This is a genomic window from Mesorhizobium sp. B2-1-3 (assembly GCF_006442495.1).
In the GTDB taxonomy this organism is placed as follows: Bacteria; Pseudomonadota; Alphaproteobacteria; order Rhizobiales; family Rhizobiaceae; genus Mesorhizobium.
On the sequence record NZ_VFWL01000007.1, the window covers coordinates 1 to 57,390 of the forward strand.

The following is a 57,390-nucleotide window of genomic DNA, read 5'->3' on the forward strand; positions in this document are numbered from 1 at the left end:
TAGATGGAACTCAACGCCAGATCGCCCAACTGCCATACCTGATGACGAGCCGGGAACACGGCGTGCTCGGCCCGAAGAAGCTGTATTTCGGCAACCCCGGCAAACCATGATCGATAGAAATCAAACTGTTCGGCTGGGGGTGCCGACAAGCTATTTACGTCGATGGCGCATCTTAGAGGCTCATCCGCAAAAGGGTCGGTGGGAATGCCGGCAGCGGTTACTCTCGCGTCCATAACAAACTCCTGTCGTACATGAGACGCCGAAGTATAGGCAGCTCAAGAGGTCGGCAGGCCGTTTCCCGCAAGGAAACCGACAATAAAACACACCCTCAACCTGCCGCCGCGGATGAGATTGATTTTGAGGCAATCTTAAGCCGGAGATGCTCCCCTAGAGTGGGCTAGGAATCCCAAACGTAGACAATGCGTTTATTTCTCGTGGAAGCTGGGACAGCGTTTTCGCATCGTATTTACCCTTGCGACTATGGCCATTCTCATCGGCGCCGAGCGCGCCATGTGGAGTGACCTTGCGTTTCTCTTGCTTGCGACCAACCGGTCGGAAGGTTTGTCGCGGCCCCACTGAGGTCGCGCCATCAGAATCTCCTGACGGCCAACCAATTTCTATCCACTTTCCGACGGAGTGCCCGAAAGCTCTCGGATTGGGGTGGTTCAATAGGCAACTAGGCCGAATGCGGGCTGCACATAGCTGTGATGAGGCCCTACGCGTAGGTGTGTCGTTGGCTTTAGGATTCGCCGACCGCGGGGGATCCGGCATTTCTGCCGACTGCCTCCGTCCACAGGAGCCGACGGCTTCATCGTCTTCCATCCTGATCAAAATGCCTGGGGCACCGCGTTAACCAGCCTCGGATCGGCAGGTTTGAGCATCCCATCAGTCTGGTGCTGCGTGTCTCCAGAAGCGCCGACGCGCCTCACTGGGGGAGCATCCGAAGATTGACGTATAGGCTCCAGCGAAACGGCCCAGGTGCCAGAAACCAAAGCTCATGGCGATGTCGGTGATCGAGAGGCGATCGCCCTGCGTCAGGATAAGGCCGTGCGCGGCCCGAAGCCGCCGCTCCCGCTCGTAAGCTCGAGGGCTGACTCCCAGACGTTCCTGAAAGGCGCGCTCCAACATTCGCTCGCCAATGCCCAGTACCTCGCAGACTGCACTGACGGAAACAGGGCTATGAGGCCTTGCCTCCAGAATGGCCAGGGTGGCATCAACGATATCGCGCCGATCGCTGGAGCCGAAGGTGCGGGGGGATGGTTGCTCCGTGAGGGAAAGCACCCGCGCGAGCGCGGCGCCCGCTTCGCTCGCCGCAACGGCCAGGCCGGCACTTAGGTCATAGCCACGCTGTGCTGCAGCTTCCGCGAACCCGACGGTTCGCAGCAGCCTCTGCTGAAGCTCCAGCTCGGCTCCTGCCGTGAGGCGTTGCTCATGTATCCCTGGCATCAGCGCGGTCCTCTGGCCCAGGTGGGAGGCTGATGCCGTGCGCAGAGACTCGAGCGCGGACCCACGCAGACCGATCCGCATGAGGCGATAGCTTCCTGGCATCTCCAGCTTGAATTCTGTTCCCGGGCCGATGATCCGCAACTGCGGTACTTCACTCCGTTGTCCGTTGAAGGTCGTGCCTTCGCCCCAGAGGAACACCGCCGTCAACGCATCGTCATTGATCGCCCCGGACATGGCGATGCCACCCTTGTCCCGCAAATCCAGGACGAACGCGTCGCCATAGTCTATCGTTGCAAGGCTCGATGCATGGCGCTGCTCGCCAATCTGCTGGATATGGAATTTCGCGTCGGGATCGGACTCGCGGGTGCGCGCGACCACGGAATTATACTGGCGGGCGTACCAGTTAGGAGCCTCCAACAACGAGGGCCTCTCCAAGTCTTTTGTCCGGACTGGAGTTGGACGCGATCGCTTTCGTCCAACTCGATAAGTCAAGCAACCGAGTCCGGCTTGTTTCTGCGGGCGATCTTTATAATCAGAAGAATGATTCCGATAGCAAAGAGAAGACAGCCAACCATGATGCTCGATGGAGAGCCATAGCGATAGCCCGATGCAAAAATGAGAAAGCCTATGAGCAAGAGGCCGATAGCTATCAATTTGTTTGCCAACAAGGCCTTGGTGTTTCCTTCCATTGTAGCAGCTCCTTAAAATTTGACGTTTCGAGGTGGTGTCGAGGGTCTTTCTGGCTTTCGCTCTATTCGGTCTTTTCTTCCGGCTCCCAGGAAGCCGACTGAACATTCGAGTCGAGCGCGAGGTGAGCGACGACGCGTTCAACTGATTGCGCATCATCACGGTTGCTGAACAACGTTGCTTCTATTCTCATGGCGTCGCCCTCATTGATGGGATGGCTGTTAAGGGAGCGTAGGCGGAGGAGGTTTGTATTGATGGTCTGAAGCAGAATCGATCTGAGCAAATAAACATTATCCCGTGAGCATACGATCTCTATGGTGTACGTGTATTCGACGGCAGGTTGTTCCTGAGAGTGCCTTCGAAAGAATCTTGAGAAATTAGGAAGAAGCGAATTGAGTATAATAATGAGCATTGCGGTTTCCGCGGCCAGCAGCAGAAAGCCAAAGCCTACGAAGACCCCGACAGAGCCAGTGCTCCAGATCGTCGCGGACGTACTCAACCCTCTTATGTTGGAACCGTCCCTGATGATCAGGCCGGCGCCAAGGAAGCCAATGCCGGTTACGACCTGAGCCCCCATTCTAAGATCGAGACCTGAGCCAAGAGCGCCCGGCAGTGAGGAGTATGCCGCCGCGCCCAGTGCGACCAGCGCGTGCGTCACAAGTCCTGTATATTGTTGCCGGTACTGGCGTTCCGCACCGATCAGCGCGCCGAGCAGCAACGCAAGCACAAGCTTCAGCAGGATTGATTGAGTTATCGCGACTTCAGCTTCCAAATGTTCATTCCGTCTGATTCAAAATGCAGGGGCTTTCATCACATGGCGCCGATCTCGGACGCCGGCTGCTGGGACACGGATTGCCGGGATGCCGACCGCTTCAGGATTGTGAGCGGCAGATGGAGAACGAGGGAGGCGTTATCGAAGATGATCTGCCGGGTCTCTTCGGCTTTGTCTTCGACCGGCATATCTTCGTTCACGATGAGACGGCGCAGCAGGGGGCCGGACCTCAACAGCTTCATCAGTGTTTCCGACGTTGCAAAGCCGCTGTGGCCGCCGCCGTCCACGTCGGAAATGTCGATAACCTGAATGTCCTTTTTCTGGAGGAGCGGGATATCGAAGCCACTGCCGACTCGTGGCTGGCCACCTGCAATGCGCCGCGACAGGCTCAAGGCGCGATCTCGCCGAGAGACAACGATCGTGAAGGGGTGCGGCAGTTGGGGTATGTCCCTGACTTGGCTGCTGAAGACATCTGGATCGATATCGGGCGCGGCAAGCAAGACGCCGCGGATTCTTGAGGTCACCGCCGCCTTACCTTGCAATACAAGGGTGCGAAGCGCCTCCATTACGACATACGCGCCCATGGAATGGCCGACGATGAAAACACCGCTAGCGTTCGATCGAGCTGCGATTTCGATCGTTTCGGCCAAGCCGTCCCGCGCCTGGAGAGCGCTATCGCGATCGAAAAGATAGGCGCCGATAGATCCCGCCGACGCCCAGGAGAAATGAACCGGAACCGAGGAGATGCGGTAGTCGTGGACGACTTGGGCATTACGAAACAGGCCTTCGGCAAAATTGTTGTTGTAGCCGTGCACGAAGATAAACACCTCGCGCTCCGAAGGCGGACGCTTCGCCAGCATACCGTTTAACCGACCTGCGAAGGATGCTCTGTTCTCGAAGCGGACAAGATCACGAGCGGAAAAATGGCGCTTCGGATCGGGTGATGTCGATGACGTCTCGACGGTGCCCGGCCGGTGTGTGGCCGGCACGACGACAGTCAACTGCGAAAAGCTCAATATCGGGGAACGATCCCGCGAATAGGGCGGTTCGGAGATAGGCGATCTTGTGCGCGTGGTGGCGATCAGGAAGGAAATGGCCGACATTTCGTTGCTAATTTGTACAGGCGAGGCAAGGCCCGTCACGGCTCTTGGACCGGCGCAGCTTTGCACCAGCAACGCCAGCGAGATAACCAACACAAATCGTCCTGCGGGGTTCTGCATGCTGCTGGCCGCGCCGGCTTATCTTCGTAAACTCACCAGCCTTTGGCCATCCTTGTCCAACAGTTGCACTCGTCCTGTCTGTGGGGCTTCAAAGCGACGGACGGACCCGAGTGCCTCCAGAAGATTGCGCTCTTGATCCATGAGGGGTTGATCGCAGATCATCCTGGACGAGCCGGTTTCCGAGATCGTCAGCGCTTCTCCGGTCAAGGCGAAGCCGCCAAAGAACCGATTGCACGAACCATTCCCATGGATGCGTCCGTCCGGCTCGAAGGCAAGGGTGGGTTTCGAACCCGCGACCGTGGTTTCTTCTCGAATCTCGTCCACGAGCCAATCTCCGTGAAGGAGGTCGCCCGGCTCTCCGGCGCAGCCTTCAAATTTCCGGTCGCCAAGGATGACGGTCGCGGTTTGGGGGTATGGCATTCCGCTCATGGTATCGACGCATATTTTGGCAGCGATGGTCAGCGCGAGTTGCCGGCCGTCTACCGTCGCCAGATAGGTGTCGGCGTCGCCTTGCCTTGTGGGACGCGGAGCCGGCTGAGCTGTGAAGGTCTCGCCCCCTAAGGCGTTAAAGCTGAGCGCGGTGTCCGAGATGCTGATTTGCCAGCCGGGTTCGTTGCCGCGTGCAGCCAACGAGGCAGCCTCCGCATTGCTCGTTGCGGTGGCGTACAGCGACAACACCGCGAGCGAAGCGGCCAACGGCAAGGATGAGCAGGACTTTGGACTCACGGTTGCAGCCTCCAGACGATGCGTCACTGAATTCGAAGGCCGCCCGGAAACCGGCCTCTGGGGGCAACTTCGCCAAATATTGCGCCGAATGTACCTACATCCGGTCTTCAGTCCATCGTCGCGTTTCGGAGAAGGAGTCCGTTCGGCGAAAAAATGGACGCAAAGCCAAGAATTGAGATTCCAAGAATATAAATGGTTGCCGCGGGCCATTTCGACCGCCCTTTGGCGAGGACGAACCTCAATGTGATGGTTCGATCGTATCGAGGCGTTCCGTACGATCTCCCCGACGCCGGGACGACAGATACTCGGTTGCTTTCTGGACGACAAAATAGACGGAGGGGATGATCAACAGGCCAATAGTCGTAGCCGCGGCCATGCCCCCGAAAATTGTGACGCCAACAGCCCGCCGCGCGCCCGCACCGGCGCCAGTCGACACGACAAGAGGAATGATCCCGAGGATGAAGGAAACCGCGGTCATCATGACGGCCCGGAAGCGCTGCTCGGCCCCGATCCGCGCCGCCTCCATTATGCTTAGTCCCTCATCGCGCCGCTCCTTGGCGAATTCCACGATCAGGATGGCATTCTTCGCCGCCAGCCCGATCAGCAGCACGATGGCGATCTGCACGTAGAGGCTGTTCTGCAACCCGAAGACCTTCAATGCCGCTATGGCGCCGAAGAGAGCCGCTCCGAGCGAAAGGATGACGATCAACGGAAGCGACCAGCTCTCGTATTGGGCGACAAGGAAGAGATAGGCAAAGAGGAACGCCAGCGCAAAGACCAGCCCCTCCTGGCCACTGCCGCGGCGCTCTTGAAACGACAGGCCTGACCACTCGAAGCCATAGCCATTCGGCAACAGCTGGGCCACTGTCTTCTCCATCGCGTCCATGGCGCCGCCGCTGCTGCTTCCAGGTGCGGTAATGGCGTTTATGGGAGCGGCGACCGAGAGATTGTAACGCTGGATAGCGAATGGCGACAGGATCGTCGTCAACGACGCCAGATTGTTCAAGGGCACCATGGTGCCGTTCCGGCTACGCACATGCAGGTTCAAGATGTCTTCCGCATGGGCACGGAAATCGGCATCGGCCTGCAGATTGACCTGGAACACGCGGCCATTGAGCGTAAAATCATTTACGTAGCGCGATCCGAAGGCCGCGCCGATGGTGGAATAGACGTCCGACACGCTTACCCCAAGCGCTTCGGCGCGCGTTCTGTCGACGTCGACATAGACCTGCGGGACATTGGCGCTGAAGGTGGTGGCGGCCCCGCCGAGCTCCGGCAGATGATTGAAGGCGCCAAGCAGGGCGCCGACGACCTGCGCGATCTCTTGTGGCGGCTGTCCTTCAAGCGCTTGCAGGCGGAAGTCCAGGCCACCGACCGAGCCGATGCCGGCAATCGCCGGCGGCGCGAACACGGCGACGTTCGCGCCCGGAATTTGGGAGAACTTCATCCGCAGCGCCTGCAGGATGCCGGCGAGCTGCAGTTCGCTGGACCTGCGCTCGTCCCAGGGCTTCAGCGCCGCGACCGCCATTGCGCCGCTCGGCGAACTCGTCGACTGAAGGATGCTGAACCCCGCAACCGTGATGACGTCTTGCACGCCTCCGGTGTCGGTCAGAATCTTGCGCACGTCCTCCACGATGGCTTTCGTGCGGTCGAGCGAAGCGGCATTGGGCAACTGGATGTCGACGAACAGCGCGCCTTGGTCCTCGTCGGGCAGGAAAGTCGACGGTAGCCCGGTGAAGATCAGATAGGCGGCGGCAAAACAGGCAAGCAATCCCGCCACCGGCACGTACCAATGCCGCACCAGAAACCCGACGAGGCGTCCATAGCCGTCGCGCGTCTTGTTCATGAATGCCGTGAACCAGGCCAGCGGGCCACGCTTGAAATGGCCCATATCGCGCCGCAAAAGCAGTGCGGCCAGCGCCGGGCTTAGGGTCAATCCGACAAAGGAGGAAATCACCAGCGCCGAAGACAGCGTCACGGCGAACTGCCGGTAGAGCTGGCCGCCTATGCCGCCGAGAAACGCAGTCGGCGTCACCACGGCAAGCAGCACCAAGGTCGTGGAAATGATCGGCCCGGTGATCTGGTGCATCGCCTTGCGCGTGGCGTGGGCGACCGCGATGTCAGGGGTATCCTCCAGCACATGCTTGACGTTCTCGACGACAAGGATGGCATCGTCCACCACCAGGCCGATCGCCAGCACCAGCGCCAAAAGAGAAATCATGTTCAGCGAATAGCCGGCGGCAAACAGCACCGCCAAGGCGCCGAGCATGGAAACCGGGATGGCAAGCGCCGAGATGAACATGGCGCGCCAATCCTGCAGGAAGACGTAGGTGACTGCGAGAACGATCAGGAACGCCTCAAGCAGGGTTCTGGCCGTCAGCGAGATGCTGGCATTCACGAAGCGGGTCGCGTCGTAGACGATGTGATACTGCATGCCTTTGGGAAAGCGTGACGAGAGGCGCTCCAGTTCGGCGCGGACCGACGCCGCGGTCTGGATGGCGTTGGCGCCGGGCGACTGGTTGATCTGCATCATCGCCGAGGCGTGTCCGGCGAAGCTGGCGCTCGAAGCATAGCTTAGCGCGCCAAGCTCGAGCCGCGCGATGTCGCGCAGGTAGACCTTGGCCCCCGCCGAGCCCGTGCGCACGACGATGTCCCCGAACTCCTCGACGCTTCTCAGCCGCCCCTGCGCGACCAGAGTGTATTGCAGCTCCGAGCCCTGCGCCTGCGGGGGGGCGCCGGCCTGTCCGAGCGTCGCCTGGATGTTTTGCCGCTGGATGGCGGCCGAGACATCGTCGGGCGTCAGGCCAAGCGCGTCCATGCGCTGCGGGTTGAGCCACACCCTCATCGAGTATTCCGAAGCCCCGGCGACCGAGGCCTCGCCGACGCCCCGCACGCGCGATATCGTGTCGGCGACGGTCGTGGTGATGAAATTCGTGATCGCCAGCGCATCGAGGCTGTCGTCCGGCGAATAGAAAGCGATGCCGAGGATAAAATCCGGCGAGCGGGCACGCACGGAGACACCTTGCTGCGCGACCGCCGCCGGCAGGCGCGAGATCGCCAGCTGGGCGCGGTTCTGCACGTTGATCTGTGCTGTCTCGGGATCGGTTCCGACCTCGAAGGTCACCGATAGCGTGTATTGGCCGGCATTGGAGCTGGTGGACGACATGTACATCATGTGGTCCACGCCATTGATGGCCGTCTCCAGCGGGCCGCCCACCACGTCGGCGATGACTTCCGCGCTTGCTCCCGGATAGGAGGCCGACACCGTCACCGTTGGAGGGGTGATCTGCGGATACTGCTGTATGGGAAGGGAAAACACCGCGATCCCGCCGGCGATCGAAATGATGATCGAGACGACGATCGCGAGCCGGGTGCGGCTGATGAAGAGGTCCGAGATCATTGCGTACCCTCCGCTTCGCGGGGGGTGACCTGCTGACCATCGGAAACGCGTTGCAGGCCCTCGACGACGATCGTTTCGCCGCCTTCCAATCCGCTCGTCGCCGCCCAGCGATTGTCGATGCGCGCACCGGTCGTGATCGCCTGCCTGGTCACGGTATTGTTGTCGTTGAGCACGAAGACGAACTTGCCCTGGCGGTCCTGAAGAACGGACGCCATCGGCACCATCGGCAATTTCCGGGCTTCTTCGTCGACGATTGTTAGCCGGACGAACTGGCCAGGCGCCAAAATGTGGTCGGGGTTGGGGAACAGCGCGCGGACAGCGACGGTACCGGTCTGCTGATTGACCTCGTTGTCGATGAACTGCACCCGCCCCGGCAGAGCAAATTGTGTGCCGTTGGCGAGAGACAGACTCAGGTGGAATTTGTTCGCATCGATCTTCTGGCCACCGGCAAGTTTCTGCCTGATGTCGACCAAAGTGCTGTCAGCGATCGAGAATGCGACGCGGATAGGATCGAGTTGTACGATGCGCGCCAATGATCCGGAGCCGGGCCCCACGAGATTACCGCGCGTCGCCAGGGAGCGGCCGATGGTGCCATTGATGGGAGACCTGATCTGAGCATAGGAAAGATTGAGTTCGGCCGTATTGAGGGCTGCATTGGCGCTTTGAACATCCGCCGCGGCGACATCGAATGCAGCCTGCGCGTCATCCAACGTGGCCTGAGAAATAGTCCTGCGGCTGAGCAGGTCCCTGGCGCGTGAGAGGCTTTGTCGCGCGGCGTTGCGGGTGGCTTCGGTCCTGGCCACCTGCGCCTGTGCGGACATTACCGCCGCCGACAGTTGATCCGGCTCGATTTCGAAAAGCAGATCGCCCTCCTTCACGTGCTGGCCTTCGGAGAACCTGATCTCCTTGAGCAGGCCGGACGCGCGCGCCTGAATGTCGACCGCATCGATCGCCTCGACCTGCGCGTTGTATGTCAGCGGCGCGTTTGCCGGACCGGACTGGACCTTCTGCACGACCACTGGCACCGTCGCCGCGGTCTGCGCACGTGCCGCTCCCGCGAAGCCGCCCACGCTGACTAGCAATGCGGCCGCCACGACCCTGGCTCGAAAGTCAAAATTGCTTTTCATCATCGTCGGATCCTGCTCTCAAGACAAAATCTTCGTCCTGCGCACGCTCAGGGCAATGACGAGATACGCCAGTCCAGCAATCATCATGGAAAATCCGGCCACCAAGCCAGTCGGCATCTCTCTGACGATCGGCCACTTCAGCAGTATGGAGAAAGCAGCGAATATGGCCACGATTCCGGAAACGGCGAACCAATACCAGCCGCCGACTTTCCTGACTTCAGCGGCGATGATTAATTGAAGAACACCGTGGACAAATAGTACAAACGCTATGAACAGTGATATTGCGGCCGATGCTTTGATAGGATTGAAGTAAATCATGATGCCGCCGATGAGCTCGAAGAAGCCGGTCAGTTCCTGCCACACGAAGCCCACCCAACTTTTGATCCAGAGCGATTGGATGACCTTGATGACGCCGACTGCCATCAGGGCCACGGCGAACACGACGTTGGATGCGAAATTGGAAACGCTGGGAACTGCGACTGAAAACACGCCGCCCGCAAGCAGGAGGAGCCCAAAGAGCAGAAACCTGCGCCACTTGCCCTGCTCGATTTCGGCCCGTTCATATGGCGTTGCAGGTGGGTGATCCGATTTTTCTGGCATGTCCCCGTTCCATGCAGGTTCTAAATATCGATCTCGCACCCTGCGGGCAGAGAAGAGAGCCGAGAGCGCTCAATGGAAAGTATCAGGAAGAAGTCTGCCGGACGGAGCGTCAGGAGCCTGTCTGGTTGCCTCGCGGCGAGATTTCCCGATGACGACCACTGCCTAGTCGAGATTTTCTCGCGGCCTTGCTTCGTCAGGACCATGAGGCCGTGTCGGATTAACTGATTGCTGGGAAGTGAAGGCGGCATACGGTTTTCCGCTGACTCTCAAAGGGTGCTCTTGTGAAGCCGGCCGTCCTTCATGATGACGACGAAGTTCTTATGCGGATCCTCGATCAGCCGGATGTCGTCGAGCGGGTTGCCGTCCACGACTAAGAGGTCCGCGAAAGCTCCTTCTTCGATGACGCCGAGCTTGCCCGGATAAGGGTTGCGCAGATTGGAGAGTGCGAGCAGTTCGGCATTGCCGGAGGTGGCCATCTGCAGGACTTCGGCGTTCTTGTACCAGTTGGCCAAATGCGTGAGCATCATGCTCTGGCGCGGACCCAACGCAGGCGAGAACAGCACGTCGGAACCCCAGGCCGTCTTGATGCCATGCTTGCGAGCAAAGGCATATATCCTCGGCGTCCCTGAGAAAAGCTCCTGGGCGCGGTCGGCGCTAGGTCCCGTCAGCGGGCCGGTGTCCTCCGCCGTCAGGAAGGGCTGGGTGCTTAGCCATGTGCCCTTCTCGGCGATCATCGCCGCCGTGTCCTCGTCCATCAGATGCGCGTGCTCGATCGACTGCACCCCAGCTGCCAGCGCGCGTCGTATCGCGCGAGACGTATAGGCGTGCACGGTAACGTAGGTGCTCCAATCCTGTGCCACCTCGACGCCTGCCCGCAGCTCTTCTTCGCTGAAGGTGACGATGTCCAGCGGACTGCGGGGCGATGATACGCCACCGCCGCCCACCAACTTTATCTGTGACGCGCCTTGGAGAAGCTGCTCCCGGATCCGCATCTTCAGGTCGCCGATATCGTCGACGATGGCCGCTCCCCCCAGGAGTTCACCTTTGCTGAGCTTGCCGCCGTCGCGCGGAATCTCGCTTGGCAGGCGAAGATCGGCGTGGCCCCCGGAGGTCGTGATCATCGCGCCGGAGGGATAGATGCGCGGGCCAGGGATCAGCCCGGTGTCGATAGCCTGCTTGAAGGAGAAGGAGGGACCTCCCAGATCGCGTATGGTGGTGAAGCCGCGACTGAGCGTGCGATCCGCCTCGGCGGTGGACGCTGCGAAGATAATCCCCGGGTCGCCGTTAAGCAGGATGTTGACCGGGACCGCCGCGAAGATCGCATGCCAATGCGCGTCGATGAGCCCTGGCATGAGAACGCCATTGCGGCATTTGATGACGGTGGCGTCCTCCGGGGGAGGGGCGTTCGTCATATCGATTCCGGAAATCCTGCCGCCCTCCACCAGGATTTGCGCTCCGTCCTTCACCGTACCCGACTTGCCGTCGAATAGCCGGACTTCGCGAAACAGGATCTTGGAAGGGGGCGCGGCCGTCTGCGCGAAGGACGGCTTTGTCAGCACCCCGGCGATGGCGGCAGCCCCGAAACCGGAGAGAAAACTACGCCTGGAAAAGGCCTCCAGACGACGAGAGACTCGTTGAAGATCGGGATTGAGACAACCGCAACCGGAACTGTGAACGAGGTGACCGTACTTCGAGCCTAGCCGCAGCATGTCTTTTGCTTTCGGTTGAGCGACACTGACACCTGCCGGACGGCGCTTCGTGTCGCGGTTCTTGTCGTTTCAGGTCCCGTTACTCGACCAACACATCGCCGCCGACAGGATTGGCGCTGTCAAAGATGAGGAATACGATCGGAGTCCCCGACTCGGCTGTTGCATCGGTCCGCCTGGCACCGACTTCGCCGCCGAGAGGCACGAAATATTCCGCGACGATTTCGCCGAAGGTGTTCCTCTGGACTGCAACTTTCTGTCCGGGCCGAACGGTCTCATTGAGTTCGACCAACAATTCGACGAAACCGCCATGCGTCGCGGTGACGGGAAACATGCCGTCCGCGACGAAAACGCTCGAATCCTTGCTGGTTCTGCCGATAGGGCCTGAAATTATTCCGTGGTGCTTGATGACGTTCATCGTTCCTTCGACGAACAGGGCGATCATGTCGTGATCGAAGATCCGCGGCTTGCCGATCTCGGGCGTGAAGGCGGGAATGCCGGCATCGATGAGGGCATTGGCGAGAAGACCTCGCTCGCCAAAGTTGTCGAAAATCTGATCGACCGGATAGAGTTCCGCCATCGCCCGCACTTCGGGGAGATCCATGCGCGCAAGGTGGAACGCCGTCGCGTCCATGCCCGTGGCGGCTGTATGAAAATCGATCCCGTAGTCGAGGTTTGACCGCAGAAGCCGGTTGAATATCAGGCCGGCGTGGCGCGTCGGCGCGTCGGGAGCGTCCTCGTTGCCAGGGAACAACCGATTGATGTCGATCAGGTCGATCCCGCGCCCCGAATTCGACCATCTCCGTTCCATGCCTTCCATTGCGGGGCGCGAAATGTCGAGTACCGCCACCACCGATCCCGACATCGCGGCCGGATCGAGCTCACGCATTACGGATTGCACGGTTTGAATGGGGCTCATTTCATCGCCATGCACGCCGCTCATCAGCCCCAGTCGTTTGCCTGGGGCTGCCCCCTTGGCGACCATCACCGAGACGTACCAGTGCTGGCCCGTCGGCATCTGTACGCCCTGGAAATAAAAGCTGTGCTTGCCTGGTTTCAGATCCGAGATGTCAAGCGAACTGATGACCTTCTTTCCGTCGATGACATCGCCGGTATAGACGGTCCCCGACGTCCCTGCGGGAGACGCGCTTGCAGGTGCCGAGCCCGTTTGCGCCTGCGCCGGCCCGGCCATGAGCGCAGCGGCAGCGCCGATGGTAGCGACCGATGCGATCATGAAGTCGCGACGTCCGAGGCCCTCGCTGGTTTCATGCGCCATGGCTGTGTGGTCCCTGCCGATGAGGATCATGCTGCAGATCTCGCGGTGACGCCTGCGAGGGCGGCTAGATCGTCCTTACCGATTCCCGTTGTGCGCGTGGTATCCGGGCATTAGTCCCACAAGACATTTCAGGGAGTACAGCCTCCAACAAGAAAAATGGACTGGTGGTCTATGATTGGGATGCCTTGCATACTGAGTTGAGAGCCACCACAACCGGTCTGATAAGCCTCGGATATCACGCAGCCACCTCCACAACTTCCGTCGGGTACAATTAAGCCCAGTTCACGAATTCCTGGTGGATACCTCAAATGGGCCAGATGGCATGTTAACGATTGATTAACATGCTTCTATGCTGGTAGTAGACAGGGTATTACATCCACCTTCAACATTGCTTGCCGGAGTTGTATATATTAGAATGAACTAATGTTCTTGCAATAACCCGTGTTGCACCAACAAAGACGGATAGTTGCTATGGATGCTATGGTTCATGCCGCCGGGCTATCTGGAGGAGCAGGTGCCGAGAAGTCCCTGCAATGCGCCGTCGACATCGATACCTCCACGGCACCACCTGCTAAGCAATTCGACCTGTTTCGAACCTGGTATCAAGGCGTTGCCGACACTGAACTTATGCAAGAACGGAGCCATTCGTTTCCAGCACATGAAACAGTGTGGGATCTGGGAACGTTGGCTGTCATGTTCCTCGAATTGCCTGGCAGTGGCTACCGCTGTCGCTGGCGGCATTTGAAAAACCCTTCGGTGGACAATTGGTATTTGAGCCTGCCCTTGTCCAAGGGCAGGCTTCCTGGAAGTTGGCAGGTCGTGAGAACGACCCTGCAATCTTTTGCAGAGCCCTACGAATGCGTGATGGAGAACGACGCCCTCCTTGCCGTTTTCCTGCCACGCGACCTGCCTTTCATCCAATCGTCCAGGATTGAAATACGTGAGGAGTCGAAAAGACTCCTGGCAGACTACATGCTTCTGCTGCACCGTTCCTTTTCCGATCTGAGGGCCGTGGATGTGTCGCACATTGCCACTGCCACCACCAATCTGCTGGCTGCGTGCGTGTCGCCATCACATGACCGCATCACCGAGGCGAAGCGTGTGATCGACGCCGTGATCGCCGAGCGCGCTGCCAAAATCATTGCACAAAGTTTGAATGATCAGTCCTTGGCATCCGACAGGCTTTGCCGCGAACTCGGTGTGTCCCGCTCTCGCCTCTACCGGATATTCGAACCGGCCGGAGGTGTTTCGAATTATATTCGCCACAAACGCCTGCTCAAGACACGCGATATACTTTCCAACAGCTTGGATGGGCGCCCGATCTCCGCCATTGCCGGGGATTGGGGCTTCACGGATCCATCGGCGTATAGCCGGATGTTCAGGAAGGAATTCGGCATTACGCCAAAGGAGGCACGCGTGGAAGGCTGGCAAGGCGCCCAAGCCACGAGCTCGCAGCAGATCAGCCAGCCTGACAGCAGGGCGCACACGCTGAGTGGTCTTCTGCTGCGAAACAGCTTTGGGCCCTAGACTGCGATGGCGCCGGCAAGGATGCCGTAGATTGCCGCGACCGCGCCAAGTGCGGCGACGACGAACATCCCCATCTCGGCGGGAGTAAACACCCTCTGCCCCCGCTCCTTCCGAGCCATGACGAAGAGGATCGTGCCCGGTCCGTAGATGACGGCCGAGAGCAGCAGGTGCTTGGCGCTGGCGGCGTAGATGAGACCGGCCGTATAGATCAATGCTATCGCCGCCCTTGCGAAGTCGACACGCCGCGCTACGGGGTCGTTCTCGTAGCTCTCGCCGCCCCATGCGAGCTTGACCCCGTAAGCGGCGACAAGAAGATATGGGATGAGGATCATGGAACTGGTCAGCTCGAGAGCGAGCCTGAAGGCCTGTTGAGCAAAGAGCGTCAGGACCAGAAAAACCTGCACGACCGTATTGGTCAGCCAGAGCGCCCGCGACGGCACGCCATGCTTGTTTTTATACGCAAGAAAACGCGGCATGGTCTGGTGATGTGATGCGGTGAACAGGATTTCAGCGGCCAGCAGCACCCAGGACAGATAGGCACCGGCAACGGAGATCAGCAGGCCGAAGCTGACGAACTTGGCGCCCCATGGCCCGACCACCGCTTCCAATACGCCGGCCATGGAGGGATTGCGCAGCGCTGTCAGTTCAGGACGAAGCATGATCCCGTAGGAGGGAATGGTGACCAGCACAAGCAGACAGAGCACGCCGAGAAAACCAAGGAGCGTCGCGACCCCGACATCCCCGCGGTTGCGTGCGTAACGCGAATAGACGCTCGCGCCTTCGATTCCGACAAAGACGAATACGGTCACCAACATGGTCCCGCGAACCTGGCTCGCGATGCTGCCAACGCTGACTTCTTCCCCGCCCCAGAAATTGGCCGTGAAGACATCGGCGCTGAAGCCGTAGATAACGAAGATGATAAAGAGAAAGATCGGAATGATCTTGGCGTAAGTGACAATGGTGTTGATCGCCGCCGCTTCCTTGACGCCCCGCAGGATCAGCGAATGTACGATCCACAGAAGCATCGAGGAAATGACGATCGCCGTGATGGTATTGCCATCGCCGAACACAGGAAAGAAAAGCCCCAGCGTCGACTTTATCAGCACGAAATAGGAAACGTTGCCGAGAACGGCGGCAGACCAGTAACCGAGGGCCGAGAGGAAGCCGAGATAGTTGCCAAAGCCGGCCTTGGCATAGGCATACACGCCCGCATCGAGGTCCGGCTTGCGAACCGACAAGGTCTGGAAGACGAAGGCCAACATCAGCATTCCGACGCCAGCGATGGCCCAAGCGATCATGGCCCCGAACGGACCGGTCTCGCGACCAAAAGCCTGCGGCAAAGAGAAGATGCCCGCGCCGACCATCGAACCGACGACCATAGCCGTCAGGGTCCATATCGAGAATTTTTGCTGAACGGTCGAGTTCATTGAATTTGGATCAACAATTCCTTAGCGGACGGCGGTCCAGCGGCCTCATTGTTACGCCTGCAACCTATCTCGAATCTGGCGCCCACGTGATTGGCATAAAATCCCACTAGTATACCTGACGTCCAAAACCTTTGCCTTGGCTCGTTTAACCGGTTGCCGATATTCGAATTTACTGCTTCTGATCAGACATAACCTTGCTGGACCGAGACGTGTCGGCGAGGCGTCTGATCGCGAACTCTGGTTCGCGCAGCCAGGAGAGCGGTTTATGACTTCAAACGAAAATCAGAAGCTTTCGCTGTTTGCGCTGACCAGCATGGTTGTGGGATCGATGGTCGGCGCGGGCATCTTCAATCTGCCTGGCCGGTTCGCGACTGCGACAGGTCCGTTCGGCGCAATCATCGCCTGGGCAATTGCGGGAACCGGCATGTACATGCTGGCGCGGGTGTTCCAGGCGTTGGCCGAGAAGAGGCCAGACATCGACTCAGGCGTCTTCGCCTATGCCAAGGCCGGCTTCGGCAACTACATGGGCTTCCTGTCCGCCTTCGGCTACTGGCTCGGTAGTTGCCTGGGCAACGTCTTCTATTGGGTGCTCATCGGCTCGACGCTGGGGCGGTTCTTTCCCGGGATCTTTGGGGACGGCAGCAGCGCCATCGCCATCATCGTCTCGTTGATCGGCATCTGGGCTTTCCACTTCATGATCCTGCGCGGCGTCGAGCAGGCGACCTTCATCAATACTGTCGTGACGATTGCCAAGATCGTGCCGATCCTGGTCTTCATCCTGCTCCTGATCTTCTTCTTTCATTTCGGGCAGTTCCGCGAGAATTTCTTCGGCGGCTTGGACATGCCGCCGAAGTCCCTGATCGCCCAGGTGCGCGACACAATGCTGATCACGGTCTTCGTCTTCCTCGGCATCGAGGGCGCCAGCGTCTATTCCCGCTTTGCCAAGGTGCGTTCCGACGTCGGTACGGCGACGATTCTCGGTTTCGTCGGCGTCACAGGCCTGATGGTAGCGGTCACGCTGCTGCCCTACGCGGCTCTGCCGCAATCGGCTGTCGCCGGTGTCCAGCAGCCGTCGATGGCCGGCGTTCTCGAAGCGGTCGTCGGTCACTGGGGTGCGGTCTTCATCTCGATCGGCGTTCTGATCTCGGTGCTCGGCGCCTATCTCGCCTGGTCCCTAATCTGCGCCGAGGTGCTGTTCGCGGCGGCGAAGTCGGAGGACATGCCAAGGCTCTTCGCAGCGCAGAATGGCAACAAGGTTCCCGCTAATGCACTCTGGCTCACCAACATCGTCGTATCGCTCTTCGTGATCTCCACCTACTGGTCGCGGGACGCGTTCAACTTCATGCTCGACATGACGAGCGTCACCGCGTTGCTGCCCTACCTGCTCGTGGCTGGCTACGGCATCCTGCTCGCTCGTAGCGGCGTTGGCTATGAAAAGACGCCGGATCAGCGCGGCCGCGACCAGATCTTCGCCTGGATCGCGGCGATTTACACGGTCTTCATGTTCGTCGCCGCCGGGCTCAAATACGTGCTGCTTGTTGCCGTCCTCTTCGCGCCCGGAACTATCCTCTACGTCTGGGCGCGGCGCGAGCAGAAATTGCAGCTGTTCACGCTCGCCGAACTCTTCGTGTTCGCCGTCACGCTCATCGCTGGCCTGATCGGAGCCTACGGGCTGCTGACGGGCGCCATCGCACCTTGAACAGAAAGAAGGAAGGTCATGACAAACAATACTTCATTCGGCGTTCATTCAGAGGTTGGTCAGTTGCGCAAGGTCATGGTGTGCGCTCCCGGCCGTGCCCACCAGCGGCTGACACCCAGCAATTGTGACGCACTCCTCTTCGACGACGTGCTCTGGGTAGACAATGCCAAGCGCGATCATTTCGACTTCATGACCAAGATGCGCGACAGGGGCGTCGAGGTGGTCGAGATGCACAATCTGCTCGCCGAGACGGTCGCCATTCCGGAAGCCAAGAAGTGGATCCTCGACCAGCAGATCGTACCGAACCAGGTCGGCCTCGGCCTCATCGACGAGGTCCGCTCCTATCTCGACGGCCTCTCTAATCGCGACCTCGCTGAAACACTGATCGGCGGGCTGTCGACCTTCGAATTCCCGGAAAGCATCGGCGGCGAACAACTGGCGCTGATCCGTGACGCGGCCGGCGTCAACGAATATCTGCTGCCGCCTTTGCCCAACACGCTCTACACCCGGGACACCACCTGCTGGATCTATGGCGGCGTGACGCTGAACGCCCTTTATTGGCCTGCGCGCCACGAGGAGACCATCCTCACCACGTCGATATACAAGTTCCACCCGGACTTCGCCGGCAAGGTCAATGTCTGGTGGGGTGACCCGACCAGGGATTGGGGGCTTGCCACATTCGAGGGTGGGGACGTGATGCCTATCGGCAAGGGCAATGTGCTTATCGGCATGAGCGAGCGCACTTCGCGCCAGGCTATCAGCCAAGTGGCGGCGGCCCTGTTTGAGAAACGAGCTGCCGAACGTGTGATCGTCGCCGCAATGCCTAAGCTGCGCGCGGCGATGCATCTCGACACGGTATTCACGTTTGCCGATCGTGACTGCGTGCTGATGTATCCGGACATCGTCAACGGCATTGACGCATTCTCCTATCGCCCTGACGGCAAGGGGGGCGTCGAACTCCACAAGGACAAAGGCAGTTTCGTTGAGACGGTGCGTGACTCGCTTGGTCTCAAGAAGATGCGCGTCGTTGAAACCGGCGGCAACGACTACATGCGCGAGCGCACCCAGTGGGACAGCGGCGCCAACCTAGTTTGCGCCTCGCCTGGTGTCGTTTTTGCCTACGATCGCAACACATACACAAATACGCTGCTGCGCAAGGAAGGCATAGAGGTCATCACTATCTCAGGCGCGGAGCTCGGCCGCGGCCGAGGCGGGGGTCATTGCATGACCTGTCCCATCATTCGCGATGCGGTCGACTATTGATAGCAATCCGGCCGGGCTCGATACAGGCGGCCGGTCGGCCCCCAAATAGTCTGAAGGCCATACCTGTCGGACGGCCTCCAGCACATAAAGACCGTCTACCCCAGAATTGCTCATAGAGCGTTGGAGTCGCTCCCAATCCTATAGGAACAATCGGCACATTGTTGGACGGAATGCTCGTTGTTGGCGAGCGGATGTAAATGTACCCAGGAGATGAAACCATGAGAAGTATTATATTCGTTTCTGCTTTGGCTCTGATGGCCGCGGGTTGTACTGCCACGGAACAGCGAACAGCAGGCACGGCGTTGGCAGGAGCCGGAACGGGTGCGGTCATCGGCGGCCTTGCAAACGGCAGTCGAGGTGCCCTTGTAGGCGCGGCGGTCGGTGGCGGCACAGGGGCTGTGGTCGGCGCTGCGACGGCACCGCGCGCGCATCATCGCGAATGCTGGGTTCGTGATCGCTGGGGTCACACGGTTCGCGATCGTCAGGGTCGACCCATCACAAAACGGTGCTAGGCGCGATGCGTAAGATCAGCTTTATTCAGCACGAATCGAGCTGGTTAAGCGATATCGATGAACATTGGTCTGGGCGCTGAGCAAGCTTCCGGACCAATTTCGGAGTTGTCTGTAACGTCATCCAGCCGGCCGGGAACAGACTATACCATGGCGAAGCGAACGCTCTTTGCGCCTACGTATATTCTGGCGGTTATCGCCGTCATATGGGCGCTGCAGGCCGCTGCCTCAATTTTCGCGCCAGTCGTGTGCGCTCTTTTCCTCATCGCGCTGGTGTGGCCATTGCAGCGCAACCTGCAGCGGCTTCTTCCAAAGCTGATCGCACTGGCGATAGTCGTCTGTGTCGTCGTCCTGGCATTCTTCGCCTTTGCATCGATCGCCAGTTGGGGTTTTGGCCGCATTGGCCGATCGGTCCTCGCCGACAGCGCCCGCTTTCAAGGACTCTACAGTCAACTCGCCGAGTGGTTGGAAGGGCACGGTGTCGTGATGGCCGGCGCCTGGGCCGAGCATTTCAATGTCGGCTGGTTCGTGCGGATAGCTCAAGGCGTGACCGCAAGGCTGAATACCGTGATCTCGTTCTGGATCGTTGTCGTCGTTTACGTGCTTCTGGGTCTTCTCGACGCTGAAGCGGCGGCTCGCAATGCTCGTGTAGCGCTGAGCGCCCAGGCGGCGGCCGCACTGATCAATGGCAGCAGTCAGACAGCATCGAAATGGCGACGTTACATGCTGGTTCGGACATTGATGAGCCTTGCGACCGGTTCGATGGTGTGCGCGCTTTCGGCGGCTTTCGGACTGCGGTTTGCCGCCGAGTGGGGCGTTATCGCCTTCACCTTGAACTATATTCCGTTTATCGGGCCGTTCGTCGCGACATTCTTGCCGACGCTTTACGCGCTCGCGCAGTTCGGATCGCCACAGGCCGCCGTCTCGATTTTTGCCGGCCTCAACATCATTCAGTTCGTCATCGGCAGCTACATAGAACCGCGGGTTGCCGGTTACGTGTTGGCGATGTCGCCTTTTGTGGTGCTGTTTTCGGTCTTCTTCTGGTCGTTTCTTTGGGGTGTGTTCGGCGCGTTCATAGGTGTGCCCATCACCATCGCGCTGGTTACTTTTTGCTCGCAATCGCCGGCGACCCTTTGGATCGCTCAGTTGCTTGGGTCCGCCGATCGGCGGAACGCGTGATTGCCGCCAGGAAATTCGATTGGCCGGGCCCCTAGCGACGTCCGGATCCCGCGCCCCGGACGAGGCCGATGATACAAACCGACAGGATGCCGCCAAGAAGGCCGGCAATGCCGACGCCAATCAGCACGCCGGGCGTGAGGGTGCCGACACCACGAGCGGTGGCATCGACAGCATTTTCGACGTTGCCGAGGAAGTTTGCCAAGGCGGGAATCCGACCGGCCAGCCCTGTCAGGGTCAGTCCTCCCACGACGCCAGCCGCCGCGACAGATTTCCAACCCAGCGCAGCCATGCGCCAAAACCAAGTCGTAGCGAAAGCTCCGCCCGCGCCGCAGATGGCTTCAATCAAAAGCAGGGCCGCTGTCTCAAGGCCGGACATGCTTGCATCGCCCACTTACTATCGGGCCATCCATCGCCCTTGCCGACCAGCAGAGTTCCGATTCCGGGATGTTCCGTGACCGCGGTCAGGCGGTCGCGGCCGCGCCTTGGCCGGCCATCGCGGAAGCGCGTTGAAGCGCATCGCGCAGAACCTGCTCCTTCGTCTCATCCAGCGACGTCTTAAGCACCACGCCGCCAAAGGCCTGGATCTCCTTGAGCACCTTGTCCGCTGTCATCTCGTGCGCGAGCACGAACAGGGCAGCGTCCCCAGGCTGGATGCTGGCTGACAGATCGCGCATGAACGCATCGTTGATACCCACGTCCGTCAAAGCGCCGCCAAGGGCTCCGGAGGTGGCGCCGACCGCAAGTCCGATCAACGGATTCAGGAAGAGAACACCGATAAGCAAGCCCCAGAAGCTACCGGATACAGCGCCTGCCGCCGTCGTATTCACAAGTTGATTGAGCTTTATCGCACCCGCCTCGGTCTTGGTGGCAATAACCGCGTCGCCAAGTTTAATAACGTATTCCTTTTGAAGTCCTATGAGCCGTTGACGTACCTCTTCAGCCTTGGCCTCGTTTGGATAGACGATGACGATCAGATCGGACATGGGACCCTCCTAGGCTAAGACTTTCCAAGGGCACGTAATACACATCCTAGAAGGTGAAAGATTGAGCCGGAAATCCGAATAGTGTGCAGCACGTCTCATTTTGCTTGCCTGTCCGACTGGCAAGCCTGCGGTCTCGACATTGGTTGTCGGCCGCTTCGTCCGTTGCGCTCGGCTTTGTCGCGACGAATTCTCGTCCGGAGCCGCCCGAACTTCTCCTATGTGATCAGAGGCGCGCTGCTGGTCTCGAGGGGTGGCTGATCCCGATCATGCGGCATCGTGCGCATCGACGGGCCGTTCGCGACGTCCAGGACAAAATGAAACCCTACGCAAAAAGCTTGCCGCGCTTGGGAACCGTCGCGGCAGGACAGGAGCCAATGCCGCAAAGCGGGTAACGGTCACGGTGAAAATGGTTGGATCATCGGGTCGTATCCGTTGGCCGAAAGCCTGTAACGAGCCAGCCCAGGCCGTGAAGAACTAGGTCGATACCCATGAACGCCCCAATCACCCAAACCCCGGTCGATGGCCATCCGATGAGTATCAAGAAGCCAGCCGCGAGACCGAACAGGCCGGAAACAAGCATCATCCATCGGTCGGTGGACAGGTAGCGCAGGCTCAAAGACATTCTTCCGAGCCCAGATATCACGAGCACGACACCGAGCACCCATGTGAGGATGATAGATCCCAGCACCGGCAAGCTGATGAGCAGGCAGCCAAAAACGACGTACAGGATGCCGAGCATCGTCTGCCAGAGAAAACCACGCCACCCGCCGGCCCAGATGGCGAGGGCGATCTCGACAAAGCCGGCGCATACGATCGCAATTCCCAGGACAAGTGCGCTGATGGTCGTGGCCAGCGCCAGATCGCCCAACACGAAGATCCCTGCCAGGATAAAGACGATTCCGATCGCCGAGTTCGTCCACGCAGATCGTCTGGGTTGCTGGGTCTCGGACAACTGCGTCATTCCCTTGCCTCTCTGAGTCATCTACGAATGCGGTGGAAATCCACCACGCGGCCAGTACGGGCATTCAGCACTATTTCGAAAGTGCTGCCGCCAATGCGACGCGCGTGATAAACAAAATTGCGTCCCCGGCAGTCCACGCGACGCACGTCCCTGAAACCTCTGCTCTGAATCAATCGCTGGCCTTGAGCGCAAGTAATCGCGCGGCCGTTGTTAAGGTTTGATCCGATATTTATATTTACGGTCACAGCTCCCGCTGGGGACACAGCGGCAAGAGGAATACCAAAGCCGAGTGCGGCACTTAACAGGGCAGCTAGTGCATATCTCCGCATATCTTTCGTCCTCTTTGGTGAATTAAGCCGACATCACGCGCATGCGAACACGTTGTCAATAATTCTGCATGGTGGCTCGGATATTTGGAGACACAATGCCTAGTTTCTGGATTCTTTGCATTTTATGCTCTGCCGTCAGAGCGCGTGCGTTTTCGGTATTATTGTCGAAGCGCATCTCTTGGGATTAAAGCGTGTCGCGTCGAAACAGATTCAGGCGACTCGCTTTAAGTCTTTGTTTTAATGCATGTCGCCCAGAACCGCTGCGCACTTCTGGGCGACATGCATTAACCGCTGGTTTGACGGATGGAGATTGTCATGGGTGCCATTGTTCCTGCCGCCGGCCGCGCCGAGGCACCAGGCGTCCAGAAACACTGCAATGCACGAGGAGCCGACGCGTATCTGGATCTCGAAAGCTGCGATGAAGTGCGCGACCGAACTGGATAGTCTTCATCAGTTTTCCTGAGGTGGGAGGCTCAACCGCCGGCGCATAGAGATGGCACAGCTCGGCCAACACCCCAGGACAGGCGTCCCTGTATGATGGTCAGCGTCCACTGACCGTTCGAATACGTCGTTCCTTCCGGTCCCTTGGAGGGCAGATCGACCTCGGCCGCGTCGTTGACGGATACAGAAGCGCGATCCCCGAGGAGACGCACTGCCAGACGCGTGCCGTCCTGGCACTCGTAGTGACTGACTGGGTAGGGATTGCCCACGCCGATCGACGTGCCAAACGCGGAATGCTTGAAGCTTACAATCATGATGGCGCTGATTGCCGCGATCGATAGATTTTTTAGCACAATAGTCCTCCCAACTGGCGCATCGACGTGGATGAAAACAGAGAACCATGTCTTCCCTGCGGACCTGCGACTTTCGGACCGAGATTCGTCGCATCGACCAGAACGCCGGACATGTATCAATTGATCGGCAAACGCCTTCGCGGAGATGCTCTTTGAACAGGCGGGATACTTCCGCTGGCTCACGCCAATGGCCCCGCCGGCCTTTGCCAGGCTCGCTTTTGCTCCCGTCCAAGCTTGCATTCAGCCGTTTCAACAAATCCCAGTAGGCTTCCTAGCACCAGCGAGCCCAGAGCGCACTCAGAAGGGCGAGATGCACTGCCGGCGTGGGCCATTGTAGGGCTGCCAGCTATTGTCCGAGACCCGGTAGGAGCGGTACCGCTGCGAGCACCAGTTCACATGGTTGTTCCAAGCGCTGTGATTGTGCTGGCGGGCAGCCGAGATCGCCATCCCGCCGAGCAGCATTCCGCCAATGAGGCCCGCGGCGACGGCGCCGCTATTGTTCCTCGAATGCCGGTGATGGCGTGGCGGACGCGAGGGCCGATAGTGGGGTGGCCTGTGGTGCGGTGGCCGTACTCCATGTCCCGGTCGATGGCGGGAAGGCCTCCTTAGGTCGATGTTCGTGACCGTATCGGAAGCCGACGGCCTTAGCGCTCCGACGGGCATTGCCCAGGTGGGGGCTGCCATGCTTGCGATGATCGCAGCGACGATGATGCGCCTCATATGCTTCTCCGTGGACTTCATCCCGCCGTGCGACCTGCTGCTGCGGATGGCATCAAAGCCAAGTAATTTAAGGCAGTACCTGGTTTTCTTGGAATATGCGGTGAATCCCAAACGTGGATCGAGCGTTTATTTCTTGCTTGCGGTATGAATGAGGCTAGTCGAACAGCATGTCTTTCCGCCAATGACGCCCGTCGCGACAGGCGCCACCAGTGTTGCTCGAATGCCGGTGGCGATGCGGGACGGAGGGCCAGTGGTATGGTAGCGGTGCGCCGGTCTTTAGCGAGCTAGCGACAGACCCTCTCGACGCCTCGCTTGGACGATAATCACCTCCTGGGGAGGCTCTCACCCTGCTGAAAATCACCGCCCGGAGCGGCCTCTTGGCGTCCCGGCGACAAAGGCGCGCCCAATGCCATGCGCGCTACCTTCAAATGGCCTGCCATGCAATCAACACATAGAGAACTCGCGATGAAATTCGATCTGAAATCGCCGCCCGGCAAGCCCCGGCCCAATGTCGCGTAAACTCCGAATAAATCGGAAGGCACATTCACTTTTTCTAGTGTCGATTTAGATTGTCGTGACATCGCAAATCCACCGAATTCGATGTCACAGAATTGAATAATAATCGAACGTGCAAGTTACAAATTTGCAATATTAGTGAAAATAACTATACATATCGTCTTTATAAATACTATGGAATGAAAATGACAAAACTTTCATGATATGGCAATGATGCCGTAATGTAGGTTCTTCTAACCATCCTGGCCAAGGATGCTCAGTGCATCTCACTCAAAAGGATGGAACCCCATGAATATTGTCCCCAATTCGTATTCCGGAACTCGTCGGCGCCTGGCGGCGGCTGTAGTGTCGCTGAGCGCTGTAGGCGCTGTAGGCGTCGGAGCTGTTGTTTCCGGCACTGCCCCCGTGCTGGCCGACGCGGTGCATGTCCAGGCGCCGCAGATGCCGAGCTTCGCCGATGTCGTCGAGCAGGTTTCGCCGGCGGTCGTCAGCGTCAAGGTCAAGTCCACGGTCCAGCCGGTCGCCGACGACGGTTCCGACGATCAGGATGGTTTCGAGAACCTGCCCGACAACCGGCAGCAGGGCGGCTTCAAACATGGTGACGGCAAGCCGCGCCCGGTGGCACAGGGTTCAGGCTTCTTCATCTCGGAGGACGGATATCTCGTCACCAACAATCACGTCGTCTCGGAAGGCTCGTCCTTCACCATCGTCACCAGTGACGGTAAGGAACTCGACGCCAAGCTGGTCGGCACCGATCCGCGGACGGACCTGGCTGTGCTGAAGGTCGATGGCGGCGGCAAGTTCACCTATGTCGACTTCGCCGACGACTCCAAGATCCGCATCGGTGATTGGGTGGTGGCAGTCGGCAACCCGTTCGGCCTCGGCGGCACCGTCACTTCCGGCATTGTATCCGCTCGGGGCCGCGATATCGGCGCCGGCCCCTATGACGACTTCATCCAGATCGATGCTCCGGTCAATCATGGCAATTCGGGGGGCCCGACTTTCAATCTCAATGGCCAGGTGATCGGTATCAACACAGCCATCTTCTCGCCGTCGGGCGGCAGTGTCGGCATTGGTTTCGACATCCCGGCCTCGACCGCCAAGCAGGTCGTGGAAGACCTGATGAAGGAAGGCTCCATCAAGCGAGGTTGGCTCGGCGTCCAGATCCAGCCGGTCACCGCTGAAATTGCTGAATCCCTTGGTCTGAAATCCGACAAGGGCACACTGGTCTCGAACGCCCAGGACGCTGGTCCCAGCAACAAGGCAGGCATTGCCGCCGGTGACGTCATCACCCAGGTCGACGGCAAGGATGTCGATTCGCCCAAAGACCTCGCCCGCACGATCGGCGCCTATGCGCCGGGCAAGTCGGTCGATCTTACCGTATTGCGTAATGGCAAAAGCCAGACGATCAAGGTCGATCTCGGCACACTGCCGTCCAGCGACAAACAGGCCTCCGGCGATGACGGCAAGCAGGTCGCGCCTGCCAAGGCCGACGCATTGGCCGATCTTGGCCTGACCATCGCCAAGTCAGACGATGGCAAAGGACTGGTCGTCACCGATGTGGATCCCAATAGCGATGCGGCCGATCGTGGCATCCAGCCGGGCGATGTCATCACCGCCGTCAGTTCGACCAAGGTGAACACCACTGATGACGTCTCCAAGGCCATGGCCGATGCAGCCAAGGCTGGCCGCAAGGCCGTACTGATGCAGATCACCCGCGACGACTCGAGCCGGTTCGTCGCGCTGCCCGTGGGCAAGGCCTGACAGAAGGCGGCCTGGAGCCTGTTGGTTTCAGGGCGCCCGCCCCAAATGCTGCCGCCGCGATAGCCGCGAACATCCAGCAATTTCCCGCGGCGATGTCTGCCGCCAAGCCGCTGCGGGAACAAGGAGCCGAGCACGTCAGTCCGTCGTCGTGCCTCGCTCCTGGCGGCAGCGGGCTCCCTACGCCCGCTGCCGTTTTCCGCCATTTACGTCAGTGGCAAATCGACTGCATCATGAGCCTGAACGGATGTCGGGGCTCGCGGTGTTTCTTCTGCTCACCATGTTCGTCAGCACGCCCACGCTCGGCACGGGCCGCACGACGAGACTCCAGGGAGTGGTCCATCTCGGCATATTCGCCATGTTCCTGCTGATTTCGGCCGTGCCCTGAAGCCCCAGCTAGCCGCCTCTGTCGGCCTGTGCTGCAACCTTGCTGGCAAGATGGGTTTTGAGGGCGGCGAGGTCCTGTCGCGACCAGTCCTTCACGCCCAACACCGCACTCCAGGCTTCCACATAGTCCTGCGGCGCGTAGACATGGCCGTAGCCGATCGGCGTGGTTGTCGCCACGGCCATATCGAGACCGAGCTGCAGCATGGTCACCACCGGGTACCAGCTCAGTTGCGGCGAGACGTCCGGCCCGCGCGGCGCCTTCATCCAATCCGGCTGCCGGTAGGCGTCGCGATAATCGAAGAATACGATCGGGTCGCTGGCATATTGCAGGTAGACGATCCTCAGCGGGCCCCAGGGCGTGTCGGGCGCCACCGCCGGGCCGCTTTGGTTCATGAACCGGACCAGGCTGCTATTGCGGAAGATCGGCAGCCACTGCGGCGAGCCGTTGTTGCGCGTATCGCTCACCGAGCGCCAGATGCGGCTTTCGAAGGGCGGGCCGCTCCAGAGTGCGCCGCTGATCGGGTCGCCGAAGATCTCGAACAGCCCGGCCGATCTTTCGGAGTTCATGGCGCCAAGGCTGAGCCCGTGCAGGTAAAGCCTCGGCCGCCACTGCTTCGGCAGGGTGGTCCAGTAGCCGTAGATTTCGAGGAACAGCGCCCGGGCCGTCTCGGCGCCGTATTCCGGCTGCGCCAGCAGCGACAGCGGACTGCTCAGATAGGAATATTGCGCGGCGACGCTGGCGACATCGCCGCGGCACAGATATTCGAGCGCATCCATCGAGGCCGGATCGATCCATCCGGTGCCGGTCGGCGTGATGACCACAAGCGTGGATTTGCTGAAGCCGCCCGCCCGCTTCAGCTCCTCCAGCGCGAGTTTCGCGCGGGGCTGCGCACTGTCCGCCGCTCCCAGTCCGACATAGACCCGGACCGGCTGTTGCGCCGGCCGGCCGGTGAAGGTCCCTATCTCGGCGGCGGCGGGACCGTCCGCGATGAACTCGCGGCCGGCGCGGCCGAGCTCGTCCCACCTGACCAGCGAGGCGGGGCTTCCGGTCCTGGAGGGTTCGCTCGGCTGCTGGCGCTCCGGTTCCATGAGTGCGTCGAACTTGGCGAACGAGGAATCGAGCGCGCCGAAGATCGCGCGGATCGCAACGTCGCTCACCAGCAACCAGATGAGCAGCACGGCGACAGCGGCGCCGGCGACATTCGCCAGGCGCCGGGGTATGTAGCGTCTCAGTGCCCCGGCGATGGCGCGCACCAGCCAAGCGACAAGGCGCGCCAGCGCGAGCACGACGATGAAGGTGCAAATGGCCAGGGCGCAGACATTGAGGGGATGAGCGCCATCGACAGCCGGCATGCCCATCACCGCGCGGATGGAGTTCTGCCACGCGCCGGATCGCCACAGTGCCACAACGGCAAGGCCGAGGCACGGGACCAGGATAATCGCCTTGGACAGCAAACGCGGCCGTGGCGGCAGTTCCGGAATCTCGAGATATTTCCACAGCCACCGCAAGGCGACGCCAAGGCTGTAGCCGATGGCGAAGCACGCGCCCGCCAGTACGCCTTGCGTCAGGTCGGTGCGGGGAACGAGCGTCGGCGTCAGGGCGGCCGCGAAGAACAGCATGCCGAGGGCCATGCCGACACCGGAGAGCGATCGCCAGATACTAAGGAAACGAGTAGTTGTCACTTGGGTGTTACGCCTCGAGTTGGACCGCAGGATAACGTTGGCCTATGGTTTTTATATCTTCGGAGTCGCGCGTCCGCTATTGGCCTCCTAACCAGTCGGGCTCATGCCCTGGGTCAACATGCATCGAGCCCATTGCGGGATAAGACAGAGATACCACGCGCATTAAAAACTAGTGCTCCTCCCGGTCCCTAGGTTCTCCAGACCGTACCAGAGAATATGAAAGAAACGGGTTGCCGAACCGTCCGCTAATTTGTTGACTTCCTCTAGAAAACGTTGACCCTCCGGGGCCACCATTGTCGTTGCTTCGCGCTTCGACTGGCGAAGGTCCCTAGGGAAGAGATTGTCTCGAGGGTCAAGGCGGCGGCCGAAATCCTTGGCCTGCAGGATCTGCTTGGCCGCATGCCGCGGCAATTGTCCGGCGGCCAGCGCCAACGTGTCGCCATGGGCCGCGCCATCGTACGCGATCCAGCCGCTTTCCTGTTTGATGAGCCGCTCAGCAACCTCGATGCCAAGTTGCGTGTCAAGATGCGCGCCGAAATCAAGAAGCTTCACCAACGGCTCGGCCGAACAAGCATCTATGTCACGCATGACCAGACCGAGGCGATGACGCTCGCCGACCGCATCGTGGTGTTGAACAAAGGCCGGATCGAACAGATCGGCCGCCCCTCCGAGCTCTACGAGAACCCAGTCAATCTGTTCGTCGCAAGCTTTATCGGCTCGCCGGAAATGAACCTGATCGAGGGCCGCATCGACAACGGCGCATTCGTCGCCGATCAGGGCTTGCGCTTACCCTTGCCGGCGGATGCTCGGATGGGCGACAAGGATGGGGTAGTTTATGGGATTCGTCCGCAGCACATTTCGGTTGGTGGCGACCACTCTCAGGCGAGGGTGCAAGTGGTCGAGCCGACCGGTGAGGCCCAGGAGCTTACATTAAGTGCAGGTGGAGTCGACCTCGTGGCCGAGGTACGGGATCAGCCGCCCTTCAAACTTGATCAAGAGGTTGGGTTGGAGATCATGGTATCCAAGGTGCATCTGTTCGATGCTCGTAGTGGCACCAGGATTGCTTAGGGCGCGCTGACGGGCGAAAAACGGCCTATCCCATCATGCCCTTCATCAGTTGCCACTTGCTGCGAAACCACCGGTGATCGCCGTTTACCCATCGGCCGTCACGGCAATCGCCCGCGGCGCTCCGGCATGACCAGGGATCTCGGCACCACGCGTTGTTACGCCACAGAGGAACGGACCGCGTCAGACATAGTGCGGGCGTCGTCCTCGTTGCACCCCGGGCCATTCCGTGCTCCGTTAGCGCAGCGCCGCCGTTGCGGGCACCAAGCTTGCGGGGCCGGCCATATCGTCCACACCGTTCGAGGCAATCATATGACCCAGAATATGGAAACCGATCCCTTCAACGTCTCCATGCGCAAGTTCCTGAAGCAGGTCGGCGTGACTTCGCAGCAGGCAATCGAGAAAGCCGTGGCGGAGAAGGGCCTGAAAGGACAGGGCCGACTGACCGTGAGGGCCGTCATCACCTCGGAGCCGGCAGGCTTGCGCCATGTCGTCGAGGGCGAGATCGATCTTGGATGAGAGCTGCGGCTTGATCGGGGTCGGCTGCTATTTGAAGAACCGTATCTGCCCGGCCGGCGATGGATCGTATCCGCCAAGCTCGGCGGCGCGGCTGGCGAAGATTTCCTGCCCTAGCAAACGCAGGAGCGCCTGGATCGGTTGCTGGAAGTAGGTCCGCTGCCGCATCAGGAGATCGAAGCTTTCCCAGGCCAATGGAACGAAATCGAGGCCAGCGGCGCGGGCGGCCGCGCGCGTGGCAATTCCGCAATCGGCCCTACCAATGCGCACGGCAGCCGCGAGATCGGGTCCGGTCAGGCAGGGCGGCTCCAATCGGTTGACGTCGTCCTGTTTCGCGCCGGAGTCCGCCAGCAATTGCGTGAGCAGCATGTCCGCGCCTGCGCCGCGTTGACGAACCGCGATGCGTGCGCCGGTCGCAAGTACGTCGGTCAGGTTGTTGAGCGATTTTGGATTGCCTGGCGCGAGCAGCAGGCCTTGCTCGCGGCGGGCGAATCCGACCAGCACCGCATCATAAAGCCGCGGCCTGGTCGCAATCGCGGCGACATTCGGGTCCGGGTCGTGGCAGTGGAAATGGATCGCGGCGACGGACACCTCGCCGCGTAGCAGGCGTGTCACGCCGGCTTCCGTGCCTTCCGTCAGAAAGGCCAGGCCGGAGCCTGACTGGCGGAGAGCCCATTCGAGCAGGTCGTCCTGGCTGCCACCGACGATCGGCGGCGGCTCGGATTGGGTCATTCCTGCGGGCCGGACCAACCCCGACATGACCCAGCGGTCGAGTTCATGCCGTGGAAACAGCCACTTGCCCGCCACCTTGCTGCACGGGACACGCTCCTCCGCAATCAGCTCATAAAGCTTGCGCTCACCAATGCGCAGATAGTCGGCGGCTTCGGACGTCGTCAGCAAATCCATCCTGCATTGATATGCATATTCCTGTTCAGGTTCAAGGATTTGACAGTGACGGAGGAGTTGCAGGACATTGACACGGGACAGGACTGCGAGGAGCAATGTCGGAAGGGCTAAGCGCATGGCAACTGATCGCGAGCGGCGACGCCACGCTGTTTGCCATCGTGCGCCTGTCGCTCGCCGTGAGCCTTTCGGCTGTCGCGATCGCCATGATCGCCGGCCTTCCGCTGGGCGCAATTATCGCGCTGGCGCGCTTTCCCGGTCGTTCGGCGATCGTCGTGCTGCTGAACGGTTTCATGGGCCTGCCGCCGGTGGTGGTCGGGCTGACGGTCTATCTGCTGCTATCGCGATCCGGGCCGCTGGGTGAATTCGGCCTCTTGTTCACACCCGCCGCGATGGTCATCGCACAGGCGCTATTGGTGCTGCCCATCATTGCCGCGCTGACTCGCCAGACGGTCGAGGATCTGTGGCGCGAGTACCGTGAGGAACTGACTGCGATGCAGGTCGGGCCGGCGAGCCTGGTCGCCACGCTTTTGTGGGACGGCCGCTTCAGCCTCGTCACGGCTCTGCTCGCGGGTTTCGGCAGGGCGGCGGCCGAGGTCGGCACCGTGATGATCGTCGGCGGCAACATTGATGGCTTCACCCGCACCATGACGACGGCAATCGCACTTGAAACCTCGAAGGGAAATCTGCCGCTCGCCATGGGGCTCGGCCTGATGCTGATTTTCCTCATCTTGCTGATCAACGCCGCCGCCTGGGGCGTGCGAGTTTGGTCCGAGCAACGGGCTGGCTAGGGATGCGGGCTGCTCAGAGCGATCTTCCACTTGTCTTCGATGACGTGTCGCTGGTCGCCGGTGCGACGACCATCCTGGACCGGGTGAACCTGACAATCGGGCCGCGCGCGCCGACTCTGGTCGTCGGCCCGAACGGGTCGGGCAAAACCTCCCTGCTGCGGCTCTGCATGGGGCTTGTTGCACCTTCTGCTGGAACCCTGACTTGGGGGGGACGAACGTTTTCCCCGCCGACACGGCGTGCAATCCTGTTCCAGAAGCCGGTGATGCTGCGCCGCTCGACGGCCGCGAATGTCGCCTATGCACTGGCTCAAGCCGGCTGTCCGCGTCGGCTCCGGGCCCCGCGCGTGGAGGAACTGCTCGAGCGCGTCGGTCTTCTCGATCTCGCGGCACGTCCGGCACGGCATCTCTCCGGTGGCGAGCAGCAGCGGCTGGCCCTCGCCCGGGCCCTGGCGCGCCAGCCCGAAATCCTGCTGCTCGACGAGCCGACAGCCAGCCTCGATCCGGCGGCGACGCGTTTTGTCGAGCAGATCATCATCACGGCTGCCCAATCGGGCACGAAGATCATCATGGCGTCGCACCATCTCGGCCAAGTGCGCAGGATCGCGGCAGACGTCGTCTTTCTGCTCCGGGGGCGCGTTTGCGAGCATGCCGACGCCGACGACTTCCTTGACCGCCCCGCGACCCCGCAAGCCGCTGCCTTCGTGCGCGGCGAGCTCGTGCTTTGATCAACTGGACCGAGATTGAGATGCTGACCCGCCGAATATTCTCTGCGCTTGTGGTGCTTCTGATGCTAGCAGGCGGCGCGCCTGCCCAGGACCAGTCGATCGTCGTGGCGTCGACGACCTCGACCCAGGATTCCGGCCTGTTCGATCACATCCTGCCGCTGTTCGAGAAGAAAACCGGCATCGGCGTGAAGATTGTCGCTCAGGGCACCGGTCAGGCGCTCGACACCGGTCGGCGTGGCGATGCCGACGTGGTCTTCGTCCATGCCAAGGCGCAGGAGGAGAAGTTCATCGAGGAAGGCTTCGGGGTGAAGCGCTTCGACGTGATGTACAACGACTTCGTCCTCGTTGGCCCCAAGAGCGACCCGGCGGGCGTCAGCGGGACCAAGGACATCGCAGCCGCGCTGATCGCCATCAAAGCCAAGAAGGCGGCCTTCGTGTCGCGTGGTGACAGGTCCGGCACCCATTCGGCCGAATTGGGTCTGTGGAAGACGGCCGGCATCGACATCGAGGCGGCCAGGGGCCCGTGGTACAAGGAGATCGGGCAGGGCATGGGGGCGGCGCTCAACGCCGCGGCAGCCATGAACGCCTATACGCTTTCCGATCGTGGCACCTGGCTGTCGTTCAAGAATCGTGGCGAGTTGGACATCGCCGTCGAGGGTGACAAGCGGCTGTTCAATCAGTACGGCGTGATGCTGGTGAATCCTCACAAGCATCCAAGCGTCAAAGTGGAGGCCGGCCAGCGCTTCATCGATTGGCTGATTTCTCCGGAAGGCCAGAAGGCGATCGGAGAGTACAAGATCGACGGCCAGCAGCTCTTCTTCCCGAACGCGCAGCGCGGGCGTTCCTGAAGCTGGTTGCAAACAGGCTCGCGTCTGCTTCAATATCGCGCCATGACGAGAACGTTTTCTTCGACGGGCCCGCTGACTCTCCTGGAAGCGGCGCTCGACGCGCTGCTCGATGGTGTAATGCCCGTCACCCCCCGCTTGGTGCCGCTTGAACAAGCCTTGGGCTATGTCGCTGCCGGGATGCCGCCTGTCGTGCCGGCTCAGCCTGTGCGAGATATCGCTGCCATTGACGGCTGGGCGTGTCGCGCCCTCGACCTCGTGGGGGCATCAGCCTATTCGCCCTTAGTTTTGCCGGTCGCGCCGATCTGGGTCGAGACGGGTGAGGCCATGCCTGAAGATCGCGACTGTGTGCTGCAGGCCGGCCTCGTCGATTGCAGTGGACCGATGATCCAAGCAGCAGCTGAAGCCGTGCCCGGTCATGGTGTGCGCCGGGCGGGCGAGGATTTGGCGGCGGCCCGCCCGCCAATGCTTGAGGGAAAGGCGATCGGCGTCGCCGACCTGCTGGTCGCCCGCAAAGTGGGGCTGAGCCAGCTTGCCATACGGAGCCCGCGCGTGCGCGTGATCGATGTCGCTGCCGACAGCCACGAGACATTCTCCATGCGGCTCGTGGTCGAGAGCCTGAGTGCCTCGGGCGTTTCGATCGTCGGTATAGAGACCGTAGAGCGCGACGCGGCATCGATCATTGTCGCTCTTGATGGCGAGGCCTGCGATTTTCTGCTCCTGATCGGCGGTACTGGTGACGGCCACGCCGACGTGACCGCCGAGGCTCTGGCGCGGCGCGGGGTGTTGATTGGGCACGGCATTGCCTTACGGCCCGGAGGGACAACGGCAATAGGCCGGCTCGGCAAGACACCGGTGGTCGCATTGGCCGGATCGCCGCACCAAGCCTTCGCCGGGTTCCTTGCGCTTGTCCAGCCAGTCCTGGACCGCCTGTCGGGCAGATCTGAACGGTCCGGCATCATTTTGCCGCTCTCGCGGAAAATCTCATCCGCGGTCGGACTTTACGAGCTCGTTCTGCTCGGGAAGGAACGGGAGATGTGGACGCCGCTCGCCGTCGGCGACTTTTCGCTGGACGCCATGCGGCTTGCCGACGCCTGGCTTGCGGTCCCGGGCGATAGCGAAGGGTATGCCGCCGGTACGCCCGTCTCCGCCTTTCCGCTCCGCAACTTTTGATCGAGTGAGCCGCTATGACGAATTCTCCATCATCGGCCCGGCAGAACAGCGGGCAGGAGCAGTTCCTGACGATATTGTCGCGCGAAGCTGCGCTGGCTCGCTTCGAGGCAGCGCTGTTTCCCCGCCCGTTGCCGACCGAGACGCGGACGCTGGCCGACGCGCTCGGGCTGGTTCTTGCCGAGGACGTGGCGGCACCGGTCGACGTGCCGCCCTTCGACCGCTCCAATGTCGATGGCTTCGCGGTACGTGCGGCCGATCTGGCTGCCGCCTCTGAAATCCGTCCCGTTCGGCTTGAGCTGAATGCGGAAGCGATTGCCTGCGGCACGGTTCCGCAACTCCCCGTTCTGACCGGAACCGCCACGCCCATCGCAACCGGCGGGCCGCTGCCGCGTGGCGCGGACGCCATCGTCATGGTGGAGCATACGCATCCGGTGGGGTTGAGTGCCATCGAGGTGGGGCGCGGCATCTCGCCCGGCCAGTTTGTCTCCAATGCAGGATCCGACATGGCGCGAGGAGAGGTCGTGCTGCGCACCGGAACGCAAATCGGCTCGCGCGAAATCGGCATGCTCGCCGCGTGCGGAATCGCACAAGTGGCCGTGGCGCGCAGGCCAAGCGTGGCTGTGCTCTCCACTGGCGATGAACTCGTTCAGCCAGGCGAGCCGCTGCGGGCGGCCGGCATCTATGATGCCAACGGGCCGATCATCGCTGCGGCTGTCACTGAAAATGGCGGCGAAGCGCATTTTCTCGGCGCCTTCCCGGACGACGAGGCAACGCTTGAGACGGCTATGCGCGAGGCGCTCGCCGCCCACGACGTAATGATCCTGTCGGGCGGCACGTCCAAAGGGGCAGGGGATGTCACGCATCGCATTATCGGCCGACTGGGCAAACCCGGCATCATCGCCCACGGCGTGGCGCTGAAGCCCGGAAAGCCGCTTTGCCTGGCGGTGTGCGGGGGCAAGCCGGTCATCGTCCTGCCGGGATTTCCGACCTCGGCCATGTTCACCTTCCATGACATGGTGGTACCCGCCCTGCGGCGCATGGCGGGGCTGCCGCCGCGCGTCGATGCTCAGATCACCGTAAGCCTTCCGTTGCGGGTTCCTTCAGAACTCGGACGGACCGAATTCGCGATGGTCTCCCTTGTGCAAGGGCAGGGAGGATTGACGGCCTATCCGACTGGTAAGGGCTCGGGAGCGATAACATCCTTTACCCAGGCGGATGGCTTCATCCGCATCGAGGCCCTGGCCGATCACGTGCCTGCCGGTGCCGACGTAGCGGTGACGCTGTTCACGCCGCGGGTCCGCGTTCCCGACCTCGTCGTCATCGGCAGTCATTGTGTCGGCCTCGATCTGGTCGTTGGCGAACTTTCGCGTCGCGGGATTTCGGTGCGCTCGCTGTCTGTGGGAAGCCTGGGCGGTCTTGCGGCGGCCAAGCGCGGCGAGTGCGATCTCGCTCCCATCCATCTCTTCGACCCGAAGACGCGGAACTACAACGCGCCCTTCCTCGGTGACGGTCTCGAACTCGTGCCAGGCTGGCGGCGCATGCAAGGTTTGGTGTTCCGCCGAGGGGACGAGCGCTTCGAGGGCCTCGGCGCGGAGGACGCGGTCCGTGCCGCGCTCGCCGACCCCGATTGCATGATGGTCAACCGCAACCAAGGCTCGGGAACGCGTATCCTGATCGACCAACTCCTCGGCGCGGAACGCCCGGACGGCTACTGGAACCAGCCGCGCACACACAATGCCGTGGCCGCGGCGGTAGCGCAGAAGCGCGCTGACTGGGGCGTCACCATCGCGCCGGTCGCGCGTGCGGCCGGGCTCGGTCTTATCCCGTTGACCGAAGAGCACTACGACTTCGCGCTGGTTTGCGCGCGAAAGGATCGGCCCGCGGTGCACGCGTTCCTCGAAGTCCTCCAGGCCGACGAGGTGCATTCGGCGCTGGAGCGCGCGGGGTTCAGCCGGCCGGGTTAGCGGCAAGCAACGCGGCCAGCCGCTCGGCTTCGGCGAGGTCATCGACTGTGTTGGCGTTGAAGAACGGGTCCACCGGCTCTACCGGCCAGGATACGGTGGCAAGGCCGTAGCGACTGGTCCACCGGTCGATCTTGCGCAGGCCCTCGTTGGTCAACGCATGCCGCAATTCGTCCCGCAGGGCGACTTTCCAGAGCCCGATGACCGGATGCGCCTGACCGCCGGACGCCGCCACCGCCAAATCCGCCCCCTCGGTCATGCGCGCCCGCTGGAGGCGTGCAACGAGGTCGCGCGGCAGGAAAGGACAATCACCGGCGGCGCTGACCACCCACTCGACGTCGGGCCTGTTGTCCGCCGTCCAATCGAGCGCGGCGAGCATGCCGGCGAGCGGCCCAGGATAATCCTCGATCGTGTCGGCAACGACTGGCAGGCCAAAACGGGCAAAGCGAACGGGGTCGCCATTGGCATTAAGCACGAGCCCGTCGCATTGAGGTCCTAGCCGTTCGATGACATGCTCGAGCATCGTGCGTCCGCCGATCACGCGCGTCGGCTTGTCCCCGCCGCCCATGCGCCGACCCAGACCGCCGGCGAGCACGACGCCCAGCGTCATGGGCCGCTCAGTCGTCATGCTCGGCACCCTTGCGGCGGTGGCGCGGCGCTTCCTCATCGACCGAAGCGATATCCTGGTCGAAGACGATCCGCTCCTGGCCCGAAAGTGCGGTGAAGCGCTTGCCGCGCGCCCGGCCGACCAGCGTCAGCCCCACTTGGCGGGCCAGCGCCACACCCCAGGCGGTGAAGCCGGAACGCGAAACCAGGATGGGAATGCCCATCCGAACCGTCTTGATCGTCATCTCGGAGGTCAGCCGCCCGGTCGTGTACATGATCTTGTCCCCCGGATCGATGGCGTGGCGGTACATCCAGCCGGCGATCTTGTCGACAGCGTTATGGCGGCCGACGTCTTCCATATAGCAGATTGGCGTGCCCTTCCTGCAAAGGACGCAGCCATGGATCGCGCCTGCCTCCAGATAGAGCGACGGCGTGGTGTTGATTTTGTGCGTCAGCTCGTAGAGCCAGGAGGTGCGAAGCTCAGCGGGCGGGAGCGTGATGTCCTCGATCGCCTCCAGCACGTCGCCAAAGGCAGTGCCTTGGGCGCAACCCGAAGTCTGCGTTCGCTTTCTGAGCTTCTGCTCGTAGTCGGTGTTGCGCTCGGTGCGAACGACCACGACCTGGAGGTCCTCGTCATACTCGACGTCCGTCACCACATCGGTGGGCAGAAGCATGTTCTGGTTCAGCAGATAGCCGAGCGCAAGATATTCAGGATAGTCGTTGACCGTCATCATCGTGACGATCTCCTGAGCGTTGAGATAGAGCGTCAGGGCACGTTCGATCGGTACGCGGACCTCTACCGCCGCGCCTGTATGGTCGATGCCCGCAACCAGCTCCGTCAGCCGTTGGTCTTGCGGATCGGGTGTGATGATAGCGTGTTCCGGTTGGCGTAGCATCAAAGGCATCGCAGTCTCCTGACGTCGTATTCTGGCTCGCGCCTGCGCTAGCTTGCCGTATCTTACAGGCTGTTCAACCGAAGCTGATTAAAAAAAGCCGGATTGATGCGATTACGAAGAAGCCGACACGCTCGTAGAGTGGGAATATAAATGGCGCAAATCTCGGATGACTGCTTCGCTTTCGGCGGACAGATGCGGCCCATCGACGAGACTGCCGCGCTGATCGCCTCGAAACTCAGCGCCGTAGAGGAGGTCGAGACGGTCCCGCTCTTGCTGGCGGATGGGCGCGTCCTGGCAAAAAAGATGGTGGCATCGCTGCCGCTGCCGCCCTTCACCAATTCCGCGGTCGACGGCTACGCCGTGCGAGGGGCAGACCTGCCGCAGACCGTCGAGACGGCGTTCGCCGTTGCCGGGAGGGTTCAGGCCGGCATGGCGGCGAATGAACCTGTGCGGCCGGGCCAGACGGTACGCATCTTCACTGGCGCTCCAATGCCCGACGGGGTCGACACGGTGTTCATGCAGGAAGACGTGAGCATCGACGGCTCCGGCAGGATCCTTCTCCCGCCCGGCCTGAAAAAGGGTGCCAATGTGCGCCCTGCGGGTGAAGATGTCGCATTGGGCGAGGCCGTCCTCCCGGCGGGCCATCGGATGCGGCCGCAAGATATCGCGCTCGCCGCCGCATTGGGGTTCACGGAACTCCAGGTTAGGCGCAGGATACGCGTCGCAGTGTTCTCGACCGGGGACGAAATCGTCGCGCCGGGAGACATGCGCGGACCGGCGCAGCTTTTCGACTCCAACCGTTTCATGCTGACGGCGATGCTCGCTCGACTCTGCTGCGACATCACCGATCTCGGTATCCTCGTGGATGACAGCAGACTGATCGCTGAAAAGCTGAGCGAAGCGGCATTAAGCCATGACCTGATCCTGACTTCGGGCGGTGTGTCGACGGGCGAGGCAGATTGCGTGAAGGCCGCCGTCGAGAGTGCCGGAACCCTGGTGTTCTGGCGCGTCGCGATCAAGCCGGGCCGGCCGGTCGCCATGGGGGTGATCGATGGAACCCCGCTGATCGGACTTCCTGGCAATCCGGTGGCGAGCTTCGTCACCTTCGCGCATATTGCCCGCCCGGCAATCCTCGCCCTTGCGGGAGCCCTCCAGCCACCGCCGACCCCGATCGCTATGCGGGCCGCCTTTTCCTATAGCAAAAAGCAGGGACGGCGGGAGTATGTGCGAGCAAGCGTACGCGCGGCCGCGGATGGATGCTACGAAGCGACGAAGTTTCCCAGGGAAGGCGCAGGACTGTTATCATCCCTGGTCGCGACCGACGGTCTCGTCGAGTTGGGAGAGGAGATAGTCCGTGTCGAGCCAGGTCACACGGTCCAGTTCCTCCCCTATTCCAGTCTTATGTGAGCGCCGTCGGATCGCGTCCTCGAAACGAGAGCCGCAACCCAGGCTCGATTGACGCGGCCAGGTCCCGTCGGGCATCATGCCGACCATGATAACCACGACGAAGTTGGATCTGACCGGGCTTAAGTGCCCTTTGCCAGCATTGAAGACTCGTAAGGCGCTGAAAGCCTTGAAGCCAGGCGAGCGGCTCGAGGTTCACTGCACGGACCCGCTGGCGGTCATCGATATCCCCAATCTGCTCAACGAGATGGGCGAGCGACTTGAAGCGACGGAACGCGACGGCGATCGCGTCGTGTTCATGATCGAAAAGACGCAGCCCGCGACGATGTGACGAGTTGCACCCCGTCGGCGGCGGCCCCAAGATTTGCGAGGCAATGCTTGCGCTGGTCGTGCAGGGGACATGTCGTGCCTCATAGTCGACATCCTGGTCCGCGGGGTATCGTTAAGAGGTAAGGGCGTTTCACTCGGGGAGGTGAGCACATGACGATCCAGGAACGACGGCCGCGTGATCGCGGACCAAAGGGCAGGCCGCTGGATGACGCCGCGCTCGCCGAGGTCCAGGCGCTCCTGGGCGCGCGCCAGCGACGGCGCGACTTGCTGATCGAATTCCTTCATCTGATCCAGGACCGATATGGCTGCCTGTCGGCGCGGCATTTGCGGGCGCTGGCGCAAGATATGCGCTTGTCGCAGGCCGAGGTCTACGAGGTGGCGACCTTCTACGACCATTTCGACGTTGTGAAGGAAGGCGAGACGCCGCCGGCGCCGTTGACAATCCGCGTGTGCGATTCAGTGAGTTGCATGCTGGCGGGCGCCGACACGCTCCTGGCTGAATTGCAAGCGGGCGCCGATCCAGCGGCGATCAGGGTCATGCGCGCGCCCTGCATGGGCCGTTGCGCTGGCGCGCCTGCCGCGCGTATCGGTGATCGCGAGGTCGACCAGGCAACCGCCGAGGGCCTGAGGCGCATGGCCGCGGCAGCGGAGACCGGTGTGAACGTGCCCGATTATGTCGGGCTGGAGGCGTATCGGCAGGCGGGCGGCTACCAGCTTTTGCAGCGGGTACGGATTGGGGCGCTGACCACGGACGAGCTCATCGCCACCGTGGGCGATGCGGGCTTGAGGGGTCTGGGCGGTGCGGGTTTTCCCGCTGGCAAGAAGTGGCAGTTCGTGCGCTCCTATCCGGGCCCGCGTCTGATGTCGATCAATGGCGACGAGGGTGAGCCCGGCACCTTCAAGGACCGCATCTATCTCGAGCGAGATCCGCACCGTGCCTTTGAGGGTGCATTGATCGCGGCGCACGCCGTCGAGGCGGAACGGATCTATCTTTACATGCGTGACGAATACCCTGCGGTGCTCGCCATTCTTCGTCAGGAGATCGCCGCGCTCGAGGCCACCGGCATCGTCAAGCCGGGCTTCATCGAGCTCCGCCGCGGCGCTGGCGCGTATATCTGCGGCGAGGAGAGTGCGATGCTGGAAAGCATCGAGGGCAAGCGCGGCATGCCGCGCCACCGCCCCCCCTACATCGCCGAGGTCGGCCTGTTCGGACGACCGACCCTCAACCATAATGTCGAGACGCTCTGGTGGATCCGCGACATCGTCGAAAAGGGCGCGCAATGGTTCGCTGCGCAGGGCAGGCCCGGCCACCCCGGCATCCGCTCATGGTCCGTATCCGGCCGGGTGAAAAATCCCGGCGTCAAGCTGGCGCCGGCCGGCGTCACGGTGCGCGAATTGATCGACGACTATTGCGGCGGCATGGCGGACGGTCATGAGTTCAAGGCCTATTTGCCGGGCGGCGCCTCAGGCGGCATCCTGCCAGCAGCACTGGGGGACATTCCGCTCGATTTCGGCGGCGATCTGGCCAAGCAGGGCGCCTTCGTCGGCTCCCATGCTATAGTCGTGTTCTCGCAGGCCGACAATATAAAGCAGGTCACGCTCAACCTCATGAAATTCTTCAAACATGAGAGCTGCGGGAAGTGCACGCCTTGTCGCGAGGGAACCGAAAAGTTGGTGGCCATCTTGCAGGAACAGGGCCCGATGCCGGAAGACAAGATTCGCGACCTCGAAGCGGTGATGCGCGATTCGTCGATCTGCGGCCTGGGCCAGGCGGCGCCCAACCCGATCAATCATCTGCTGACGCATTTCCGGAGTGACCTCTGATGGCCGAGAGCGTGGTATTCACCCTCGATGGGCAAACCGTGAGCGCCGCCCCCGGCGAGACTATCTGGGATATCGCCAAGCGCCAGGGAACAAAGATTCCGCATCTGTGCCATGTCGACATGCCGGGCTATCGTCCCGACGGCAATTGCCGCGCCTGCATGGTCGACATCGAAGGCGAGCGCGTGCTGGCTGCCTCCTGCGTTCGCCAGCCTTCCGCCGGCATGGTCGTGAAAACCGATACCGAACGCGCCCGCAAATCGCGCGAGATGGTATTCGAGCTCCTCGCAAGCAACATGCGACCGGCGAGCGACGGTCCAGACAACCAGTCGGCATTCTGGCAATGGGCCGGTTCGATGGGGATTTCGGGCAGCCGATACCGTTCCAAGTTCACCGAGGAGGGGCTAGCGCCAGAATTCGACATCACCAATCCGGCGATTGCCGTCAATCTCGACGCGTGCATCACCTGCGGCGCTTGCGTGCGCGCCTGCCGCGAGGTGCAGGTCAACGACGTGATCGGCATGGCCGAGCGCGGCAATCACTCGATTCCTGTCTTCGATATGCACGATCCGATGGGCCTGTCGACCTGCGTCACCTGTGGCGAATGCGTCCAGGCTTGCCCTACTGGTGCGCTCTACGAGAAATCGCTGATGGACGAGACCGGCAAGACGCGTGTCGTCCAGGCGTTCGACAAGGTCGTCGATACGGTTTGCCCGTTTTGCGGCGTTGGCTGCCAGACGCAGGTCGCTGTCAAGGACAATAAAATCGTCCAGGTTGACGGCCGTAACGGTCCGGCGAACGAGAACCGGCTCTGCGTCAAGGGGCGCTTTGGCTTCGACTATGTGATGTCGCCCGAACGGCTGACGAAGCCGCTGATCCGTCGCGACGACGCGCCGAAGGCCGGCGACATTGATCTGCGCAGTGTCGACCCGCTGACAGTGTTCCGCGAGGCCAGCTGGGAAGAGGCGCTGGAGCGCGCTGCCAGCGGGCTGAAACGCATCCGCGACCAGCATGGTGGCAAGGCGCTGGCTGGCTTCGGCTCGGCAAAGGGGTCGAATGAGGAGGCCTATCTCTTCCAGAAATTCGTCCGGCAGGGTTTCGGCACCAACAATATCGACCACTGCACCCGGCTCTGCCACGCCTCTTCCGTGGCCGCTCTGATGGAGGGCGTCGGCTCTGGCGCGGTCTCGGCGCCTTTCATGGACGCCATGAAGGCCGAATGCGTGATCATCATCGGGGCGCGGCCGGCGACAAACCATCCAGTGGCCGCCACCTATTTCAAGCAAGCGGCAAAGCGCGGCACCAAGCTGATCGTGATGGATCCGCGCGGCCAGGAACTGATGCGCCACGCCAGCTATGCGCTGCGCTTCAAGCCGGGCAGCGACGTGGCGATGCTCAACGCGCTGCTGCACGTCATCATAGAAGAGAGGCTCTATGACGAGCAGTACATCCAGGCCAATGTCTCCGGCTTCGAGGCATTGAAGGCCAAGGTGAAGGATTTTTCGCCCGAGGCGATGGCTCCCGTCTGCGGCATCGAGGCCGGTGTACTGCGCGAGGTGGCGCGCACCTATGCCAAGGCGGAGCGCTCGATGATTTTTTGGGGCATGGGCATTTCGCAGCACACCCACGGCACGGACAATTCGCGCTGCCTGATCGCGCTGGCGCTGATCACGGGGCATGTCGGGCGCGCCGGCACAGGCCTGCATCCGCTGCGCGGCCAGAACAATGTCCAGGGCGCCTCGGACGCGGGCCTCATCCCGATGTATTTCCCCGACTACAAATCGGTGGAGAATGCCGATATCCGCGGCCAGTACGAGAATTTCTGGGGCCAGACGCTCGACCCCAAACGCGGCTTGACCGTCGTCGAGATCGTCGACGCGATCCATGACGGCGAGATCCGGGGCATGTACATCATGGGCGAGAACCCGGCCATGTCCGATCCGGACCAGAGCCATGCGCGCGCCGCACTCGCCAAGCTAGAGCATCTGGTTGTTCAGGACATCTTCCTGACCGAAACAGCGTGGCATGCCGACGTGGTGCTCCCTGCCTCCGCGCATGCTGAGAAGCTCGGCACTTACACCAATACCAATCGGCAGGTGCAGATCGGCCGGCCGGCCGTCAACCTGCCGGGCGAGGCGCGGCAGGATCTCGATCTCATCATCGAGCTTGCCAGACGCATGGGGCTGGACTGGAACTACGGGCACGTTTCGGACGTCTTCGGCGAAATGGCGCAAGTAATGCCGTCGCTGAAGCACATTTCCTGGGAGCGCATCGAACGCGAGGAGTCCGTCGTCTATCCTGCCGATGGTCCTGATGTTCCTGGCAACGAGATCGTCTTCACCACCGGGTTTCCGACCGCGGATGGCCGCGGGCGCATCGTGCCCGCCGACCTCCTGCCTCCCGACGAGGTGCCCGACGACGAATATCCTCTGGTGCTAACCACCGGGCGCCTGCTGGAGCACTGGCACACGGGCGCCATGACACGCCGCGCCGGGGTGCTCAACGCGATCGAGCCCTACGGCATTGCTGCAATGAATCCCTACGAGATCAAGCGCCGCGGCCTGGCGCAGGGAGACGTGATCAACGTGGAGACGCGGCGCGGCATTGTCGAAGCCATTCTGCGGGCCGATCGAGAGGTCGCCGATGGCATGGTGTTCATGCCGTTCTGCTTTAATGAGAGCCCGGCCAACATGCTTACCAATCCTATGCTCGATCCTTACGGCAAGATCCCCGAGTTCAAATATTGTGCCGCGCGGATCGTGGCGGCATCGAGATCGGTCGAAGCTGCCGAATGACGTTTGGAACCTGCCCGCGGAGGTAGTGTTGGGAGACGGCTGACTTGAGGAAGTCCATTGCTCGACGGCCGCCGGAATAGTCGGGCAGGCCGTCGCGAAGGCTCGCGACAGGTGGGAGGGGCTCTGTCGGCGGCCAGATGTCAGCCATAGTTGTGCGGAACGCCCTCAACTCGGCGTTCTTCTCGCGAGGTTTGATTTGGCTGAAGGCGACGCGAAATGCCATCACCGGCCGACCAGCAGCAGCCTTCTGACGAGTGCTGCTGTTAGAGTGTTTCGTTAGGATAGACGCCCCAAAGGCGGGTTTGCCTGACGAAACCTGCCAGCGACTTGACCGCGACCCTGCACCATTGCCCGTCGCAGCGCACCAGTTCGACAATTACTTCCGGCGCCAGCCAGGCGGTGACGAGGCTGGAAACCGAAGGCTTCCGGCGCAGCGCGATCTTGTCCTTGCTCCATGGGGCGGTTACAGCGGTCCTTCGCCCCGAAAGAAGCGGACCGAAGACCCAGCCGGATGTTCCCTGCCAATCTCGCACGCGCCGCCAGTTTCCATATTCCTGGTAGATTTCAAGCGGAATCCTGGGCCGGACATAAACCCATTCGACGTCATATTGGGTGCCCGGTCCGACCCGCATATTCACAGGAGAACTCTTCAACGACGCGAAGCGGGGCAAGGCAATCCCGTTGACAGCAGCTTGAGGGCCGGCCTTTGTGACAGTTGCAACACATAGTGCAGCGATGAGGCAACAACGAAGGACGCTACCCGTGACGAAAAAGCCGCAACCGGTGTCTTGATAAGTCGACGAGACGACGTTGCTCCGAGGCGCACAACCGCGGCGTCTCACAGCGAAGCCCCATGCGAAGGATTGAAGAGGGCTCGAGGACATCTTTCGATATTGCCGCGTGGTCCTGGTGAGACAACGTCGGGAGAGGCGAGTTGCAGCGTTCGCATGGGCGTTCGATCCCACCTACCGAGTGAGCGCGTAGCAATCGATTTTTTTGAGCGCCAGTCGCCCGCAAGCGCGCCACGCTTCCGACTTGTTATCGAAGCCGGCATATCGGGCGCGGTAGTACACATCGCCATCTTTTTCGAAGGCCTCGGTAAAAGCAGAAGTGTTCGAAAGCAGTTTTGGCGCTTTGCGAGCCGCGAGTGAAAGGATTTCACGAGCTGCGGCCTTGCTTGGCATCGATCCAATCTGGATGATCCATTGACCTTCTTGGGTGGAAGCGGTGCTGATCGGATCGATGGCATCGGCAGACAAGGCCTGCTCCCTGGACACATCGCCCATCGCCTCAGCGGCGAAAGCGGCTCGGGAATCGGCCACCCGGGCTGGCTTCCACGTCGGAGTGGGCACCGATGCGTTCGAAGCCGCGGAGGCGACCAATGCGCTTTCTCCGCCACGATCGATCCTGAACCGGTCCGGACCGTTGGAAGCCTTAGCCAGATAGCGGCTGATGAGACGCTTCATGCGTGCATCTCGGCTCCTGACCGTATGTCCGCCCATCACCACCGCGACGATACTGCGGCCCTGCGCCTCGACGGAAGAAACCAGGTTGAAGCCCGAGGCATTCGTGTATCCCGTTTTGATCCCATCCACGCCCTTCACCCGGCCGAGCAGATGGTTGTGATTGCCGAAGCGCCGACCTTTGTATTTGAAGGATCGGGTGTTGAAGTAGGAATAATAGCCAGGGTGATGATCCCTGAGCGCCAGGCCAAGGCGTGCCATGTCGCGCGCCGTGGTCTTCTGGGCTGTGTCGGGCAGTCCGTTAGCGTTCCTGAACGTGGTGGAGGTCATCCCCAACTGTCGTGCTTTTTGCGTCATGAGACGTGCAAAGCCGACCTCCGACCCGCCGAGGAACTCGCCAATGGCCGTCGCGGCATCGTTGGCGGACTTCGTTACCAGCGCCAATATGACCTGTTCGACGGTGATCGTTTGACCCTGCTTCAGTCCGAGTTTGGAGGGAGCCTCGTTGGCGGCATTGGCCGACACCGGTATCGCCGTGCCTTTCGAGATCCTGCCGCTCTCGAGCGCGTCGAAGATGAGGTAGAGCGTCATCATCTTGGTGAGAGACGCTGGATAGCGCGGAGCGTCCGCATGATCTCTGTAGAGGGTCTTGCCTGTCTTGGCATCGATGACAATGCCTGAAAATCTGGAATTGGCCTGCACGGCGGAAGCAGAGGCGGCGCAAAACACGATGACGACCGAGATCCTCAAGGCGAATTTCAACAATGACGCCGGGAAGGCGACAAGCTTCTCCATTACCAGATACATCCGCCCGCCCGTCGCCGCTCCGTGTAAAATGTGGCCGGGCGAGCCGGCCATCGGATCACGAAGCTAGGCAGGCACCGTTACCAATTGGTTATCGCATTCTTAACGAGAGGCCTCAAATTGTCTCGGCTCTATCCCTCGATTCCGCACCAGATAAGGTCGGCCGCCGTGACGGTTCGCGGAACGCCGCACGGCTCGAGGCGCGCATCGATTGCGGCATCGACTACCAGGATGCTTCCGCGGAAGACAAGTCGATCTTGCTAGAAGATTCTATTCCACATCCTCAGGTCCGTACCCTAAGCGCTTGCTCCATCCTGTCGGCGATCTGTGTGACGATATAGGCAATCACCATGTAGATCACGACGGCAATCACGAAGGCTTCGAGATAGTAGAAATTCAACGCGGCGGTCAGTTGTGATTGCGCGAAGATATCGACAACCTCGATGGCGAATCCGAGTGAAAGCGCCTTCATGATAACCATCATCGAGGTTGTCAGATCGGGAATTGCTGTCAGGGCGACCTGGGGAAATAGCACCCGTCGAAACAATTGGCCCCTTGTATAGCCAAGCGAATAGGCTGCGTCTGCCTGACCGGTGTCAAAGGCGTTGAGGGCTCCTTTGATAATCTCGGCCTGGAACGCGGCGACACAGCCGGTCACCGCAATGACAAGGATAACCCAATTGGGCGTTTGGTGGGCGTTGAAGTCTATGCCAACCAATGAAAACAGAAACTGAAGCGCGGGGGGAAGACCGAAATAGGCGAGGAAGATTACGATCACCATCGGAACGCCCTTGAAGACGACCTTGTAGGCCATGACGAGCTCTCGCAGTGCGGGAATCCGTCTATATTCCACAAGCGCAAACAGGCTGCCGACCATCGTCGAGAGCACGAAGATCGTGAGGGCCATTGCAAGCGTTACGGGTACGGCGCCCAGAATTTCCCGCGAGTCCTGGAGCAGGATATCGGTCTCAAACATGGTCAAATACCCTTGTTAGGTCACACGCTCGCGATCAGTGTGTTCTTGATCTGAGCAGATGTCGTAGCCTCCGGTGCCTGCATCGGGGAACGAAGCTCGAAGAAGCGGACGATGAGCCATGCGATCAGGCACATCACCGAATAGATGACCGCCAGCACGAGATAGGTTTCGAACTGGTACTGATTATAGTCGCGCTCCATGATCAAATGCGCGGTCGCCATGACATCCGCCGCCCCGATGTACATCACCAGCGCAACGTTATGGATCAGGTAGATGACGGAGTTCCCGTAGCCCGGCAATGCGAAGTGCACTGCTTGTGGCCCGATGACCCGCGTGATTTTCTGGCGAAAGGTATATCCAAGACTGTCTGCCGCATCATGCTGGCCGCGATCGACGGCCAGATATGCAGGTCGCAGGACTTCTGACAGGTAGCCGCCGTGATAAAAGCTTAATGCCACCATCGCGGCGATCGTCGGCGAGAAAAAATCTTCGGAGCCGAACAGGATTACCAACAAGGGAAGCCCGTAAAACGCAACGAACAATTGGAGGACGACGGGAACACTCCGGGCATAGGATACGTAGAGATCCGCCAGGTGACTGATCACTGGCACCCTGCGGACCCGGAGTGTTGTCGCAAGGAGAGCTAGGTAGAACCCAGCAATGAGGGCCGTAAAAGTGATGGCCAGCGTCAGCGGCAACGCCGAGAGCAACTCGGGAATTATAGCAGAAACGTCCACTTGGAACACTCCTTCTTGCAGTTCTGCCTCAACGCCGGCTATCCAGATGCAGCTGAGGACGCCTTGTTACTTCATGTATTTCACGATGTCCTCGCCGAACCACTTCTGCGAGAGCTTGTCGATCGTGCCGTCGTCCTTCAGTTCCTTGAGCACCTTGTTGACGTCCTCGGCCAGGATCTTGTTTTCCGCTGACCGGTGAATCAGCATGTACGTGTTGTTGCTGTAGACCGGATCGGATGCGACGATATCGAGCTTCTTGTTGTCGATGACCGCCTGCTCACCGAGGTTAGACGGTAGAACCAATGCGTCGAACTTGCCGTTCTGAACTTCATCCAGGCGGTTCGGGTAGGGGATCCCGGCGCTCGATGCCGTGACGTCGAGCTTATATTGCGGATTCTCTTTCTGCCAGTTCATGATGAACTTGTAGGTTCCGCCACCTGCCGTGGTCGGAACGATCCTCTTGCCGACCAGGTCCTTCATTTCCTTTATGCCGCTGTCTTTCTTGCTGTAGATTTTCATCAGACTGGCGCCCATCGGGTTCTCTGGAATGATGAATTGCTTCTCTCGCTCGGGCGACTTGTAGTAGCCACCTACGGCGATGTCGTACTTCCCGGTGGCAAGGCCGGTTTCCTGGGCGATGTCGGACACACCTTCCATTTCGAACTTGTACTGCGGCAGCTTCGCATTGATCGCCCTCAGAAGATCGGGCTCATAGCCTTGCGGTTCGACGCCGATGGCGCCCCAGGCCAGCGGCTTGGATTCGGCAGACGTCGCGATCTTGACCGTCCGGACGGTCTGACCATAGCTGGTCCCCGCGGTTGCAAGGGCAATTGCGATGCCACCAGCGACGGCCAGGACATAGCGGCGGGAAAAACCGGATGTGATTGCAGACATTTCTTGGGTTCCCTTCTTGTTGAGCTATTGAAAAGCGAGTTCTGACTGCAGGAATTGAGCCAGTCGTGGACTGGAAGGCGCGTCGAAGATTTCAGCCGGACTGCCGTCGGCGGCAACCACGCCACGGTCCATGAAAACGATCCGGTTCGAGATGTTCTTTGCGAATTGCATCTCGTGGGTCACAAGCAGCGACGTGATCCCTGACGACGTGACATCCTTGATCACCTTCAAAACTTCACCGACAAGTTCAGGGTCCAGCGATGACGTAGGCTCATCGAAGAGGATGACGTCAGGACGCACCGCCAGCGCGCGTGCGATGCCGGTGCGCTGGAGCTGGCCGCCCGAGAGCTGGGATGGATAGCTGTCTCGCTTCGACGAGAGACCGACCCGATCGAGCTCTCTGAGCGCGATTTCCCGCGCCTCTTCCCTGGATTTGCGCTGCACCACAACGAGCGGATCCATCACGTTCTGGAGGACCGTCATGTTCTTGAAGACGTTGAACTGCTGAAAGACCATCGCCGTCCTCAACCGGATCGCCTGGACAGCGGCCTTGTCGGCACGCTGGTAGTCCATCCGAATCTGATCGAACGCGATGGTTCCTGACGACGGCTTGGCCAGATAGTTGATGCATTTCAGCAGCGTGGTCTTGCCGGTGCCACTGGGGCCGATGATCGACACCACGTCACCCCGCTTTACCGAGAGATTGACGCCGTTCAGGACCTGCGTGCTTCCGTAAGACAGCTTTATATCTTTGAGTTCAAGCATTGCTGGTTGGCCCTTCGGAAAGTGTGGGACGGACTGGCTTGACCGGATGCAACGTCATCACCCGCTCTCCGCATGGCCCAGGACGTGCATCAGCCGGTTTGCCCAGCCGAAGATCGCTATGGCGTGGACGAGGTCGATGATCTCGGCATCATTCATGCCGACTGATCGCAGCGAGGCGACGTCGTCTGCCGTCGCTTCCGACGGCGCCGCCGACAGGCGGCGGGCAAAGTTGTAGATTGCCGCATCGCGCGACCCAAGCTTTTCAGGTTTGTCGAGATACAGCGCCGTGACCACTTCATCGCTCTTGGTCAGCTCTGCATGCCGGCGGGCGTGAACGACGGCACAGAATTTGCAGCCATTGACGATCGAGGCACCCAGTGCGCCAAGCTCGCGGTCGGGACGGGCAAGCCCGCCCTCGACGTACATGATCGCGTTGAACAACACCGTGCGGGCAAGATAGCTCTCGGGATCATGCACAAGGGTGCGCACATATTCCGAAACTTTCTTGGCCGACGGCGTAACCTTCATTGCTTCGAGCTGTTCCGGCGTTGCCTCCGATAGCTCGACCGGTGCGATATAGGGATGCCAATTCAGCGGCTTCAGGCGCACCGAGGAAATCATGCCCGCCTCATCAATCGCAAGCCGGTCGCGACCCGGGTCTGGAAGTTGATGAAGGCAATCAATTCGGAGAGTGCAACAATCTGGGGGTTGTCCAATCCGGCTTGGGCGAGCAGGGCAATGTGGCTCGCCTCCGCCTTTTTCGGCGTCAGGGTGATCAGGTCAACATGTCGGGCGATGGTCGCCAGGGGTTCATTCAAATCCGTTTCCCCCCGGGCCAAGGACAGAAGCTGCTCCGTGGGACCAAGCTGAGCCAGTTGCACATCATATTCGGCCATCAGGACGGGATCGGCATTCAGAGCTGCCATTCGACGGGCCAGAGCGACCCGCAAATTCGGCGCCAGCCCCTGATCGTTTGCCGGCTGCAGGACGGAGAGGCGACATTCCTCGGCCCCTCGCACAAATTCGGGCCGAAACCGCCGTGCAGCGAAAAGGGCATCGTCCGGTGAAAGACCTGCAGCCTTGTCCATTGCGTCGATCACAGTGCGGCCTCCTTATGCAACAAGGGTGTTGAATCGACCCATTCGTCGCCCAGAAGTTCCGGGGTGTCATAGGCGATCAGATTGGCGAAGTGGGTTTCGACATCTTCGGCGAACAGCGACGCGGCAATGCCGCGGACCAGACGGTCGGCACCGGCGCTGACGGCCGGGATATCGCCGGAGACCTTGCCATGGGTCAGCATGGCGGCGTCGTTGAAGCAGTGGACATGCGCCAGCATCGGGCAGGAACCGGGGACGCGCTCGCGGAATTCGAAGGCGGGGCCGAGATCCGGTGCCTCCAACATGCCTGCGCGCGGCGGCCCCATGTCCGGCGTATATCGACCATCCGACCAGGTGCGAATGTGTGGGGCGAGGGCAGCGAATTCCGGGCGACCACTGAAGTCATTTGAAAAGCCGGTCGCAGCGATCATGAAATCGTAGCGCATCGGTCCTTGCGTGGTTTCGACCAGAAGGCCTCCGGCATCTTCCTTCACTGCGACCACGCCGCAGTCGAGAAAGAAGCGGGCATTCGCATGACGAGACACGCGAAGCGTCGATGAACGCGGCGGCGGCGTCTGGGTCGAGGCGGTGTAGTCGAAGAATCTCCACTTCCAGGCGTCAGGCAAATGATACATGCCGAGGATGACACCCTGGCTGCCGATCCCGGTCAGCTTGTTGATGCGCGGCATTTCCTTGCGCCGGATCAACATGTCGACTGAACCGGCGCCCGCCTCGAGCGCCGTCGCGGCATTGTCCATCGAAGAGGCGCCGGCGCCGATAACCGCCACACGCTTGCCCTTCAGTGCATCAAAATCGATGTCGTCGGCAGAATGGGCCCAATAGGAGCGATCGATGCCCCTGAGGAAATCGGGCACGGCAAAACCGCCGAGACCGGACCGACCGGTGGCTAGAACGAGACGACGGGTGAGAACCCGGCCGGTTTCCGCGCCCTCGACATCGATCGCAATCAGATCGCCAACGGCTGCAACGCCTGTCATGCGCACGCTGTTGCGTACTGGCAGACCAAGCACGTTCCGGTACCAGACCAGGTAGTCCATCCACTGGCCTTTGGGGATTTTGTCCAGCGACCGCCATGCCTCGACGCCCCATTGTGCCGTGAACCAGGCGCGGAATGTGAGTTGCGGCAGACCGAGCGACGGACCGTGCAGCGTTTTCGGCGACCGGAGCGTTTGCATGCGGGCAAACGTTATCCATGGCCCTTCGAAGCCGGCCGGAGCCGCGTCATAGGCGACGACATTGGTTATCCCCGTCAGCACCAGCTTTGCGGTGGCAGCAAGTCCGCACATGCCGGCGCCGATCACAACGACGTCACGGACCGGCACGCCATCGCGCGAACGCGCGGGAACCCATGGCTTGGCAGGCAGTTCGAGAAAATCGAGGTCCTGAGCAAGTTGTGCTTCAAGCGCGGCTAGACCTCTCGGGGGGTGCGAACTGGGGGTGTGCTTCATATTCCCGTTCCGTGATTTGTGCCGGAGGCAGGATCGGCCACCAATTGGCCGGCCAGGGTCGGATCGAGTTTCTTGAAGCCAACGATCGACCGTTCAGCCACCGCCTCGACCGCATCCACCAACGCCTGCGCGACTGGACGAAGGGGGCGTTTTTCGCCAGCCACAACACCCCAATAAAAGAGGACGGTTACGTCGATCGGGCGGATGACGACCCCAGGCAAGCCCACGCCATAGGCGGTGAGGGGATCGATGACAGCCGCAACACCAGTCCGGCGTACGATCTGCAACGCGCCATAGGCGGTATTCGTGCGGATTACTGGCCCGGTGTCGATGCCCCTGGCCGCCAACGCCTTGGAGACATGCAACTGGAAACGCAGCGGGTTGAGCAACGTGGCGACGCGGCGGCCGGCAAAAGCGGAAAGCGGTATGACATCTAGTTCGGCCAGCGGATCATCCTCCCGCACGGCAGCAACATCAGGCGCCGAATAGAGCCGCAGGACATCCAGACCGGGCGTATCGAGCGGCAGGCTTGAAAACCCGACCTCGGCACGTCCGCTGCGCACTTCCTGAGCGACGGTCGAGGGAAGGAACTGCCCGAGATGCGTCTCGTGCGGAAGCTCGGCACCTTGGAGTTCAGCCAAGGCCGTAGGGATCAAGCCGGTGCCGATCGCGGAGGTGGTGACGATCTGCAGGATTCGCCCTCTGCCGGCGGCGATCATCTTGGCCCGCGCTGCGAGTTCGGTGAAGGACATCAGCAGGCGTCGTGCTTCCTCCTCGAACGCGACTCCTTCTTCAGACAACTGCACCCGTCGACCGATCCGATGCAGCAATTCGAAGCCAAGTTCGGCCTCGAGCTCCTGAATGGTGCGCGTCACCGCAGGCTGGGAACGCCCGAGCATGTCAGCCGCCCTGGTGATACTGCCGCTGGCAGCAACCGCAAGGAAGGTCTGAAGGTCCCGGGTTTCCATGTTTCTCCTACATGCGTAATCCGTATGATTGACATCGTCTCATTCGTTTTTGATATATGTCAAGCGGAAACGAATGTTCGTTACGGGCTTTGTGCATATGCCGGCTTCAGCGCCAGAATCCGGGTCGGAGGCGGACAGGGACGTCAGACGCGGCTCCAGCTTGCGAAGCCTCCTGAAGAAAGAATTCAGGTGACGGCGGCAAGGATTCTCGAACCACAAGGCCTGCGACAGGAGGAATATTATGCGCGTGAGTATTCTGGGCGCCGGAGCAATTGCTTATGGCCTTGCCGCCTATTTGGCAGGATCGGGGCATTCGCCAATGCTTTGGTCACCGTCGGGACAGCGCACCAGGGCGTTGGCTACCGGCGAATTGTTGAAAGCGACGGGGGATATCGCGGCGACGGTACCCGTGCGCATCGCCAAGGATTGCAAGGATGCCATCGCCAACGCGGACGTGGTGGTGATTGCACTTCCGGCTTACGGCCACAGGATGGTGATGGATGCTGCCGCCCCCCATCTGATCGATGGAATTCCGGTCATCATCAGTTCGCATTGTTCGTTCGGGGCACTGTATCTCTCCAAGCGGTTGGCGGAGCGCAAGGTCAGCTTGCCAATCGTTCTTTGGGGCACAACACTGTTGACCGGGCGGCAACTCGGGCCAACCGAGGTCCATGTCACCACCATTCGCCAGAAGCTTGATGTCGCGACGCTGCCTTTCAAAGCTCAGGATGAAGGATACGGATTTTGCACGAGCCTATTTGGTGATCGTTTCGTCAAGCGCGACGGCATGCTTGCGATCGCGCTCAGCAACCTCAATCCGCAAAACCACTTGGGAATTGCCCTCCTCAACCTGACACGCATGGAAAAAGCCGAGCAATGGAGCCAGGGGGGAAACGTCACCCCTGCCGCTGGCCGCCTTATCGAGGCTCTGGATGCCGAACGGCTAGCCATCGCGGCCCATTTTGGTATCGCGGTTCGCACCGTCCAGGAGCATTTTTCATTGTCGTTTCATGTTCCGAAGGGAACCGTTTCGGAGATGAACCAGGAGATGGATCGTCAAGGCCGTGGCGGCTTTGGTCCGACAACAATCGAAAGCCGCTACATTCTCGAGGATGTTCCGTTCGGACTGCTGCCGACCGTATTGTTGGGTAAGATCACCGAGAAACCGGCGACGCTCCACGAGTCTGGAGTTTCGATATTATCGGCGGCTTACGGTCGCGATCTCAGGGGAGATAACGATATTCTTCCTGCGCTCGGCCTCGAGGGAATAGCAAAGGCGGATCTTGAAAACCTTTGCCGCACGGGGTTTTGAGTGCGCCCGCAGTCGATGCGGCATGATCAAGTTTGAGGCGCACCGCGCTCTATCATCGTCGGTTCATGTAACGGTGGCGCCCAGCGTCAGGGCGATGTCGCCGCACGAGTTCGAGGCGAGGCTCATCTAATCTCGAAGGGCAGGGAACAGATCCTGCCGTTCAAGACGGCCGAGCCGGAAGGCCACCATCATTAGGACGAGACCGGCTTTGACGCGGGTCGAAGACAGATCTCGCCGCTCACGCAGCTCTGTTCCTCTCAGCGAGGTCCGCGCCCCGCTGGAGGTTACAGGTTGAGCAAGTCCGAGCTCATTAGGGTTGCGCTGCACAACGACATAGGGGCAGCACTGCCGGTTTGGCCAGCCAGGCTTTTCGCAGACAGCGATCAAAGCCGCGCCTTGGTGCTCCGGGGTGTCGCCAACAACAGGCTGGTCTCACTGCCGGTAATGCCGGGGATCAGGCGGATGCGCCGCAGCACGGCGTCGAATTCGGTCAGTGTCTGCGTCCCCAGTTCTATCACCAGATCCCATCGGCCGTTGGTGGTGTGGATCGTCGAAACCTCCGAGAAGCCGCCAAGAGCGCGGATCACACGATCGGCGGCATGCCCTTCGATTTCCACCATCATGATGCCGCGTACTCGCTGGTCGACGGCATCGGCTCGCAGGATGACGGTATACCCGATGATCGCGCCGGCTTTTTCAAGACGCTCTATGCGAGACCTGACCGTTGCCCGCGAGACGCCGACATCCATGGCAAGGTCCGAGATGCTGCGCCGCGCGTCATGCCGCAAAAGCGTGATGAGCTGTTCGTCAAGCTGATCCATGGCTCAGAATGCAATCAAATCATTCCATTTTGATAGCCCATTTCGACAAATTTGCCAATTTGATATGTTCATCCTGCCAGTTATCCGCGCTCCAATGAGGCCTAGAAAACGCGCGGGGAAATACGGATGCATTGTACGATCGTCGGGGCACCGATCCAGGTCGGCTCGGGCCGGATGGGTTGCGAGATGGGGCCTAGTGCGCTGCGTACCGCAGGCCTGGCGGCAGCGCTCACTGAACTCGGGCATACGCTGGCCGACCTTGGCACCGTCGCCTCTGCCGATCTGCGCCCGATCAGCCACGGCAATGCCGCCTTGAAGGCGCTGCCGGAAATCGTCGCATGGACGGCGGCGATTACCGAGGCGGCCTATGCAGCCAGCGCCGGCGCCATGCCGATCTTCCTTGGTGGCGACCACAGCATTTCCGCCGGCACGCTGGCCGGTATCGCCCGCCGGGCGGCGGAAGCCGGCCGCCCGCTGTTCGTGCTGTGGCTCGACGCACATCCTGATTTTCACACGCTCGACACCACGACCAGCGGGAATTTGCATGGCGTGCCGCTGGCTTATGCCAGCGGGCAACCCGGCTTCGAAGGCTACTTCCCCAGCCTGGCGGCTTGCGTGGATCCGGCCCGTATCTGCACACTGGGCATCCGCAGCGTCGATCCGGCGGAGCGCGAAGCGCTACGCAAGGCGGGCGTCACCGTGCACGACATGCGGATGATTGACGAATACGGCATGGCCCCGCTGCTTCGCGCCTTTCTCGAGCGGGTCAGTGCCGAAAACGGCATGCTGCATGTCAGCCTCGATGTCGATTTTCTCGACCCTTCGATCGCGCCTGCCGTGGGCACCACCGTGCCGGGCGGCGCCACCTTCCGCGAGGCTCATCTGGTGATGGAGATGTTGCACGACAGCCATCTCGTCACCAGCCTCGACCTGGTCGAGCTCAATCCCGCACTCGACGAACGCAACCGCACCGCAACCCTTCTCGTGGACCTGACCGCGAGCCTGATGGGCCGGCGGATCATGGACCGTCCCACACGGAGTTATTGAACTGTGACCCCCCGTCTGAACATCGTGCCCTTCGTCAGCGTCGATCACATGATGAAGCTGGTTCTTGCCGTCGGCATCGATCGCTTTCTCATCGATCTCGCTGCCTATATCGAAGAGGATTTCCGACGCTGGGAATTGTTCGACAAGACCCCGCGCATCGCTTCGCACAGCATCGACGGCGTCATCGAACTGATGCCTACGAGCGACGGACAGCTCTACGGCTTCAAGTATGTCAACGGTCATCCAAAAAACACGCGCGACGGGCGCCAGACCGTGACGGCGTTCGGCGTGATGGCCGATGTCGGCAATGGCTATCCGATGCTGCTTTCGGAAATGACCATCCTGACCGCGTTGCGCACGGCGGCGACGTCGGCCGTCGCGGCCAAATACCTTGCTCCCAATGCGACGGACTGCATGGCAATCATCGGCAATGGCGCCCAGTCGGAATTCCAGGCCATCGCCTTCAAGGCCCTGCTCGGCATCGACAGGCTTCGCCTCTATGACATCG

The 57,390-nt window shown here is 60.9% G+C and carries 52 protein-coding genes and 2 pseudogenes (1 of these 54 only partly in view); 23 read left to right on the forward strand and 31 right to left on the reverse strand.

Annotated features, from left to right (window positions below; translation table 11 throughout):
* Nucleotides 1-885: 885 nt before the first annotated feature.
* From FJ973_RS13560 to FJ973_RS13605, 10 genes are all read right to left on the reverse strand, one after another.
* Entirely contained in the window at nt 886-1,824 is a 939-nt protein-coding gene (locus tag FJ973_RS13560; protein WP_140527977.1) for an AraC family transcriptional regulator, read from the reverse strand.
* A 110-nt stretch (nt 1,825-1,934) separates the two neighbouring features.
* Nucleotides 1,935-2,135: a hypothetical protein gene (locus tag FJ973_RS13565; protein WP_140499417.1), complete on the reverse strand. Its 201-nt coding sequence runs from the start codon at nt 2,133-2,135 to the stop codon at nt 1,935-1,937.
* 62 nt (nt 2,136-2,197) lie between these two features.
* Nucleotides 2,198-2,905, reverse strand: a complete 708-nt coding sequence (locus FJ973_RS13570; protein ID WP_181165254.1) for an MgtC/SapB family protein — start codon at nt 2,903-2,905, stop codon at nt 2,198-2,200.
* A 38-nt stretch (nt 2,906-2,943) separates the two neighbouring features.
* A complete protein-coding gene (locus FJ973_RS13575; RefSeq protein ID WP_140521313.1) occupies nt 2,944-4,125 on the reverse strand; it encodes an alpha/beta fold hydrolase in 1,182 nt (393 codons plus the stop codon).
* Between the two features lie 18 nt (nt 4,126-4,143).
* Complete coding sequence (locus tag FJ973_RS13580) at nt 4,144-4,851, reverse strand: META domain-containing protein (RefSeq protein ID WP_181170904.1); 708 nt, start codon at nt 4,849-4,851, stop codon at nt 4,144-4,146.
* Between the two features lie 238 nt (nt 4,852-5,089).
* A complete protein-coding gene (locus FJ973_RS13585; RefSeq protein ID WP_140556214.1) occupies nt 5,090-8,251 on the reverse strand; it encodes an efflux RND transporter permease subunit in 3,162 nt (1,053 codons plus the stop codon).
* A complete protein-coding gene (locus FJ973_RS13590) occupies nt 8,248-9,381 on the reverse strand; it encodes an efflux RND transporter periplasmic adaptor subunit (protein ID WP_140556215.1) in 1,134 nt (377 codons plus the stop codon). The genes FJ973_RS13585 and FJ973_RS13590 overlap by 4 nt, the downstream gene beginning before the upstream one ends.
* Before the next feature lie 15 nt (nt 9,382-9,396).
* Complete coding sequence (locus FJ973_RS13595) at nt 9,397-9,978, reverse strand: HdeD family acid-resistance protein (protein ID WP_140499407.1); 582 nt, start codon at nt 9,976-9,978, stop codon at nt 9,397-9,399.
* Between the two features lie 266 nt (nt 9,979-10,244).
* Nucleotides 10,245-11,687 carry an amidohydrolase family protein gene (locus FJ973_RS13600; protein ID WP_140521318.1) on the reverse strand — a complete coding sequence of 481 codons (1,443 nt, stop codon included), beginning with the start codon at nt 11,685-11,687 and terminating at the stop codon, nt 10,245-10,247.
* Nucleotides 11,688-11,766: 79 nt separating this feature from the next.
* Nucleotides 11,767-12,960, reverse strand: a complete 1,194-nt coding sequence (locus tag FJ973_RS13605; protein ID WP_140556449.1) for a succinylglutamate desuccinylase/aspartoacylase family protein — start codon at nt 12,958-12,960, stop codon at nt 11,767-11,769.
* A 471-nt stretch (nt 12,961-13,431) separates the two neighbouring features.
* Here FJ973_RS13605 and FJ973_RS13610 point away from each other — a divergent pair, with 471 nt between their 5' ends.
* Nucleotides 13,432-14,487, forward strand: coding sequence for a helix-turn-helix domain-containing protein (locus tag FJ973_RS13610; protein ID WP_140556217.1), 1,056 nt, complete (start codon nt 13,432-13,434; stop codon nt 14,485-14,487).
* On the opposite strand, the gene FJ973_RS13615 is transcribed toward FJ973_RS13610, so the two are convergent.
* Nucleotides 14,484-15,914 carry a basic amino acid/polyamine antiporter gene (locus FJ973_RS13615; protein ID WP_140556218.1) on the reverse strand — a complete coding sequence of 477 codons (1,431 nt, stop codon included), beginning with the start codon at nt 15,912-15,914 and terminating at the stop codon, nt 14,484-14,486. The genes FJ973_RS13610 and FJ973_RS13615 overlap by 4 nt on opposite strands.
* A gap of 265 nt (nt 15,915-16,179) precedes the next feature.
* On the opposite strand from FJ973_RS13615, the gene FJ973_RS13620 reads away from it, so the two are divergent.
* From FJ973_RS13620 to FJ973_RS13635, 4 genes are all read left to right on the forward strand, one after another.
* Nucleotides 16,180-17,613, forward strand: coding sequence for a basic amino acid/polyamine antiporter (locus FJ973_RS13620; RefSeq protein WP_140499399.1), 1,434 nt, complete (start codon nt 16,180-16,182; stop codon nt 17,611-17,613).
* An 18-nt stretch (nt 17,614-17,631) separates the two neighbouring features.
* Nucleotides 17,632-18,876, forward strand: a complete 1,245-nt coding sequence (arcA, locus tag FJ973_RS13625; RefSeq protein WP_140556220.1) for an arginine deiminase — start codon at nt 17,632-17,634, stop codon at nt 18,874-18,876.
* Nucleotides 18,877-19,130: 254 nt separating this feature from the next.
* Nucleotides 19,131-19,388 (forward strand): YMGG-like glycine zipper-containing protein, encoded by a 258-nt coding sequence (locus tag FJ973_RS31750; RefSeq protein WP_348640292.1) that lies wholly within the window; start codon nt 19,131-19,133, stop codon nt 19,386-19,388.
* A gap of 147 nt (nt 19,389-19,535) precedes the next feature.
* Complete coding sequence (locus FJ973_RS13635; RefSeq protein WP_140499465.1) at nt 19,536-20,564, forward strand: AI-2E family transporter; 1,029 nt, start codon at nt 19,536-19,538, stop codon at nt 20,562-20,564.
* A gap of 31 nt (nt 20,565-20,595) precedes the next feature.
* On the opposite strand, the gene FJ973_RS13640 is transcribed toward FJ973_RS13635, so the two are convergent.
* From FJ973_RS13640 to FJ973_RS31755, 5 genes are all read right to left on the reverse strand, one after another.
* Nucleotides 20,596-20,940 carry a hypothetical protein gene (locus FJ973_RS13640; protein WP_140499394.1) on the reverse strand — a complete coding sequence of 115 codons (345 nt, stop codon included), beginning with the start codon at nt 20,938-20,940 and terminating at the stop codon, nt 20,596-20,598.
* An 85-nt stretch (nt 20,941-21,025) separates the two neighbouring features.
* The gene (locus FJ973_RS13645; protein ID WP_140499392.1) at nt 21,026-21,547 is read right to left on the reverse strand and encodes a DUF1269 domain-containing protein; all 522 of its coding nucleotides are present in this window, start codon (nt 21,545-21,547) and stop codon (nt 21,026-21,028) included.
* Nucleotides 21,548-21,962: 415 nt separating this feature from the next.
* Nucleotides 21,963-22,508 (reverse strand): DUF308 domain-containing protein, encoded by a 546-nt coding sequence (locus FJ973_RS13650; RefSeq protein WP_181167676.1) that lies wholly within the window; start codon nt 22,506-22,508, stop codon nt 21,963-21,965.
* A gap of 802 nt (nt 22,509-23,310) precedes the next feature.
* Complete coding sequence (locus tag FJ973_RS31385; RefSeq protein WP_224655847.1) at nt 23,311-23,871, reverse strand: hypothetical protein; 561 nt, start codon at nt 23,869-23,871, stop codon at nt 23,311-23,313.
* A 57-nt stretch (nt 23,872-23,928) separates the two neighbouring features.
* Complete coding sequence (locus tag FJ973_RS31755) at nt 23,929-24,351, reverse strand: BA14K family protein (protein ID WP_348640289.1); 423 nt, start codon at nt 24,349-24,351, stop codon at nt 23,929-23,931.
* Here FJ973_RS31755 and FJ973_RS31390 point away from each other — a divergent pair.
* From FJ973_RS31390 to FJ973_RS13675, 3 genes and pseudogenes are all read left to right on the forward strand, one after another.
* A complete protein-coding gene (locus tag FJ973_RS31390) occupies nt 24,245-24,499 on the forward strand; it encodes a hypothetical protein (RefSeq protein WP_224655846.1) in 255 nt (84 codons plus the stop codon). The two genes, FJ973_RS31755 and FJ973_RS31390, sit on opposite strands and share 107 nt — an antisense overlap.
* Nucleotides 24,500-25,155: 656 nt before the next feature.
* A complete protein-coding gene (locus tag FJ973_RS13670; protein WP_140556221.1) occupies nt 25,156-26,631 on the forward strand; it encodes a Do family serine endopeptidase in 1,476 nt (491 codons plus the stop codon).
* Between the two features lie 259 nt (nt 26,632-26,890).
* Nucleotides 26,891-27,016, forward strand: a pseudogene (locus tag FJ973_RS13675) (ionic transporter y4hA); the annotation flags it as partial.
* 8 nt (nt 27,017-27,024) lie between these two features.
* Here the strand turns inward: FJ973_RS13675 and FJ973_RS13680 are convergent.
* Entirely contained in the window at nt 27,025-28,647 is a 1,623-nt protein-coding gene (locus FJ973_RS13680) for an alpha/beta-hydrolase family protein (protein WP_140556451.1), read from the reverse strand.
* Between the two features lie 324 nt (nt 28,648-28,971).
* Here FJ973_RS13680 and FJ973_RS31760 point away from each other — a divergent pair.
* The 3 genes and pseudogenes from FJ973_RS31760 to FJ973_RS13690 all read left to right on the forward strand — a co-directional run.
* Nucleotides 28,972-29,133: pseudogene (locus FJ973_RS31760) on the forward strand (sugar ABC transporter ATP-binding protein); the annotation flags it as partial.
* Between the two features lie 90 nt (nt 29,134-29,223).
* Nucleotides 29,224-29,766, forward strand: a complete 543-nt coding sequence (locus FJ973_RS13685; protein ID WP_281406010.1) for a TOBE domain-containing protein — start codon at nt 29,224-29,226, stop codon at nt 29,764-29,766.
* 309 nt (nt 29,767-30,075) lie between these two features.
* Nucleotides 30,076-30,282: a DUF6494 family protein gene (locus FJ973_RS13690; protein WP_140499366.1), complete on the forward strand. Its 207-nt coding sequence runs from the start codon at nt 30,076-30,078 to the stop codon at nt 30,280-30,282.
* A 27-nt stretch (nt 30,283-30,309) separates the two neighbouring features.
* Here FJ973_RS13690 and FJ973_RS13695 read toward each other — a convergent pair whose 3' ends face one another.
* On the reverse strand, nt 30,310-31,185 hold the full coding sequence (locus FJ973_RS13695) for a helix-turn-helix transcriptional regulator (RefSeq protein ID WP_140556223.1): 876 nt from the start codon (nt 31,183-31,185) through the stop codon (nt 30,310-30,312).
* 95 nt (nt 31,186-31,280) lie between these two features.
* Here FJ973_RS13695 and FJ973_RS13700 point away from each other — a divergent pair, with 95 nt between their 5' ends.
* The 5 genes from FJ973_RS13700 (at nt 31,281) to FJ973_RS13720 (ending at nt 36,680) form a co-directional block, all read left to right on the forward strand.
* Nucleotides 31,281-31,973 (forward strand): ABC transporter permease, encoded by a 693-nt coding sequence (locus FJ973_RS13700; protein ID WP_140556225.1) that lies wholly within the window; start codon nt 31,281-31,283, stop codon nt 31,971-31,973.
* Between the two features lie 2 nt (nt 31,974-31,975).
* Nucleotides 31,976-32,698 (forward strand): ATP-binding cassette domain-containing protein, encoded by a 723-nt coding sequence (locus FJ973_RS13705; RefSeq protein WP_140517407.1) that lies wholly within the window; start codon nt 31,976-31,978, stop codon nt 32,696-32,698.
* Nucleotides 32,699-32,760: 62 nt separating this feature from the next.
* A complete protein-coding gene (locus FJ973_RS13710; protein ID WP_224519050.1) occupies nt 32,761-33,546 on the forward strand; it encodes an extracellular solute-binding protein in 786 nt (261 codons plus the stop codon).
* A 6-nt stretch (nt 33,547-33,552) separates the two neighbouring features.
* A complete protein-coding gene (locus tag FJ973_RS13715; RefSeq protein WP_348641798.1) occupies nt 33,553-34,716 on the forward strand; it encodes a molybdopterin-binding protein in 1,164 nt (387 codons plus the stop codon).
* A gap of 14 nt (nt 34,717-34,730) precedes the next feature.
* Entirely contained in the window at nt 34,731-36,680 is a 1,950-nt protein-coding gene (locus FJ973_RS13720; RefSeq protein WP_140556227.1) for a molybdopterin biosynthesis protein, read from the forward strand.
* On the opposite strand, the gene mobA is transcribed toward FJ973_RS13720, so the two are convergent.
* Both mobA and FJ973_RS13730 read right to left on the reverse strand, forming a co-directional pair.
* Nucleotides 36,664-37,305, reverse strand: a complete 642-nt coding sequence (gene mobA / locus FJ973_RS13725; RefSeq protein ID WP_181168609.1) for a molybdenum cofactor guanylyltransferase MobA — start codon at nt 37,303-37,305, stop codon at nt 36,664-36,666. The genes FJ973_RS13720 and mobA overlap by 17 nt on opposite strands.
* Nucleotides 37,295-38,179, reverse strand: coding sequence for a formate dehydrogenase accessory sulfurtransferase FdhD (locus FJ973_RS13730; protein WP_140556454.1), 885 nt, complete (start codon nt 38,177-38,179; stop codon nt 37,295-37,297). Before FJ973_RS13730 ends, mobA begins: the two co-directional genes overlap by 11 nt.
* A gap of 150 nt (nt 38,180-38,329) precedes the next feature.
* Here FJ973_RS13730 and glp point away from each other — a divergent pair, with 150 nt between their 5' ends.
* The 4 genes from glp to fdhF all read left to right on the forward strand — a co-directional run bounded on the left by glp (nt 38,330) and on the right by fdhF (nt 44,529).
* Complete coding sequence (gene glp, locus FJ973_RS13735; RefSeq protein WP_140556228.1) at nt 38,330-39,586, forward strand: gephyrin-like molybdotransferase Glp; 1,257 nt, start codon at nt 38,330-38,332, stop codon at nt 39,584-39,586.
* Nucleotides 39,587-39,671: 85 nt separating this feature from the next.
* Nucleotides 39,672-39,914 carry a sulfurtransferase TusA family protein gene (locus FJ973_RS13740; protein ID WP_140517500.1) on the forward strand — a complete coding sequence of 81 codons (243 nt, stop codon included), beginning with the start codon at nt 39,672-39,674 and terminating at the stop codon, nt 39,912-39,914.
* Between the two features lie 149 nt (nt 39,915-40,063).
* Nucleotides 40,064-41,737 carry an NAD(P)H-dependent oxidoreductase subunit E gene (locus tag FJ973_RS13745; protein ID WP_140556230.1) on the forward strand — a complete coding sequence of 558 codons (1,674 nt, stop codon included), beginning with the start codon at nt 40,064-40,066 and terminating at the stop codon, nt 41,735-41,737.
* Entirely contained in the window at nt 41,737-44,529 is a 2,793-nt protein-coding gene (gene fdhF / locus FJ973_RS13750) for a formate dehydrogenase subunit alpha (protein WP_140556232.1), read from the forward strand. Before FJ973_RS13745 ends, fdhF begins: the two co-directional genes overlap by 1 nt.
* 263 nt (nt 44,530-44,792) lie before the next feature.
* On the opposite strand, the gene FJ973_RS31395 is transcribed toward fdhF, so the two are convergent.
* From FJ973_RS31395 to FJ973_RS13800, 10 genes are all read right to left on the reverse strand, one after another.
* Nucleotides 44,793-45,167, reverse strand: coding sequence for an SH3 domain-containing protein (locus FJ973_RS31395; RefSeq protein WP_281405485.1), 375 nt, complete (start codon nt 45,165-45,167; stop codon nt 44,793-44,795).
* A 327-nt stretch (nt 45,168-45,494) separates the two neighbouring features.
* Nucleotides 45,495-46,787: a D-alanyl-D-alanine carboxypeptidase family protein gene (locus FJ973_RS13760; RefSeq protein ID WP_140556235.1), complete on the reverse strand. Its 1,293-nt coding sequence runs from the start codon at nt 46,785-46,787 to the stop codon at nt 45,495-45,497.
* Between the two features lie 292 nt (nt 46,788-47,079).
* Nucleotides 47,080-47,772, reverse strand: a complete 693-nt coding sequence (locus FJ973_RS13765) for an amino acid ABC transporter permease (RefSeq protein WP_140499342.1) — start codon at nt 47,770-47,772, stop codon at nt 47,080-47,082.
* Nucleotides 47,773-47,792: 20 nt separating this feature from the next.
* The gene (locus tag FJ973_RS13770) at nt 47,793-48,509 is read right to left on the reverse strand and encodes an amino acid ABC transporter permease (RefSeq protein WP_140556237.1); all 717 of its coding nucleotides are present in this window, start codon (nt 48,507-48,509) and stop codon (nt 47,793-47,795) included.
* Between the two features lie 66 nt (nt 48,510-48,575).
* Nucleotides 48,576-49,403, reverse strand: coding sequence for a transporter substrate-binding domain-containing protein (locus tag FJ973_RS13775; RefSeq protein ID WP_140556239.1), 828 nt, complete (start codon nt 49,401-49,403; stop codon nt 48,576-48,578).
* A gap of 24 nt (nt 49,404-49,427) precedes the next feature.
* A complete protein-coding gene (locus FJ973_RS13780) occupies nt 49,428-50,168 on the reverse strand; it encodes an amino acid ABC transporter ATP-binding protein (protein ID WP_140521338.1) in 741 nt (246 codons plus the stop codon).
* Between the two features lie 57 nt (nt 50,169-50,225).
* Nucleotides 50,226-50,789 (reverse strand): peroxidase-related enzyme, encoded by a 564-nt coding sequence (locus tag FJ973_RS13785; RefSeq protein ID WP_140517387.1) that lies wholly within the window; start codon nt 50,787-50,789, stop codon nt 50,226-50,228.
* On the reverse strand, nt 50,786-51,268 hold the full coding sequence (locus FJ973_RS13790) for a hypothetical protein (protein WP_140556241.1): 483 nt from the start codon (nt 51,266-51,268) through the stop codon (nt 50,786-50,788). The genes FJ973_RS13785 and FJ973_RS13790 overlap by 4 nt, the downstream gene beginning before the upstream one ends.
* Nucleotides 51,265-52,734, reverse strand: coding sequence for an NAD(P)/FAD-dependent oxidoreductase (locus FJ973_RS13795; protein WP_140556242.1), 1,470 nt, complete (start codon nt 52,732-52,734; stop codon nt 51,265-51,267). Before FJ973_RS13795 ends, FJ973_RS13790 begins: the two co-directional genes overlap by 4 nt.
* Nucleotides 52,731-53,702, reverse strand: coding sequence for a LysR family transcriptional regulator (locus tag FJ973_RS13800; RefSeq protein WP_140499328.1), 972 nt, complete (start codon nt 53,700-53,702; stop codon nt 52,731-52,733). The genes FJ973_RS13795 and FJ973_RS13800 overlap by 4 nt, the downstream gene beginning before the upstream one ends.
* 241 nt (nt 53,703-53,943) lie before the next feature.
* On the opposite strand from FJ973_RS13800, the gene FJ973_RS13805 reads away from it, so the two are divergent.
* Nucleotides 53,944-55,014, forward strand: a complete 1,071-nt coding sequence (locus tag FJ973_RS13805) for an NAD/NADP-dependent octopine/nopaline dehydrogenase family protein (protein ID WP_140556244.1) — start codon at nt 53,944-53,946, stop codon at nt 55,012-55,014.
* Nucleotides 55,015-55,397: 383 nt separating this feature from the next.
* Here the strand turns inward: FJ973_RS13805 and FJ973_RS13810 are convergent, their stop codons facing one another.
* Complete coding sequence (locus FJ973_RS13810) at nt 55,398-55,835, reverse strand: Lrp/AsnC family transcriptional regulator (protein WP_140556245.1); 438 nt, start codon at nt 55,833-55,835, stop codon at nt 55,398-55,400.
* A 126-nt stretch (nt 55,836-55,961) separates the two neighbouring features.
* On the opposite strand from FJ973_RS13810, the gene rocF reads away from it, so the two are divergent.
* Nucleotides 55,962-56,882 (forward strand): arginase, encoded by a 921-nt coding sequence (gene rocF / locus FJ973_RS13815; RefSeq protein WP_140499318.1) that lies wholly within the window; start codon nt 55,962-55,964, stop codon nt 56,880-56,882.
* Between the two features lie 3 nt (nt 56,883-56,885).
* Nucleotides 56,886-57,390 carry the 5' portion of an ornithine cyclodeaminase gene (locus FJ973_RS13820; protein WP_140556247.1) on the forward strand. It continues 563 nt past the right edge of the window, so 505 of the gene's 1,068 nt are visible here — the first part of the coding sequence; its start codon is at nt 56,886-56,888; the stop codon falls past the right edge of the window.

Coding starts and splice junctions, on each gene's coding strand:
- FJ973_RS13710 (WP_224519050.1), top strand. CDS start 32,761: ATGCTAGCAGGCGGCGCGCCTGCCCAGGACCAGTCGATCGTCGTGGCG.
- FJ973_RS13590 (WP_140556215.1), bottom strand. CDS start 9,381: ATGATGAAAAGCAATTTTGACTTTCGAGCCAGGGTCGTGGCGGCCGCA.
- FJ973_RS13785 (WP_140517387.1), bottom strand. CDS start 50,789: ATGATTTCCTCGGTGCGCCTGAAGCCGCTGAATTGGCATCCCTATATC.
- FJ973_RS31755 (WP_348640289.1), bottom strand. CDS start 24,351: ATGAGGCGCATCATCGTCGCTGCGATCATCGCAAGCATGGCAGCCCCC.
- FJ973_RS13575 (WP_140521313.1), bottom strand. CDS start 4,125: ATGCAGAACCCCGCAGGACGATTTGTGTTGGTTATCTCGCTGGCGTTG.
- FJ973_RS13700 (WP_140556225.1), top strand. CDS start 31,281: ATGTCGGAAGGGCTAAGCGCATGGCAACTGATCGCGAGCGGCGACGCC.
- FJ973_RS31390 (WP_224655846.1), top strand. CDS start 24,245: ATGTTCGTGACCGTATCGGAAGCCGACGGCCTTAGCGCTCCGACGGGC.
- FJ973_RS31750 (WP_348640292.1), top strand. CDS start 19,131: ATGGCCGCGGGTTGTACTGCCACGGAACAGCGAACAGCAGGCACGGCG.
- fdhF (WP_140556232.1), top strand. CDS start 41,737: ATGGCCGAGAGCGTGGTATTCACCCTCGATGGGCAAACCGTGAGCGCC.
- mobA (WP_181168609.1), bottom strand. CDS start 37,305: ATGACGACTGAGCGGCCCATGACGCTGGGCGTCGTGCTCGCCGGCGGT.
- glp (WP_140556228.1), top strand. CDS start 38,330: ATGGCGCAAATCTCGGATGACTGCTTCGCTTTCGGCGGACAGATGCGG.
- FJ973_RS13615 (WP_140556218.1), bottom strand. CDS start 15,914: ATGAACTCGACCGTTCAGCAAAAATTCTCGATATGGACCCTGACGGCT.
- FJ973_RS13635 (WP_140499465.1), top strand. CDS start 19,536: ATGGCGAAGCGAACGCTCTTTGCGCCTACGTATATTCTGGCGGTTATC.
- FJ973_RS13775 (WP_140556239.1), bottom strand. CDS start 49,403: ATGTCTGCAATCACATCCGGTTTTTCCCGCCGCTATGTCCTGGCCGTC.
- FJ973_RS13605 (WP_140556449.1), bottom strand. CDS start 12,960: ATGGCGCATGAAACCAGCGAGGGCCTCGGACGTCGCGACTTCATGATC.
- FJ973_RS13800 (WP_140499328.1), bottom strand. CDS start 53,702: ATGGAAACCCGGGACCTTCAGACCTTCCTTGCGGTTGCTGCCAGCGGC.
- FJ973_RS13765 (WP_140499342.1), bottom strand. CDS start 47,772: ATGTTTGAGACCGATATCCTGCTCCAGGACTCGCGGGAAATTCTGGGC.
- FJ973_RS13650 (WP_181167676.1), bottom strand. CDS start 22,508: ATGACGCAGTTGTCCGAGACCCAGCAACCCAGACGATCTGCGTGGACG.
- FJ973_RS13585 (WP_140556214.1), bottom strand. CDS start 8,251: ATGATCTCGGACCTCTTCATCAGCCGCACCCGGCTCGCGATCGTCGTC.
- FJ973_RS13685 (WP_281406010.1), top strand. CDS start 29,224: ATGCGCGCCGAAATCAAGAAGCTTCACCAACGGCTCGGCCGAACAAGC.
- FJ973_RS13690 (WP_140499366.1), top strand. CDS start 30,076: ATGACCCAGAATATGGAAACCGATCCCTTCAACGTCTCCATGCGCAAG.
- FJ973_RS13795 (WP_140556242.1), bottom strand. CDS start 52,734: ATGAAGCACACCCCCAGTTCGCACCCCCCGAGAGGTCTAGCCGCGCTT.
- FJ973_RS13565 (WP_140499417.1), bottom strand. CDS start 2,135: ATGGAAGGAAACACCAAGGCCTTGTTGGCAAACAAATTGATAGCTATC.
- FJ973_RS13730 (WP_140556454.1), bottom strand. CDS start 38,179: ATGCTACGCCAACCGGAACACGCTATCATCACACCCGATCCGCAAGAC.
- FJ973_RS13600 (WP_140521318.1), bottom strand. CDS start 11,687: ATGCTGCGGCTAGGCTCGAAGTACGGTCACCTCGTTCACAGTTCCGGT.
- FJ973_RS13705 (WP_140517407.1), top strand. CDS start 31,976: ATGCGGGCTGCTCAGAGCGATCTTCCACTTGTCTTCGATGACGTGTCG.
- FJ973_RS13670 (WP_140556221.1), top strand. CDS start 25,156: ATGAATATTGTCCCCAATTCGTATTCCGGAACTCGTCGGCGCCTGGCG.
- FJ973_RS13810 (WP_140556245.1), bottom strand. CDS start 55,835: ATGGATCAGCTTGACGAACAGCTCATCACGCTTTTGCGGCATGACGCG.
- FJ973_RS13780 (WP_140521338.1), bottom strand. CDS start 50,168: ATGCTTGAACTCAAAGATATAAAGCTGTCTTACGGAAGCACGCAGGTC.
- FJ973_RS31385 (WP_224655847.1), bottom strand. CDS start 23,871: ATGCAAGCTTGGACGGGAGCAAAAGCGAGCCTGGCAAAGGCCGGCGGG.
- arcA (WP_140556220.1), top strand. CDS start 17,632: ATGACAAACAATACTTCATTCGGCGTTCATTCAGAGGTTGGTCAGTTG.
- FJ973_RS13740 (WP_140517500.1), top strand. CDS start 39,672: ATGATAACCACGACGAAGTTGGATCTGACCGGGCTTAAGTGCCCTTTG.
- FJ973_RS13720 (WP_140556227.1), top strand. CDS start 34,731: ATGACGAATTCTCCATCATCGGCCCGGCAGAACAGCGGGCAGGAGCAG.
- FJ973_RS13760 (WP_140556235.1), bottom strand. CDS start 46,787: ATGGAGAAGCTTGTCGCCTTCCCGGCGTCATTGTTGAAATTCGCCTTG.
- FJ973_RS13595 (WP_140499407.1), bottom strand. CDS start 9,978: ATGCCAGAAAAATCGGATCACCCACCTGCAACGCCATATGAACGGGCC.
- FJ973_RS13695 (WP_140556223.1), bottom strand. CDS start 31,185: ATGGATTTGCTGACGACGTCCGAAGCCGCCGACTATCTGCGCATTGGT.
- FJ973_RS13645 (WP_140499392.1), bottom strand. CDS start 21,547: ATGTCCGATCTGATCGTCATCGTCTATCCAAACGAGGCCAAGGCTGAA.
- FJ973_RS13640 (WP_140499394.1), bottom strand. CDS start 20,940: ATGTCCGGCCTTGAGACAGCGGCCCTGCTTTTGATTGAAGCCATCTGC.
- FJ973_RS13610 (WP_140556217.1), top strand. CDS start 13,432: ATGGATGCTATGGTTCATGCCGCCGGGCTATCTGGAGGAGCAGGTGCC.
- rocF (WP_140499318.1), top strand. CDS start 55,962: ATGCATTGTACGATCGTCGGGGCACCGATCCAGGTCGGCTCGGGCCGG.
- FJ973_RS13680 (WP_140556451.1), bottom strand. CDS start 28,647: ATGGCCCTCGGCATGCTGTTCTTCGCGGCCGCCCTGACGCCGACGCTC.
- FJ973_RS13745 (WP_140556230.1), top strand. CDS start 40,064: ATGACGATCCAGGAACGACGGCCGCGTGATCGCGGACCAAAGGGCAGG.
- FJ973_RS13805 (WP_140556244.1), top strand. CDS start 53,944: ATGCGCGTGAGTATTCTGGGCGCCGGAGCAATTGCTTATGGCCTTGCC.
- FJ973_RS13620 (WP_140499399.1), top strand. CDS start 16,180: ATGACTTCAAACGAAAATCAGAAGCTTTCGCTGTTTGCGCTGACCAGC.